Origin of the sequence: Kitasatospora sp. NPDC001547 (assembly GCF_042894165.1) — a bacterium.
Taxonomy (GTDB): Bacteria; Actinomycetota; Actinomycetes; order Streptomycetales; family Streptomycetaceae; genus Kitasatospora.
Genome location: NZ_JBIAVL010000001.1, coordinates 111687 through 169357, shown reverse-complemented (window position 1 = coordinate 169357; position 57671 = coordinate 111687). Strand labels below are relative to the sequence as shown.

The 57671-nt window shown below is 74.5% G+C and carries 38 protein-coding genes (1 of these 38 only partly in view); 14 read left to right on the top strand and 24 right to left on the bottom strand.

The features are described 5' to 3' along the window. Window positions 1–124, top strand: partial view of a CDGSH iron-sulfur domain-containing protein gene (locus ACFY0X_RS00705; RefSeq protein WP_387747268.1) — the 3' portion only. The gene continues 113 nt to the left of window position 1, outside the view; 124 of the gene's 237 nt are visible here — the last part of the coding sequence; its start codon lies beyond the left edge, outside the window; it ends in the stop codon at window positions 122–124. Window positions 125–152: 28 nt separating this feature from the next. On the opposite strand, the gene ACFY0X_RS00700 is transcribed toward ACFY0X_RS00705, so the two are convergent. The 4 genes from ACFY0X_RS00700 to ACFY0X_RS00685 all read right to left on the bottom strand — a co-directional run bounded on the left by ACFY0X_RS00700 (window position 153) and on the right by ACFY0X_RS00685 (window position 5073). Next, a complete protein-coding gene (locus tag ACFY0X_RS00700) occupies window positions 153–458 on the bottom strand; it encodes a hypothetical protein (protein WP_387747266.1) in 306 nt (101 codons plus the stop codon). 67 nt (window positions 459–525) lie between these two features. Beyond that, the gene (locus ACFY0X_RS00695; protein WP_387747264.1) at window positions 526–2982 is read right to left on the bottom strand and encodes a SpoIIE family protein phosphatase; all 2457 of its coding nucleotides are present in this window, start codon (window positions 2980–2982) and stop codon (window positions 526–528) included. Between the two features lie 333 nt (window positions 2983–3315). After that, a complete protein-coding gene (locus tag ACFY0X_RS00690; protein WP_387747262.1) occupies window positions 3316–4287 on the bottom strand; it encodes a SigB/SigF/SigG family RNA polymerase sigma factor in 972 nt (323 codons plus the stop codon). Window positions 4288–4548: 261 nt separating this feature from the next. After that, window positions 4549–5073 carry an ATP-binding protein gene (locus tag ACFY0X_RS00685; RefSeq protein WP_387747260.1) on the bottom strand — a complete coding sequence of 175 codons (525 nt, stop codon included), beginning with the start codon at window positions 5071–5073 and terminating at the stop codon, window positions 4549–4551. 511 nt (window positions 5074–5584) lie between these two features. Here ACFY0X_RS00685 and ACFY0X_RS00680 point away from each other — a divergent pair. Next, entirely contained in the window at window positions 5585–6586 is a 1002-nt protein-coding gene (locus ACFY0X_RS00680; protein ID WP_387747258.1) for a PHP domain-containing protein, read from the top strand. Here the strand turns inward: ACFY0X_RS00680 and ACFY0X_RS00675 are convergent, their stop codons facing one another. From ACFY0X_RS00675 to ACFY0X_RS00655, 5 genes are all read right to left on the bottom strand, one after another. Beyond that, entirely contained in the window at window positions 6587–8272 is a 1686-nt protein-coding gene (locus ACFY0X_RS00675; protein ID WP_387747256.1) for a multicopper oxidase family protein, read from the bottom strand. Between the two features lie 116 nt (window positions 8273–8388). Further along, a complete protein-coding gene (locus ACFY0X_RS00670; RefSeq protein WP_387747254.1) occupies window positions 8389–9570 on the bottom strand; it encodes an ABC transporter ATP-binding protein in 1182 nt (393 codons plus the stop codon). A gap of 71 nt (window positions 9571–9641) precedes the next feature. Next, a complete protein-coding gene (locus tag ACFY0X_RS00665) occupies window positions 9642–10475 on the bottom strand; it encodes a carbohydrate ABC transporter permease (RefSeq protein ID WP_387747252.1) in 834 nt (277 codons plus the stop codon). Beyond that, window positions 10472–11404, bottom strand: a complete 933-nt coding sequence (locus tag ACFY0X_RS00660) for a carbohydrate ABC transporter permease (RefSeq protein WP_387747250.1) — start codon at window positions 11402–11404, stop codon at window positions 10472–10474. Before ACFY0X_RS00660 ends, ACFY0X_RS00665 begins: the two co-directional genes overlap by 4 nt. Then, window positions 11401–12678 (bottom strand): ABC transporter substrate-binding protein, encoded by a 1278-nt coding sequence (locus tag ACFY0X_RS00655; RefSeq protein ID WP_387747248.1) that lies wholly within the window; start codon window positions 12676–12678, stop codon window positions 11401–11403. Before ACFY0X_RS00655 ends, ACFY0X_RS00660 begins: the two co-directional genes overlap by 4 nt. 286 nt (window positions 12679–12964) lie before the next feature. On the opposite strand from ACFY0X_RS00655, the gene ACFY0X_RS00650 reads away from it, so the two are divergent. After that, window positions 12965–13822 carry a universal stress protein gene (locus ACFY0X_RS00650; protein ID WP_387747246.1) on the top strand — a complete coding sequence of 286 codons (858 nt, stop codon included), beginning with the start codon at window positions 12965–12967 and terminating at the stop codon, window positions 13820–13822. Between the two features lie 32 nt (window positions 13823–13854). After that, the gene (locus ACFY0X_RS00645; RefSeq protein WP_387747244.1) at window positions 13855–14418 is read left to right on the top strand and encodes a YbaK/EbsC family protein; all 564 of its coding nucleotides are present in this window, start codon (window positions 13855–13857) and stop codon (window positions 14416–14418) included. 250 nt (window positions 14419–14668) lie between these two features. Here ACFY0X_RS00645 and ACFY0X_RS00640 read toward each other — a convergent pair whose 3' ends face one another. Further along, window positions 14669–15088 (bottom strand): MarR family winged helix-turn-helix transcriptional regulator, encoded by a 420-nt coding sequence (locus ACFY0X_RS00640; protein WP_387747242.1) that lies wholly within the window; start codon window positions 15086–15088, stop codon window positions 14669–14671. Window positions 15089–15157: 69 nt separating this feature from the next. On the opposite strand from ACFY0X_RS00640, the gene ACFY0X_RS00635 reads away from it, so the two are divergent. After that, window positions 15158–16012 (top strand): SDR family oxidoreductase, encoded by an 855-nt coding sequence (locus tag ACFY0X_RS00635; RefSeq protein WP_387747240.1) that lies wholly within the window; start codon window positions 15158–15160, stop codon window positions 16010–16012. 70 nt (window positions 16013–16082) lie between these two features. Here ACFY0X_RS00635 and ACFY0X_RS00630 read toward each other — a convergent pair whose 3' ends face one another. From ACFY0X_RS00630 to ACFY0X_RS00605, 6 genes are all read right to left on the bottom strand, one after another. Then, a complete protein-coding gene (locus tag ACFY0X_RS00630; RefSeq protein WP_387747238.1) occupies window positions 16083–16535 on the bottom strand; it encodes a MarR family winged helix-turn-helix transcriptional regulator in 453 nt (150 codons plus the stop codon). Next, window positions 16535–17998, bottom strand: coding sequence for an MFS transporter (locus tag ACFY0X_RS00625; protein WP_387747236.1), 1464 nt, complete (start codon window positions 17996–17998; stop codon window positions 16535–16537). The genes ACFY0X_RS00630 and ACFY0X_RS00625 overlap by 1 nt, the downstream gene beginning before the upstream one ends. Window positions 17999–18149: 151 nt before the next feature. Beyond that, complete coding sequence (locus tag ACFY0X_RS00620; protein ID WP_387747234.1) at window positions 18150–18506, bottom strand: zinc ribbon domain-containing protein YjdM; 357 nt, start codon at window positions 18504–18506, stop codon at window positions 18150–18152. 76 nt (window positions 18507–18582) lie between these two features. Then, window positions 18583–20301 carry a SulP family inorganic anion transporter gene (locus ACFY0X_RS00615; protein WP_387747232.1) on the bottom strand — a complete coding sequence of 573 codons (1719 nt, stop codon included), beginning with the start codon at window positions 20299–20301 and terminating at the stop codon, window positions 18583–18585. Between the two features lie 223 nt (window positions 20302–20524). Further along, window positions 20525–22609 (bottom strand): HelD family protein, encoded by a 2085-nt coding sequence (locus ACFY0X_RS00610; RefSeq protein WP_387747230.1) that lies wholly within the window; start codon window positions 22607–22609, stop codon window positions 20525–20527. Between the two features lie 117 nt (window positions 22610–22726). Beyond that, window positions 22727–24346, bottom strand: a complete 1620-nt coding sequence (locus tag ACFY0X_RS00605; protein ID WP_387747228.1) for an ADP-ribosyltransferase domain-containing protein — start codon at window positions 24344–24346, stop codon at window positions 22727–22729. 309 nt (window positions 24347–24655) lie between these two features. Here ACFY0X_RS00605 and ACFY0X_RS00600 point away from each other — a divergent pair, with 309 nt between their 5' ends. Next, window positions 24656–25342: a macro domain-containing protein gene (locus tag ACFY0X_RS00600; protein WP_387747226.1), complete on the top strand. Its 687-nt coding sequence runs from the start codon at window positions 24656–24658 to the stop codon at window positions 25340–25342. A gap of 115 nt (window positions 25343–25457) precedes the next feature. On the opposite strand, the gene ACFY0X_RS00595 is transcribed toward ACFY0X_RS00600, so the two are convergent. After that, window positions 25458–26129, bottom strand: coding sequence for a TetR/AcrR family transcriptional regulator (locus tag ACFY0X_RS00595; protein WP_387747224.1), 672 nt, complete (start codon window positions 26127–26129; stop codon window positions 25458–25460). 99 nt (window positions 26130–26228) lie between these two features. Between ACFY0X_RS00595 and ACFY0X_RS00590 the strand changes: the two genes are divergently transcribed. The 6 genes from ACFY0X_RS00590 to ACFY0X_RS00565 all read left to right on the top strand — a co-directional run bounded on the left by ACFY0X_RS00590 (window position 26229) and on the right by ACFY0X_RS00565 (window position 34570). Continuing rightward, complete coding sequence (locus ACFY0X_RS00590) at window positions 26229–27242, top strand: zinc-binding dehydrogenase (RefSeq protein ID WP_387747222.1); 1014 nt, start codon at window positions 26229–26231, stop codon at window positions 27240–27242. A gap of 81 nt (window positions 27243–27323) precedes the next feature. Then, complete coding sequence (locus tag ACFY0X_RS00585) at window positions 27324–27920, top strand: DUF1349 domain-containing protein (protein ID WP_387747220.1); 597 nt, start codon at window positions 27324–27326, stop codon at window positions 27918–27920. A gap of 173 nt (window positions 27921–28093) precedes the next feature. Then, entirely contained in the window at window positions 28094–30910 is a 2817-nt protein-coding gene (locus ACFY0X_RS00580) for a penicillin acylase family protein (RefSeq protein WP_387747218.1), read from the top strand. 192 nt (window positions 30911–31102) lie between these two features. Then, the gene (locus ACFY0X_RS00575; protein WP_387748044.1) at window positions 31103–31657 is read left to right on the top strand and encodes a YceI family protein; all 555 of its coding nucleotides are present in this window, start codon (window positions 31103–31105) and stop codon (window positions 31655–31657) included. Between the two features lie 118 nt (window positions 31658–31775). After that, the gene (locus tag ACFY0X_RS00570; protein WP_387747216.1) at window positions 31776–32993 is read left to right on the top strand and encodes a pyridoxal-phosphate dependent enzyme; all 1218 of its coding nucleotides are present in this window, start codon (window positions 31776–31778) and stop codon (window positions 32991–32993) included. A gap of 299 nt (window positions 32994–33292) precedes the next feature. Next, complete coding sequence (locus tag ACFY0X_RS00565) at window positions 33293–34570, top strand: hypothetical protein (RefSeq protein ID WP_387748042.1); 1278 nt, start codon at window positions 33293–33295, stop codon at window positions 34568–34570. Between the two features lie 60 nt (window positions 34571–34630). On the opposite strand, the gene ACFY0X_RS00560 is transcribed toward ACFY0X_RS00565, so the two are convergent. The 6 genes from ACFY0X_RS00560 to ACFY0X_RS00535 all read right to left on the bottom strand — a co-directional run bounded on the left by ACFY0X_RS00560 (window position 34631) and on the right by ACFY0X_RS00535 (window position 50990). Further along, window positions 34631–35686: a zinc-binding dehydrogenase gene (locus ACFY0X_RS00560; protein ID WP_387747214.1), complete on the bottom strand. Its 1056-nt coding sequence runs from the start codon at window positions 35684–35686 to the stop codon at window positions 34631–34633. Then, window positions 35683–37347, bottom strand: a complete 1665-nt coding sequence (locus tag ACFY0X_RS00555; RefSeq protein ID WP_387748041.1) for a phytoene desaturase family protein — start codon at window positions 37345–37347, stop codon at window positions 35683–35685. Before ACFY0X_RS00555 ends, ACFY0X_RS00560 begins: the two co-directional genes overlap by 4 nt. 29 nt (window positions 37348–37376) lie before the next feature. Continuing rightward, window positions 37377–39086, bottom strand: coding sequence for a phytoene desaturase family protein (locus ACFY0X_RS00550; RefSeq protein ID WP_387747212.1), 1710 nt, complete (start codon window positions 39084–39086; stop codon window positions 37377–37379). Then, a complete protein-coding gene (locus tag ACFY0X_RS00545) occupies window positions 39073–48318 on the bottom strand; it encodes an amino acid adenylation domain-containing protein (protein ID WP_387747210.1) in 9246 nt (3081 codons plus the stop codon). Before ACFY0X_RS00545 ends, ACFY0X_RS00550 begins: the two co-directional genes overlap by 14 nt. Before the next feature lie 71 nt (window positions 48319–48389). After that, window positions 48390–49247: a sterol desaturase family protein gene (locus ACFY0X_RS00540; RefSeq protein WP_387747208.1), complete on the bottom strand. Its 858-nt coding sequence runs from the start codon at window positions 49245–49247 to the stop codon at window positions 48390–48392. A 309-nt stretch (window positions 49248–49556) separates the two neighbouring features. Continuing rightward, a complete protein-coding gene (locus tag ACFY0X_RS00535; RefSeq protein WP_387747206.1) occupies window positions 49557–50990 on the bottom strand; it encodes a helix-turn-helix domain-containing protein in 1434 nt (477 codons plus the stop codon). A 335-nt stretch (window positions 50991–51325) separates the two neighbouring features. Here ACFY0X_RS00535 and ACFY0X_RS00530 point away from each other — a divergent pair, with 335 nt between their 5' ends. Beyond that, window positions 51326–54532: a M28 family peptidase gene (locus ACFY0X_RS00530; protein ID WP_387747204.1), complete on the top strand. Its 3207-nt coding sequence runs from the start codon at window positions 51326–51328 to the stop codon at window positions 54530–54532. 113 nt (window positions 54533–54645) lie between these two features. On the opposite strand, the gene ACFY0X_RS00525 is transcribed toward ACFY0X_RS00530, so the two are convergent. Then, the gene (locus tag ACFY0X_RS00525) at window positions 54646–55767 is read right to left on the bottom strand and encodes a hypothetical protein (protein ID WP_387747202.1); all 1122 of its coding nucleotides are present in this window, start codon (window positions 55765–55767) and stop codon (window positions 54646–54648) included. 610 nt (window positions 55768–56377) lie between these two features. Between ACFY0X_RS00525 and ACFY0X_RS00520 the strand changes: the two genes are divergently transcribed. Then, window positions 56378–57616 carry a cytochrome P450 gene (locus tag ACFY0X_RS00520; protein WP_387747200.1) on the top strand — a complete coding sequence of 413 codons (1239 nt, stop codon included), beginning with the start codon at window positions 56378–56380 and terminating at the stop codon, window positions 57614–57616. The last annotated feature ends 55 nt before the right edge of the window (window positions 57617–57671 follow it).

Here is a 57671-nt window from a genome sequence, read left to right as displayed (position 1 = left end):
CGAGCGTCCGGTGGTGGCGCTGTGCGCCTGCCGCCGCAGCCGCACCTACCCGTTCTGCGACACCAGCCACCGGCGGCACAGCCGCCCGCCACGCGATACGGACGGGGTCGTCGGGCCGGCGTGAGCGCGGCGAGCCGCGACCGGCGGCACGCTCACCGCTCCTCCCCGCGGCCGTCGGCGCAGCGGCGGAGCACCGCGGAGGCGGCCGCCAGCGCCAGGGCCCAGCAGGCCGTGAGGCCCCACCGGAACGGGGCCGCCGACACCCCGAGGCCGGCGGCCAGCAGGCCCAGCGACAGCAGGGCGAGCCCGAGCACGGTCCGCGGCCGCAGTCCGCGCACCAGGTCCCAGGCGCGGCCGCGCAGACCGAGCCCGACGGTGCGCAGCAGCGGCTCCGGGGCCGGGTCGCGGCGCGGCCGACGTCCGGTTCCGCGCGCCCGCGCCCGCTCGTGTCCGACCATGCCGTCCGCCTCCTCGCCGTGCCGTCCCCCGTGGTCCGCCGCAGCGATTACCCCGGATGCGCGATCGCTAACGCCCGGGGCGCGGGCGCAGCCGGACGGCCAGCAGGCAGCCGTCCTCGTCGGCGTCGGGGCCGCCGAGCCGGGCGGCGAGGTGGTCCAGGCAGTCCGCCGGCGCGCGGCCGGCACACTCCTCGGCCGCGCGCAGCAGCCGGTCCGGGCGGGCGGTTGCGTCGTCCGGCCGGTTCAGCAGGCCGTCGGTCCAGAACAGCACGGTGTCCTCGGCGGGGCGCAGCGGTAGCACGGTGTCGGGGTAGCGGGTGTCCGGCTGGGCGCCGAGGGCGCTCCCGGTGGGGCCCTCGGCGAGGCCGGCGGTGGCGCCCCGGACCACGGCGGGCGGCGAGTGCCCGGCCGCGCTCCAGGTGAGGGTCGCCGACCCCGGGTCGAGCAGGCCGCACAGCACGCCGGCGGTCCGGCCGCCGCCCTGGTGGCAGAGCATCGTGTTGAGCCGTCCGAGCATCTCCCCCGGCCCCTGGCCGGTGTAGCAGAGGCCGTGCAGCGCGTACCGGAGTTCGGCCGTGCCGACGGCGGCGGTCAGGCCGTGGCCGCCGACCTCGCCGACGGCGAGCAGGATCCGGCCGTCGGCGAGCGCGGCCAGGTCGTACCAGTCGCCGCCGAGCCGGGGGCGGTCCCCGGCGGACAGGTGGCGGGCGGCGTGGTCGAGGACGGCGGGGTCGGGCTCGGGCGCCTGGGGCCCGGCCACCAGCGCGTTCTGCAGGGCCCGCACCGTACGGTGCTCGGCGCCGGCCCGGCGGCGCTGCTCGGCGAGCCGGGCCCGGGCGCCGGTCAGGGCCAGCTCGGTGCGGTGCCACCGGCTGACGTCCTGCAGGACTCCCCGGATCACCCGGGGGCGGCCGCTCTCCGGGTCCCCCGCCGCCTCCGCGGAGACCCGCACGGTGCGGGTGGCCTCGCCGGGCCGCTCGGCGTCGAACTGCAGGGCCGGCGTCCGCCGCCCGGCCAGCAGACGGCGCAGGAACAGCCGGGCCGCCGGGCGGTCGGCGGGGGGCACCCGGGCCACCAGTTCGGCCGGCCGGACCGGGTCGGTGCGGTCGGGGTCGAGGCCGAGCAGCCGCAGGGCCTCCCCGGACAGCTCCGGCGGCGCTCCGGGTGCCCACTCGAAGCTGCCCAGGCCGGCCAGCCGCTGCGCCCGGTGGAGCCGGGCCTCGCGCTCGGCACCGTGGTCGGGGTGCCAGGTGAGCAGTACGCCGTCCAGGAACGGTTCCGCCCGCAGGGCCAGCGTCCGGTCCGGCCCGGCGCCGGTGAAGTCCTCGGTCCGCCCCTCGTACCCGGTGCCGGTCGTCGCGGCCTGCAGGATCCGCGCGAAGTGCCCCGTCGCGACCAGTCCGGGGTGGAGTTCGCTCAGCCGCCGTCCGTCCGCCGCGCCGAGGCCGGCCGCGGCGTTGGCGTACCGGACCCGCAGGTCGGTGATCGCACCGCCGGGGACGGCCCCGCGCACGGCCGTGAGCACCAGGACGGGGTCGAACACGGCGTCCAGCACGGCGCGGAACCAGTGCTCGCCGCCGGGCACCGCCACCTCCGGCTCGTCCTCGCCCGTGCCGTCGAACCGCAGCAGGTGCCCCGCGACCAGCCCGGACAGCGCGTCCACGTACCGGGTCGCCGCGCGGGCCCGGGCGGCCGGTACGTCCCAGCCGAGGCTCATCGCGCCGATGACCCGCTCGCCGGAGCGCAGCGGCACGGCGCAGGCGCTGCGACCGGGGACGATCCGTCCGCTGCCCGGGGCCCGGCCGCCGCGGTGGCCGCGGTCGAACTCCCAGACCAGGCTGCCGCCGTGGGCGGCGGCCACCAGCGGCACGCCGGTCTCCGGCGGGACGCGCTGCCACTGGCTGACCCGCCGGGGCTCCACGCCGTGGCTGCCCACCAGGAGCAGCGCGCCGTCCGGCTCCAGGCGGCCCAGCACCACGGCGACGACGCCGACCGGGGCCAGGGCCACCTGGTGCAGCAGCCGGGCCAGCTCCTCGGGCGTCTCCGCGCTGGCCAGGGCCGAGGCCGCCAGGTGGTAGCGCGCGGCGAGGCCGGGCACCGCGGCGGCCGGGGCCGCCGTCGGCGGTCCGGGGGCGGGGGCGGGCGCGGCGGCGGGGACGAGCGGCTCCCGACGCGGCGAGGCGCCGGCGGCCGTGCGCCCGGGCTCCGCGTGGGGCTCCTTCACCGGCTCCCCCACCGGCTCCTTCGGGTCCGACAGCGGGGCGGCCAGGCCCACCAGTCCCGCGGCGATGTCCGCGAGCCGGCGGTTGGTGTCCTGCGAGAGCTGGACGAGGTGGTCGAACGCCTCCTCCGGCGTGCAGTCCAGCCGCTCGGCCAGCATGCCCTTGGCCTGTTCGATGACGCCCCTGGTCCGCATGGCCCGCCGAAGGCCCTCGGCCTCGGTGCGCAGCCGGTCGACGGCCTCCCGCAGCACGGCCGCGTCGTCGGGCGGGGCGGGCTGCTCGGCGCTCCGGTCCTCACGCACGGGCGGCCGCCACGTCCGGGCGGCGGCGCCGCACCGCGCGGGCGCGGCGGTCCCCGCCGAGCGGGACCGCCGTCCACCCGCTGGCCGCCAGAAAGTCCTTCATCCGGGCCGTCCTCGATGCCGGGCCCGGCCGCCCCCACCCGGGCATCCCCCCTCCCAGGCTAGGGGGTGTCCGACCGTTCCCGCCGGGTACGCGACGCCGGGCCGCGCAGTGCGCGGCCCGGTGGATGGGGAGAAGGGTACGTCCCGGTGCCCGACGACCTGCCCGAACGGCCCTACCTGCTCAAGGGCGACGACGGGCGGAAGCAGGGCCGACCTACGGCCCGCTCGGGCTCAGCCCCCTTCCTCGGCCCCCTCGGACTCCTCGGCCCAGCCGGGGGCGTCCAGGTCCTCCAGTTCCTGACGCAGCCAGGCCAGGGTGGCGCTGAGCAGCCGGGAGACGTGCATCTGCGACACGCCGATCCGCTCGGCGATCCGGGACTGCGTCAGGCCGTCCCAGAACCGCAGCTTGAGGACGGTCTGCTCGCGTTCGGGCAGCCGGGCCAGCAGCGGGCGGACGGCGATGCGGAAGTCGGCGAGTTCGATGCCGGGGTCGCAGCCGCCGAGGCGGTCGAGCAGGGCGCTGCCCGACTCGTCGGTGTCCTGGTCGCGCAGCGCGTCCAACGAGTTGGGGCGGTAGACCCGGCCCGCCGTCAGGCCTTCGGTGGCCTGCTCGACGGTGATGTGCAGGTCCTCGGCGATCTCCTCGGGCTGCGGCAGCCGGCCGAGTTCCTGCTCCAGGCGGTCCGAGCCGCGGGCGACGGACAGGTAGAGCTCCTGCATGCTGCGCGGCACCCGCACCGGCCACGAGGTGTCGCGGAAGAACCGCTTGATCTCACCGGTGATGGTCGGGATCGCGTAGGTGACGAACTCGACGCCGCGCTGCGGGTCGTAGCCGTCCACGGCCTTGATCAGCCCGATCGTGCCGACCTGCAGAATGTCGTCCAGGTCCTCGGCGCGGTGGCGGAAGCGGGCGGCGATGAAGCGCACCAGCGGCATGTTCAGCTCGATGATCGTGCCGCGGACGTAGCTGTACGCGTGGGTCTCCCGCGCCAGCCCGGAGAGCCGCTCGAACAGCGCGTCGCTCAGTTCGCGGGCCTCCGACTTCCCCATCCGGCGCAGTTCGGCGGCCGTCGGGCGCGGCGGCAGGTCGGACGGCAGGTCGGACGGCGGCAGGTCCGATGACACGAATTCCCGGTCGGTCGTTTCCAGGTGTTCCCGGTCGGTCGTTTCCAGGTGGGTGGACACTTGATCGCTCCTGGGCATGCGGGGCAACGCCCTGCGACGCGTGCGAACTCGCACCTCGTGCGTCGCGGACCTCTTCCCCCAGGACCTGTGCCCGGCTTCTTCAAGCGCGGTCCCGGTGGCACCGTCCACGGTGCGGGAGCAGCCGGGTCGGTCACGGCCGCTGCACCACTCGTTCTACCCCTGGATCCGGCTCCGAACACCCGTGCTGGTGTTTTTCCTGCGCCGTCGCCGATCATCGGCCGGACCGGCCGGGCGTCGAGCAGCCTCCGACCCGGCCGGTCAGGCCGGGCGCCCGAGGGGATCGGGCCACCCGGACGGCAGCGCGACCTCCAGCCACACCTGCTTGCCCCCGCCCTCGGGCGCGGAGCCCCAGGAGCGCGCGAGCCGTTCCACCACGCGCAGGCCGTGTCGGCCGGGGCGGCCCGGGTCGGCGTACGGGCGCAGCTCGGGCCGCACCGGGCTGGAGTCCGCGACCTCCACCCGCAGACGTCGCCCGTCCCACCTCAGCCGCAGCTCGTCCGGCCCGCCGCGGGTGTGCAGGCAGGCGTTGGTGACCAGCTCCGAGACCATCAGCACCACGTCCTCGACGACCGCCGGCCGTTCCCCGTCCGCGGCCGGCAGCCAGCGCCAGGACCGCAGTGCCTCCCGGCTGAAGTCACGGCCGGCCTGTACGGCGCCCGCCCGGCCGGCGAACACCAGCCGCCTGGTCTCGTCCCGGCCCGGGACCCGCCTGGGCAGCGGTACTCCGAACGGGTGCGGTGCCCCGATCGGCCCCGGCAGCGGCACTCGTCCGTAGCAGTCCATGCCCGGCCTCCTCACCTCGGCCCGGACGACGACTCGGCGCGCACCCCGCCCGCCGGGTCGTCGTCCGGTTTCCCCGCCGGCGGTCACGTTCCGCACCGGCCCCTCGTCCGGCACCGGGCCACGCAGCCCGCCGGGCCCGTGCTCACCGGTGGTCGCGCGGGCTCCCGTCGCCCGTCTCCGTACGGGCGCCGGCCGCGCCGGCGGACCGCCCTGCCACCCCCCGCGCCGGACCGGGCCGTTGCCCGGTGCCGACGGGGAGGGCTCGGGGGTGAACGGGTGCACCGCCTCGTCGTCCATGACCGACGCCTGCCCGGGCCGGCCCCGGCTACACGCCCCCTCCCGCGGGAAACGGGAGCACCGACCCCGGCCCGTACGGACGGACCTCCGGCGGGATTGGAACGGCCTCCGCCCGGCAAAACGCCCCTCATGCGGATCGACACACCTGCCGGCCCGCGCCCCGGGACCACCGGCGCCGCCCCCGCCGCGGCGGTGCGGTGAGGCGGGCGCGACCGTGGACCCGGCACAGGCGCTGCGGCGGATCGCCTTCCTCCTGGAGTGGCAGGGCGCCTCGCCCTACCGGGTGCGGGCGTTCCACACCGCGGCCGAGGCCGTCCGCGGACTGCCGCCCGGCCCGGTGGACGCCGACGGCGTCCGCCGCCTGCGGGGCGTCGGACCGGTGACCGCCGCGGTGATCGCCGAGGCCTCGGCCGGCGCGACACCGTCGTACCTCGCCCGGCTGGAGGCCGAGGCCGGACCGGCCGCGTCCGCCGGGTGGGCCCTGCTGGCGGCCGCCCGGGGCGACTGCCACCTGCACTCCGACTGGTCCGACGGCGGCCATCCGTTCGAGGAGATGGCCGGCGCCGCCCGCGACCTCGGGCACGACTGGGCGGTGCTCACCGACCACTCCCCCCGGCTGACCATCGCCAACGGCCTCTCCCCCGACCGGCTGCGCCGCCAGCTCGACGCGGTGGCGGCCTGGAACTCCGGCAACGGGCCGTTCCGGCTGCTGACCGGGATCGAGTGCGACATCCTGGAGGACGGCTCCCTGGACCAGCAGCCCGACCTGCTCGACCGGCTCGACGTGGTGGTGGCCTCCGTGCACTCGAAGCTGCGCTCCGACCCCGGACCGATGACGGCCCGGATGCTGGCGGCGGTCCGCGCGCCCCGCACGAACGTCCTCGGGCACTGCACCGGCCGGATCGTCACCGGCCGCGGCCGCCCGCCGTCCCGGTTCGACGCCGAGGCGGTGTTCGCGGCCTGCGCCGCCGGCGGGACGGCGGTGGAGATCAACTGCCGCCCCGAGCGCCGCGATCCGCCCGACGACCTGCTGGGCCTGGCCGCCGCGGCGGGCTGCCTGTTCGCCGTCGACACCGACGCCCACGCACCCGACCAGCTGCACTGGCTCAGCTCCGGCTACGCCCGCGCGGCCCGCTTCGGCCTCGGCCCCGAACGGCTGGTCACCACCTGGCCGCGCGAACGGCTGCTGGCCTGGACGGGCCGGGCCGGCGGCTGATCAGCCCCCGCCCGGCGCGGTCTTCCCCGCCCGCCCCGGCGCCGCCCTCCGGCCCGGCCGCCGCGGTTCGACGTACTCGACCAGCTGCATCATGCCGAGGTCCTCGTGCTGGAGCTGGTGGCAGTGCAGGACGGTGCGGCCGGTGAAGTCCTCGTACCTGACCAGGAAGGTGACGGTGTCGCCGGGCCTGCCGCCGGCCAGGTCGACGGTGTCCTGCCACACCGGCGGGTCGAGCCGCTCGCCGTTGCGGTGGGTGACCAGCACGTGGTTGGTGTGCAGGTGGAAGGGGTGGTGGAAGACCGGCTGGGTGTCGTCGGTGCGCAGGGTCCACCGCTCGACGGCCCCGAGTTCCAGGGTGTGGTTGACGTACTCGGGGTCGAACATGCCGTAGGCGGGGTCGCGCGTGAGGTCGACGCCGCCCCCGTCGCCGTCGTCCGTGGTGCCGCCGTCCGGGGTGCCGGCGGCCGGGGTGCCGGCGGCCGGGGTCGGGTGGCTGCCGAGGATGCGGTAGGCGTTGGGGTACGGCCGCTCGAAGACGCCCGGGTCGACGTGGAAGACCACCGTGCGGTCCCCGTCGGGGTTGACGATGTCGTCCTCGTCGAGGAAGGGCTTGCCCTGTGGCAGGGCGGTCGGCAGCTCCATCGGCGGCTCGACGGCCTCCCCCGCCACCGCGACCGTCATCAGCGGGTCGAAGACCCCCTGGGCGCGCAGTTCGTACGTCCCGGCCTCGCCGCCGCGCACCAGCACGTCGGCCCGGCTGCCGGGCGCCAGCTGCACCGTCCCGGCGGCGACCGGCACGGCGAAGGTCACGCCGTCCCGCGCGATCTGGTGCATCGTCATCTCCGTGTCCTCGCGCACCAGTTGGAGCTCCAGCGTGGTGAACCCGGTGGCCGCCACCAGCCGCCACCGCTGGACCTCGCCGGGGCGCAGCACGAGTCCGGGGTTGACCTCGCCGTTGACGGTGAAGGTCGACGGGGCGCCGGTGAGCGAGTTGTCGGCGGTGAACTCGGGGACCGCGCCGTCCCGGAGCCGGAGTTCGTTGACGCAGACCACGAGGTCGGCGGCGGCCGCGATCTCCGGCACCTCGTCGACGTCGCCCTCGACGACGATGACCCCGGCCATCCCCCCGCCGATCTGCTCCGCGGTGGCCCCGTGCGCGTGCGGGTGGTACCAGTAGGTGCCGGCCGGGTGGTCGGCCGGGATCTCGATGACGGTCAGGTACTCCGGCTCGTCGGCGCCGGCCTCGACCTCCTCGGCCGTGCGCGGCGCGAACTCGCGCAGCACGTTGTCGGCGCGCCCGGACGGGGAGACGTGCATCCCGTGGGTGTGCAGGTTGAAGCTGTTCGCGCGGTGCGGGCGGTTGTGGCCGCCGCTGTACGGCGGGTTGGGCGGCAGGCCGTTGACCTGGGTGAGCCGCAGGGTGTCTCCGCCGCGCACCCGCAGGGTCGGTCCGGGGATGGTGCCGTTGTAGGTGCGCGTGGTGACGGTGCCGTAGCCCGGGACGCTGGTCTCGGTGAACCGCACGTCGAGCGTCTGGTCGAGCACCGCCCGCCCGGCCCCAAGGGCCCTTCGCGGACTCCGGACGACCGGCTGCGGGAAGGGGGCCGCCGCCGCCAGCGCGGGCCGGGCGAGGATCCCGTCGGAGGCCGCCATGAGGACGGCGGCCGCGGGGAGGGCCTTGAGCATCGATCGGCGACTGATTCCGACATTTTCTCTCATAGCCGGGCAATGTAGGTCGACTTCCGGACACCCGCGCTCAGGCACACCGCGCACCGCCGGGCGGTTGGGCCTTCCGTACCAGCCTAGGAGCGCTCCGGATGGGTCAGGTTGGCCCCGTCGCGGGGGTCGAAGACGTGGATGCGCGTGGTGTCCACCCACAGCTCCAGCGGCCCGCCCTCGGCGGCCCGGGTGGCGGGGTTCAACCGGGCGACCGCCCCGTGCTCCCGCATGCCGGTGTCGGCCCGGCCCGAGTCGGCGGCGAGTTCGGCGAGTTCCTCGGTCGCCGCCGGTCCGCCCTCCTGCGCGAAGTGGACGAAGACGTCCGAGCCGACCGACTCGCGGACCTCGACGGTCACGGTGACGGTGATCCCGCCGGCGTGCCGCTCGGACAGGGCGGCGTCCTCGAAGTCCTCGGGGCGGATGCCGACGATCAGTTCGCGCGGCGCGTCCGCGCGCTCCAGGGCGCGCCGGGTGCGGTCGTCCAGCGGCAGGTCGCCCAACGGCGTGCGCAGGGCGCCCTGCTCCAGCGCGGCGCCGAGGAAGTTCATCCCGGGCGAGCCGATGAACCCGGCGACGAAGAGGTTCACCGGCTCGTCGTACAGCTCCTGCGGCGAGCCGACCTGCTGGACGACGCCGGAGCGCATCACCACCACCCGGTCGCCGAGCGTCATCGCCTCGACCTGGTCGTGGGTGACGTAGACGGTGGTGGTGCCCAGGCGGCGCTGGAGGGCGGCGATCTGGGTGCGCATCTGCACCCGGAGCTTGGCGTCCAGGTTGGACAGCGGTTCGTCCATCAGGAAGGCCTTGGGGTCGCGGACGATCGCCCGCCCCATCGCGACCCGCTGGCGCTGCCCGCCGGAGAGGTTGGCGGGCTTGCGGTCCAGGTGCCGGGTCAGGTCCAGGATCCGGGCGGCCTCCTCCACCTTGGCGGCGATGGTCGACTTGTCGACCTTGGCCAGGCGCAGCGCGAAGCCCATGTTGTCGCGCACGCTCATGTGCGGGTAGAGGGCGTAGCTCTGGAAGACCATCGCGATGTCGCGGTCCTTGGGCGCGCGGTCGTTGACCACCTGCCCGGCGATCCGCAGGGTGCCCTCGGTGATGTCCTCCAGCCCGGCGATCATGTTGAGCGTGGTGGACTTGCCGCAGCCGGACGGGCCGACCAGGATCACGAACTCGCCGTCGGCGATGGTGAGGTTGACGCCGTGGACGGCGAGGGCGCCGTCGGGGTAGCGCTTGGTGATGCCGTCGAGGACGATCTCGGCCACGATCCGCCTTCCTGGTCCGCCGGGTGCGGCGGGCTCATCCGTCGGGCCCGGGACCGGGTCCCGCGTCCGTCTCAACCCTTGACTGCGCCGGCGGTCAGCCCGGCGACGATGCGGCGCTGGAACAGCAGCACGAACACCACGATCGGGATCGTGATGACCACGGCGGCGGCCGCGATCGAGCCGGTCGGCTGCTCGAACTGGGAGCTCCCGGTGAAGAAGGCGATCGCGGCCGGGACCGTCCGGGCCGAGGTGGTGGAGGTCAGCGAGATCGCGAACAGGAAGTCGTTCCAGCAGAAGATGAACACCAGGATCCCGGTGGTGAACACGCCCGGGGCCGCCAGCGGCGCGATGACCAGCCGGAACGCCTGCCACGGCGTGGCGCCGTCCACCTTGGCCGCCTTCTCCAGGTCCCAGGGGATCTCCCGGAAGAACGCCGAGAGCGTGTAGATCGCCAGCGGCAGCGAGAAGGTCATGTACGGGATGATCAGCCCGGGCCAGGTGTCGAACAGGCCGAGCACCCGCTCGATGTCGAACAGCGGCGAGACCAGCGAGATCGGCGGGAACATCGCGATCAGCAGGGACACCCCGATCAGCAGCCGCTTGCCGGGGAAGCGCAGCCGGGCCACCGCGTACGCGGCCATGGTGCCGAGCACGACGGCGACGGTGGTGGCGATCACCGCGATGCCGACCGAGTTGACCAGGGCGCGGGTGAACTCCGAGGTCTGGAAGATGCCCCGGTAGTTGGCCAGGGTCCACCGGCGGGGCACGAAGTCGCCGTCGGAGAGGGTGCTCGGGTCCTTGAAGGAGAGCGCCACGATCCACCAGACCGGAAAGAGCGCGTAGAGCACGACCACCAGGTTGGCGACGCCCCAGCCGGTCAGGGTCCGGGTGTGCCGGCCGCTCATCGCCGCTCCGGTTCCGCGCCGGGTGCGGCCGTGCCGAACAGCTTGACGAAGACCACGGCGATCAGTGCCACGCAGACGAAGATCAGCACCGAGATCGCCGAGCCGATGCCCAGGTTGAGCGCGGTGAACAGGTTGTCGTAGCCGAGGATCGACACCGAGCCGGTGTCGTTGGAGCCGCCGGTCAGCACGTAGACGTTGTCGAAGATCCGGAACGCGTCCAGGGTGCGGAACAGCAGCGCCACCAGGATCGCCGGCTTCATCAGCGGCAGGACCACCAGCCGCAGCCGCTGCCCGGGACTCGCGCCGTCCACCATCGCCGCCCGGACGGTCTCCTCCGGGACGAGGGCCAGTCCGGCGAGCAGCAGCAGCGCCATGAACGGGGTGGTCTTCCACACCTCCGCGAGGATGATCAGACCGACGGCCGGCCACTGCTCGGTCAGCGGGGCGCTGCCCTCCGGCAGCAGGGCGGCCAGGTAGCCGGTGCCCGGCGTCCAGGCGTACTGCCAGGAGTAGGCCGCGACCACCGTGACGATCCCGTACGGCACCAGCACCGCGGTGCGCACCGTGCCACGCCCGAAGACCGTACGGTGCATCACCAGCGCGAGCGCCAGGCCGAGCACCAGCTCGACGGCCACCGACACCACGGTGACCAGCACGGTGACGCCGAGCGCCTGCCACCACACCGGCGAGGCCAGCACCGCGCCGTAGTTGGCGAGCCCGACCCAGTGCGCCTGTTCGGGGAAGCGCAGGTCGTAGCGCTGCAGGGACAGGTAGACGGCGTAGCCGATCGGATAGGCGGTGACGGCCAGCATCACGATCACCGCGGGGGCGCACAGCAGCAGGCCCAGCCGGCGCTCCTGGCGGGCGCCGCTCGACGGCCCGGCGGGTGCCGGTACGGCTGCGGCGGCGGTCTCGGTGGACGGTGTCACGGGATCAGCCCCTTCGAACCGAGGGCGTCCCGGATCTGCCCGCGGAGGTCGGCCACGTCCTTCTCCGGGCGGATGCCGCCCGGCGGGGAGAGGGTGTGCGAGACGGCGATGGAGACGTTCTGGTAGGCCGGGGTCTGCGGGCGCACGCTGGCGGAGTCGAGGGCGGCCAGCACGTCGGCGGCGAACGGGTAGCTGGCGGTGAGCTCGGCCGTCCCGTACAGGCTGCGCAGCGAGGGCGGCAGGCCGCCCTCCAGCGCGTTGGTGAGCTGGTTGTCCCGGTCGCGCAGGCAGAGGGTGGCCTCGGCGGCGAGGTCGGGGTGCCGGCCGTAGGCGCCCACCGCGAGGTCGATCCCGCCGATGGTGACGCTGGCGGGCCGGTCGGCGCTCACCGCCGGGTACGGGGCCCAGCGGAAGTGCGGGAACAGCTCCGGCCGGTTGGCCTTCATCGACGGGTAGACGAAGGGGTAGTTGAGTTCGAAGGCGGCCGTACCGGACTCCATGGCGAGCCGGTTCTGGTCCTCCATCTGGTTCGGCAGCGAGGGGTCGGCGGCCACGGACGCCGCCAGGTCGCGCATCACCCCGGCGGCCGTGACGGCGGGCGCCCCGAGCGAGGGCGCCTGGGCGTCCGGGGTGAGGATCGAGCCGCCCGCGCTGGTGACCAGCGTGTTGAACCAGACCGTCAGCCCCTCGTACTGGGCGCCCTGGACCTCGACCAGGTGCGGCTTGCCCTCGCGGGCCAGCCCCTGCGCCAGGGCGAGCATCTGCGCCCAGGTCCGGGGCGGGGTCGGCACCAGGTCGTCGCGGTACCAGAGCAGCTGGGTGTTGGAGTTGTACGGCACCGCGTACAGCCGGTCCCGCCAGGTCGCGGTCCGCACCGCCGCGTCCAGGGTGTCGGCGGTGGCCCGCTCGCGCATCTCCCCCGTCCACTCGCGGATCCAGCCGGCCTCGGCGAACTCGGCGGGCCAGGTGACGTCCAGGCCCAGGATGTCCACGTCGGCGTCGTGCGCCGCCATCCGGCGCACCAGCTGCTGGCGCTGGCCGTCGGCGCCCCGGGGCAGCTTGTGGTAGCGGATCGCGTAGCGGCCGCCGGACTGCCGCCCGCAGCGGTCGGCGGCCTGCTGGAGGGCGCCCGAGTCGTCCGGGAAGTTGTACCAGTTCAGGGTCACCGGGCCGCCGCTCCCGCCGCCCCCGCAGCCCGCCAGGGCGGAGGCGAGCACGGCCAGTCCGGCGGCGGCGCTCGCCCACCGCGAGCGGAAAGCGGGAACCCTCGGCATCGTTCTCCCGGGCTGGGACGGACGGTCCGGCCGACCCTAGCCCGGGCACCCCCGCCTGACCCGGGCGCGCCGCGCCGCCGGACGGCCGACCAGCCGGACGGCGGAACCGGCACCCGCACCGGCACCGGCGTGGCCACCCTCCGTACGGCCGGCCGGCGCCGGGAGGCGCCGGCCGGGGGCGGCGCGGATACTGGGCCGCACCGGAACCTCCGCAGGCCGCGGGCCGTACGGGACGCCTGGCCCGGGATGCCTGGACCGGAATGCCTGACACCTTACGGAGCACACCGTGACCGGACCCACCGGACCCGTCGTCGTCGGATTCGACGGCTCGCCCCCGAGCCTGGCCGCCGCCGCCTGGGCCGCCCGCGAGGCGCAGCGCCGCGGCCTGCGGCTGGACGTCCTCCAGGCCTGGCGCCGGCCGAAGCACCTCCCGCCGGGGACCAGCTCCGGCGACCATCCGGTCCTGGCGCAACTCGCCGACCACGAGGGCGAGTTGCGGGCCCTCGCGCCGGAGGTGGCGGTCGCCGCCACCTCCGTGGCCGGCGATCCCGTCGAGGCGCTGGAGGCGGCCTCCCGGGAGGCCGCCGTCCTGGTGCTCGGCTCGCGCGGGCTGGGCACGCTGCGTGGGTTCCTGGTCGGCTCGGTCAGCCAGGAGGTGCTGCGCCGGGCGGCCTGCCCCGTGGTGCTGGTCCGCGCCGACGCGGAGGAGCCCGCCGGCCCGGTGACGGTCGGCCTGGACCTGGGCCGCCCCGCGGAGGCCGTGCTGGCCTTCGCCTTCGAGTCCGCCGCGGTCCGCTCCGCGCCGCTGCGGGTGGTGCACGTCTGGTCGCCGCCGGCCGGCAGCGAGCACATGGCGTACGGGGCGATCGGCGGCCTCGAGGGCGAGGCGTCCGCGGCCGAGAGCAGCGGGCTCGAACAGGCCCTGGCACCCTGGCGGGCCGGGCACCCCGAGGTGGAGGTGACCACCGAGCTGGTCCGGGGCAAGCCCGCCGTCGGCCTGGTCGACGCCGCGGCGACGGCCCGGCTGCTGGTCGTCGGCCGCCGCCTGCGGCGGCTGCCGCTGCTCCACCACCACCTCGGCCCGGTGGCGCACGCCGCGATCCACCACGTGCACTGCCCGGTGGCGGTCGTCCCGTACGACTGACCAGGACGGCGGGCGCGCTACAGTCCGGTCCCATGAGTGAGTCCGTACGCCCGCCCTTCGGGAACTTCGACACCGCCGTGGCCGCGCTGGACCTCGGCGCGGACCTCGCCGCGCCCGTCGCCGACGCGCTGAAGGACTGGGCCGCGCCCGGGGCGGCCGCCTCGGTGCTCCATGTGGACAGCGACCCGGCGCACGCGGACACCGCCGTGTTCTGCGCCGCCTACGACGTGCCGCCGGAGCTGTCCGCGAACTGCGTGGTGGTCGCCGCCAAGCGCGCCGGCGAGGTGACCCTGGCCGCGTGCCTGGCGCTCGCCACCACGCGCGTGGACGTCAACCGGGCCGTGCGCACCCACCTGGGCGCGCGCAAGGCGTCCTTCGCGCCGATGGACACCGCGGTCGAGCTGACCGGCATGGAGTACGGCGGGATCACCCCCGTCGGGCTACCCGCCGGCTGGCCGCTGCTGATCGACGAGGCGGTGGCCGCGGCCCCGTACGTCCTGGTCGGCAGCGGCCGACGGCGGGGCAAGCTGATCCTGCCCGGGTGGGCCCTGGCCGAACTGCCGGGCGCCCGGGTGCTGCCGGGGCTGGCCGGCTGACCCGTCGGACCGGTCGGACTGGTTGACCGGTCGACCGGTCCGACTGCCGCTGGAGCCGCCCCGCGAACGGCCGCTCCGGAGCCGACCTCCCCGGCGCACCGGGCCCCGACCCGGCGGAGGCCGGGCGGGACGGCCCGGAACCGTCCCGCCCGGCCTCCGCCGTGGTTCGGACACCGCGGGGCCCGCCCACCGGTCCGGACACCACGGGGTTCGACCCGCCGCCCCCGGACCACCCGTCCGGGGGCTGCCGTCACGCCTCCAGCACCAGCCGCAGGAGGTCCCGCAGGGACTCGCGCTGGTCCTCGCCGAGCCGGGCCAGCGGGTCGCCGGCGAAGGGCATCCGGGCGCGCAGGTCGGCGGCGACCGCACGCCCGGCGGCGGTGGCGGCGACGTGCTTGACCCGGCGGTCGCCCGGGTCGACGCTGCGCTCGACCAGGCCCCGGGCCTCCAGCCGGTCGATGATCACGGTCACGTTGGACGGCTCCGCGTGCAGCCGCTCGGCGATCCGGCGGGTCGGGACCGGCGCCTCGGCCGCCAGCAGCGCCTTGGCCTGCAGCGGAGTCAGGTCGTGGACCGCCGCGGCGGCCTCGGACTCCCGGCCGTAGCGGCGGTTGACGGCCGCGAAGAGCCCGACGATCTCCCTGGTGAGGTCATCCGATGGGTGGGACATGACCACCAGGGTAGCCAGATGCTTGACAGAGTGAAATGTCAGGCCACATAGTTATGGAACATATTAGTTATGATCCATAAGCATCTGGGGTACAGCGAGATGAGCGACAGGACCGTCCTGATCACCGGCACCTCCTCCGGCATCGGCCTGGCCACCGCCGTCGCGGCCGCCCGCGGCGGCTGGCACGTGATCGCCACCATGCGGAACACCGCGAAGGCCGACGCACTGCTGGCGGCCGCGACGGAGGCCGGGGTCACCGTCGAGGTCCGGGCGCTGGACGTCACCGACCCGGCCTCGGTCTCGGCCTGCCTGGTCGGCCTCGACCGGCTGGACGCCCTGGTCAACAACGCCGGGGCGGGCCACCTCGGCACCCTGGAGCAGGAGAGCGTGGACGCCGTCCGCGCCGTCATGGAGGTCAACTTCTTCGGGGTCCTGAACGTCACCAAGGCCGCCCTGCCCCTGCTGCGGGCGAGCCGGGGCCGGGTGCTCACCGTGACCAGCGTCGGCGGCGTGGTCGGCCAGCCCTTCAACGAGGCCTACTGCGCCGCCAAGTTCGCGGTGGAGGGCTTCATGGAGTCCCTCGCGCCGGTCGCGGCCACCGCCGGGGTGTCCGTCAGCGTCGTCGAACCGGGCGCGGTGGCCAGCGAGTTCGTCGCCAACGTGGGCCTCACGGACGACGCGCCGCGGCAGGCCGGCCCGTACGCCCCGGCCCTGGTCGCCTACCTGGACCGCACCCGCGGCGCCTTCGCCCACGCGCAGGCGCCGGAGGACGTCGCCGCCCGCATCCTCGGGCTGCTCACCGCCGAGCGGCCCGCCTTCCGGCTGCTCACCTCCGACGCCGCCCGGGCCTTCGCCGGCACGAAGCTCAAGGACCTCGACGGCTCGGCCGTGCAGGCACTGACGGCCGGCTGGGTCGCCCCGTGACCACCGGGCCCGGAGCGCAGGATCCGTAGCCTGGGCGGCCGGTGGTCCAGCGGCGGCGAGCCCGGGCGGGTCAGCCCAGGAGCTTCGCCAGCACCCGGTCGAGCACCCGGAGGTCCTCCGGGGGCAGCGCCAGCAGCGCGTCCGGCGGGGTGGTGAGGATCCCGGTGGCGAGCGCGGCCTTCGCCTCGCCCTCCTCGGTGAGGTGGACCAGCTTGGAGCGCCGGTCGGCCGGGTTGGTGATGCGTTGGGCGAGGCCGCGCCGCACCAGGTCGTCCACGATGACGCTGGTGTACGGCGGGTCGGCGGTCAGCCGCTCGGCCAGCTCCCGCAGGGTGATCGGGCCGGCGGCGAGCCTGCGCAGCGCCCTGACCCGGCCGAAGCTCATGCCGAGGGCTTCGGCGACGGTCTTGCGGCGGTCGTGGCGCTCCAGCACGAGCGCGTTCATCCCCTGCCAGACCCGGGCCGCCGTTCCGGCGTCCGCTTCGCCGCCCTCCGGGTGCCCACCGGCCTCCAGGCGCTCCATCAGGCGTCCACCGTCTCCTTCGTGTCCTTGCTTTCCCCGGCCGCCTCCTCGGCGGCGAGCCGCTGCGCCGTGCGCTCGGCCGTCGCCCGGGCCCAGCGGCCCGAGGTGAGCGTACCGGTGACCAGCACGGCGGCCCCGCAGCCGGCGATGATCCACCACGCCGTCCGGGCCGCGCCGGTGAAGGCCGCCGGGTCCGCACCGGCGGCCCCGGCCATCACGGCGCCGATCACCGCGACACCCAGCGACTGGCCGACCTGCCGGCTGGTGGAGGCGACGGAGGCCGCCACCCCGGCCTGCGAGCGGGGCATCCCGGAGACGGCGGTGTTGGTGATGGGCGCGTTGACCAGGCCGAAGCCGGTGCCGAAGAGCAGGAAGGCGAGGACCAGCAGTCCGCTCGGCACGTGCTCGGAGTAGCCGGCCGCCTGGAGCACCGCGCTCGCGGTCAGCGCCGTCCCGGCCAGCAGCAGCGGCGTACGCGGCCCCCGGGTGGCCACCATCCGGCCGGACAGCGGTGCGGCGAGCAGCGACATGGCCGCCATCGGCAGCATGAACAGCCCGGCGTGCAGCGGGTCGAGGCCGCGGACGTCCTGGAGGTACAGGGAGCTGAGGAACAGGAAGCCGCCGAGGGCGGCGAAGGCGGCGACCGCGGTCACGGTGGCGCCGGAGAAGGGCGCGGAGCGGAAGAACCGCAGGTCGATCAGCGGATCGGTGCGCCGGGGCTCGTACCACAGCAGTCCCAGCAGCGCGCCGAGCGCCGCCGCCGTGCAGCCGAGGACCACGGGCGAGGTCCAGCCGCGCTCCGGCGACTCGATGATCGCGCAGGTGAGGGCGGCGAGCAGCACGACGACCAGCAGCTGGCCGACCGGGTCCACCCGGCGGGCGCGGGCGGCCCGGGACTCCGGCACGTAGCGGGTGGTGAGGAAGAGCGCGGCCAGGCCGATCGGGACGTTGATCCAGAAGATCGCCCGCCAGCCGGCCGACTCCACCAGCGCCCCGCCGATGATCGGCCCGGCGGCCATGCTGATGCCGACCACGCCGCTCCAGACGCCGATCGCACGGGCGCGCTGGCAGGAGTCGGTGAAGGTGTTGCTGATGATCGACATGGCGACGGGGTTCAGCATCGATCCGCCGACGGCCTGGAGCATCCGGGCGGCGATCAGCCAGCCGAGGCTCGGGGCCAGGCTGCACAGCAGGGAGGCCGCGGTGAACACCACCAGGCCGATCCGGAACACCCGGCGGCGGCCGATCCGGTCGGCCGTCGAGCCGGCGAGCATCAGCAGGCTCGCCAGCACCAGGGTGTACGCGTCGACCGTCCACTGCAGCCCGGACACCGAGGTGTCCAGGTCGCGCCGGATCGCGGGCAGGGCCACGTTCATGATGGTGATGTCGAGGCTGACGATCAGCAGGCTCATGCAGCAGACGGCGAGCACGAGCCATGGCCGCGTTCGGGCGGCAGGGGGCATGACGGACCCTCCCCAATTAGTTGTGTTGTTGCAATCATTGTGAGACTACAACTAACTCGCGACCGGCTCCACCCCCGACCGGCCCCCGGAAACGGCAACGGCCGCGCCCCGCCGGTCTCCTCGGCGGGGCGCGGCCGTTCCGGCCGGCGGGTCAGGCCTTCTTCACCACGCTGGACTTGAGCTGCATGGCACCGAAGCCCTCGATGCGGCAGTCGATGTCGTGCCCGTCGACACCGTCCACCAGGCGGATGTTGCGCACCTTGGTGCCGGCCTTGATGCCGGAGGCGCTGCCCTTGACCTTGAGCGCCTTGACCACCGTCACGGTGTCGCCGTCGCTCAGCGGGTTGCCGACCGCGTCCGTGACCACGCGCTGGCCGGCCGGCGCGCCGGCCTGGTCGGCGCCGCCGGGCACCCACTCGTGGGCGCACTCGGGGCACACCATGAGGGCGTTCATCTCATAGGTGTACTCGCTGGAGCACTGCGGGCACGGGGGGAGGTTGTCGCTCATGGGTTCAGGATATCCAGGTGTTCGAAGGGATCCGCGGGACGAGTGCGGAGGTCAGCGGGGGTGCCGGGGCCCTCGGTCAGCCGCCGGAGCCGGAGGCCGTGAGGTCGCGGTCGGCGGGCGGGGCCGTCCGGCCGGCCAGGTGGGCCCAGGCGTGGGCGATGGCTTCGGGGGTGGTCGCGAAGACGTGGCCGTCGGCGCGGAGCCGGTCGAGCACGCCGAGGGCGTCCAGTGGTCGGTGGTGTTCGTCGCGGATGCCGGAGACCAGGACGAGGGTGCCGCGTCGCCGGAGCTCGGTGATGGCGTCGCCGAGGACGGTGGCGCCGCTGGCGTCGATCGCGCTGACCCGGGACATCCGCAGGATCGCGACCTCGATCTGGGCGGCCCCGGTGAGTTCCAGCAGGAAGCGGTGGGCGGCGGCGAACAGCAGCGGCCCGTCGATGCGGTAGGCGACGATGTGCTCGGCGAGCAGCGCCTGCTCCTCGGCGTGGTGGTCGGCCGGGGGCAGGTCGGCGTGCAGCGGGACCTGCTCGACGCGCGCGGCCTTGGCGACGGCGGCGAGTGCCAGCACCCCGGAGACGAGCAGGCCGGCCACGACGGCGGTGACCAGGTCGAAGGCGAGCGTGGCGGCGGCCGTGAGCACCATGACCGCCGCCTCGCCCCGCCCGGTGCGGGCGAGGGCCCGCAGCGAGCCGATCTGGACCATCCGCACGGCGGTGGCGATCAGCACCCCGGCCAGGGCCGCCAGCGGGATGTCGGCGACGAGCGGGGCGGCGGCGAAGACGATCACCGCGAGGACGGCCGCGTGGACGAGCGCGGCGAGCCGGGAGGCGGCCGCGGAGCGGACGTTGACGGCGGTACGGGCGATCGCGCCGGTCGCGGCGACGCCGCCGAACAGCGGGGCCACCAGGTTGGCCAGGCCCTGGCCGAACAGCTCGCGGTCACTGTCGTGCCGCTCGGACACGCTCATCGCGTCGGCGGCCGTGGCCGACATCAGCGACTCCAGGGCGGCCAGCGCGGCGACCGCGAGCGCGGAGGGCAGCAGGGCGGGGACGGCCCCGAGGTCGAGGAAGCCGAGCGAGGGCACCGGCAGACCGGTGGGCAGGTGGCCGATGGTGGCCACCGGCAGGCCGGCCGCCTTGGCGGTGACGGTCGCGGCGACGACGGCGACCAGCGAGAACGGCAGCGCGGGCCGCAGCCGCACGCCGAGGAGCATCACGGCGGCGACGGCGAGGGCCAGGGCCAGGGCGGCCCAGTGCGGGGCGGCGGCGAAGTCGCGCACCGCCCGGGCCGCGACCACCGCCGGGTTGTCGCCCTCGGGCTTGGGCACGCCGAGCGCGCCGGGCACCTGCTGGAGGGCGATGACCCCGGCGATGCCGACGGTGAAGCCCTCCACCACGGGCACCGGCACGTACGCCATCCAGCGCCCGGCCCGGACCAGGGCGAGGACCACCAGGACGACCCCGGCCAGCAGGCCGACGGTCAGCACGCCGCGGGTGCCGTAACGGGCGACGATCGGCACCAGGACCACGGTCATGGCACCGGTCGGCCCGGACACCTGGACGTCGGAGCCGCCGAAGACGGCGGCCAGCGCCCCGGCGACGACCGCGGTGGCCAGCCCCGCCGCGGCACCCGCCCCCGAGGAGATCCCGAAGCCCAGGGCCAGCGGCAGCGCCACGATCGCCACCGTGAGCCCGGCCGCCAGGTCCCTGCGCGGGGCACGGCCCATGGTGGCGAGGACCGCCCGGGTCGGCAGGACGGCCCGGACCCGGTCGCCCATGACGGCGGCGAGGCTCATTCCGCCCCCTCCCGACCGGCCGTCGGCCGTCGCTCGCCGATTGCCGCGGTCACGACCCGCCCCTTCCTGCGACCGGCGGCGGCGCCCGGACGCGCCCCGTACCGGTTCAACCGATCCAACGGCACGCCAGCATGTATGAACTTGAAGAATTTTTCAAATCACTTGTTTCGCATGTGATGGATTCCGACAGTAGTGATCTCCATGGTCGGCGGGCCCCCCGCCCTCACCCGCCGAGCGGCGCGGGCAACGGGCGGGAGTGCAGGACGTCCAGCCGGGAGACGGCCCTGGTCACCACCACGTACAGCCGGTGCAGCCCGCGCGCCCCGGCCTCCACGATGGCGGCCGGCTCCAGCACCACCACGTGGTCGTACTCCAGCCCCTTCACCAGCGAGGCCGGCAGCACCGTCACCCGCGCCGTGCTCCCGACCTGTTCGGCCGCCCCGGTCGGGATGCCCGCGGCGAGGAGCGCCTCGGCGGCCTCCGCCACCGCGCCGTCCGCCGCGATCACCGCGATCGAGCCCTCGCGCTCCAGCGCGGCCCGCACCGCCGCCACCGCCGCTCCGCCCAGGCCGCCGCCGGCCACCCGCCGCACCGTCAGCTCGCCGTCCTGCCGCAGCGACACGGCCGGCGGCACGTCCACGTCCAGGGCGCCCAGCAGGGTGTTGGCCAGGGCCGTGACGGCGGCCGGGACGCGGAAGCCGGTGGTCAGCGGCACCACCGCGGCCTGCGGCTTGCCCAGGTGGGCGAGCTGCTCGGACCAGCTGCGGGCGGCCCACGGGGCCGTCGCCTGGGCGAGGTCGCCGAGGACGGTGAGGGAGCCGAAGGCGCTGCGCCGGGCGATCGCCCGGCACTGCATCGGGGAGAGGTCCTGGGCCTCGTCCACCACCACGTGCCCGAAGCCGGCCGGGCGCTCGATCAACCCGGCCACCTCGTCCAGGAGCATCAGGTCGTGCTCGGACCACCTGGCGCTCTTCTCCGAGCGCGGCGGCCTGCGCCACAGGACCGCCGCCTGCTCCTCGGGGCCGAGCACCCCGTCGGCGGCGTCGGCCAGCACGGCCGGGTCGCTCAGCAGCGCGGCGACCACGGTCTCCGGGCGCAGCCGGGGCCAGGCGGCCTCCAGGAAGGCCGCGACCGGTTTGCAGCGGCCGGTCTTCCGCGACCAGGCGCCGGACCGGACACCGGTCCGCCGCTCGGCCTGGTCCTGGAGCATCGCCACCACCCGGGTGCGCAGGTTCTCCCGGCCGATCGCGTACGGCGGCGCCTGCTCGCGCAGTTCGGCGACCGTCCGGTCGAGCCGCTCCGGCGACACCCGCCAGCGGTAGGAGCCGTCCGGGACGACCAGCGGCTCCGAGCCCGTCGCCCGGATCCGGCCGTACAGCGCCCGGTGCAGCACTGTCGCCATCCGCGCGTCCTGCTTGACGGCGGCGGCCCGCTCGTCGTCCACCGCGGTGACCGGCCGGGTGGCGACCAGGTCCTCGACGGTGCTCTGGGTGACGTCGATCTCGCCGAGCGCGGGGAGCACCTCGGCGATGTAGCGCAGGAAGGTCCGGTTCGGGCCGATGACCAGCAGGCCGCCGCGCCGGATCCGCTGCGGGAAGCTGTAGAGCAGGTACGCGGCGCGGTGCAGCCCGACGGCGGTCTTGCCGCTGCCGGGTGCGCCCTGCACGCAGACCGACTCGCTCAGCTCGCCCCGCACCAGGACGTCCTGTTCGGGCTGGATGGTGGCGACGATGTCCCGCATCGGGCCGGTGCGGGGCCGCTCGATCTCGGCGGCCAGGATGCCTCCCGCCCTGCCGGACTGGTCGGTCCCGTCGGTCCCGCCGGGCCCGCCGAGGGTCTCGTCCTCCAGCCCGGTCAGCTCCTCGGGCGCGCCCAGGCTCCACGGCGCCCAGCCGAACCGGCGGCGCCGCGCGAGCCCCAGCGGGGCGTGGGCGCTCGCCTGGTAGAACGCCCGGGAGACCGGGGCCCGCCAGTCGACCACCAGCGGCGGCACCGTCGGGTCCTCGGAGATCCGCCGGCGGCCCACGTAGTAGCGCTGGCGCCGGTGGTCGCCGGCCTCCGCGGTGTCGGCGAAGTCGAGGCGGCCGAAGAACGACGGGCTCTCCGGCAGCTCTCGCATCCGCTTGGCGCGGGTGCGCAGGTACCGGCCGAGCGCCTCCGCGCTGGCGCCGTCGCCGGAGACGTCCTCGCCGGCGACGACCTGGTGGCCCGCGTCCTCGACCTGCCGGGCCATCGCCGCCCGGCAGACCTCCACGTAGGCCCGCTCCCGTTCCAGTTCGCCGTCGAGGGCGTGGGCTTCCGAGGTCATCGTTCGCGTCCCTTCCCGCATGACGGGCTCGCCTGTCGTTCGAAGTCCAGCATAACTTAACCTAGTCAAAATACTGACTTAGTTGCCGACTCCGACGGCAGAACGGGCCCGGACCGCTCAGGACACCAGGGGCGCCTCCTCCAGCTCCGTCAGCGTCACGGTGCACAGGCCGCCCCGCTCGGCCCGCACCTCGGTGACCTCCAGCTGGGTGCCGGGCAGCAGGATGAACTCCTCCTCGCCGGTGAACGCCGAGAAGTTCTGGATGCCGGCGGCCCGCACCGGACGCACCTCGAAGAGCGTCCGCTTGCCCCGGCTGCCGAGGAAGGACCGCGCCACCCCGAGCTTGGAGGTGCAGGAGGAGACGCCCCACCACGTCACCGTCTTCCCGAGCGGGTACTGCCGCCGCAGGTCCAGCGAGACCCCGCGCCACAGCGGCGCGGTGCGGACGGGCAGCCGCGACACCGCCGCGAACAGCAGCCGCAGGTACGGCAGGTAGGGCACCAGCCGGCCGCGGTCCGGCGAGCGCAGCACCGCGTTGATCTCCCGGTAGAACGCGGACTCGCAGGTGTACAGGTACAGCGCGGCAACCTCGTCGGCGGACAGGCCGGTGGCCGCCTCGTCGGCCCGCCGCTTGCCGAAGTCGTGCGACAGCGCGACGTGCCGGTCCAGGCCGCGCAGCAGCTCGGCGACCGGCGACACCGCCTCCCGGAAGCCCATCAGCGGGGTGTCGAACACGCCGGTGATGGCGGGCAGGACGAGGCCCTCGTCCTTCACCCCGGCGAGTCGGTCCAGGTAGAGCTGGTGCAGCTCCATGGTGGAGGCGATGAAGGCGCCCATCCGCTCGGCGACCCCGTCCGCCGCCCCGCCGTCCTGCGCCGACGCCGCGTCCCACCCGGTGCTGGGCAGCCAGTCGACCTCGTCGGCGCCGAGCGAGGCGAGTGCGGCGTTGACCGTGGCGAAGTGCTCGCCGTCGCAGAAGATGTCGCCCTGGGCCGCCGGGTTGGCGTGGTCGATGTGCCGGACCTCGACCTCGGGGTACTTCCGCTGCAGCCGCAGGACGACGTTCTTCAGGCTGCGCGCGTGCGCGCCCCACCAGGCGAAGACCACGTAGCGGTCCTCCTCGGCGGCCTGCTGCTTGGCCCGGAGGATCTCCTCCACGATCCGCTCGGCGACCGGCCGCCAGAACCCGGTGTGCTGGTCCGGCCCCATCGCGCCGTCGCTGCTCGCCGTGAGCGCCGCGTTCAGCAGCAGGACGCCCTGGGTGAGCATCGCCTGGAACCACTCCGGCGGCTGGACCGTCTCCTGCTTCTTCAGCAGCGCCCGTATGTCGGCGATCGGCGTCTTCTTGGGGATGCCGTACTTCCACATCGCCGCGGCCTTGATGAGGCAGCGGATGCTGATCACCCGGCCGAACTGGCTGTCCTTCCAGTCGTGGAAGGTGTTGTCGAACATCGCGATGCCGGTGGCGCTCTCCGGCCTCGGGTACGGGTTCTGCCCGAAGACCACGACCTTCCACTTGTGCGGCGCGTGCGGCTTGAGCGCCTGGAAGGTCAGCTCGCGGACCGGGACGACCTCCGGGCTGCGGCCGGGGCCGATGAACGAGGCCGCGCCCGGCTGCGCCTCGATGACCGGCTTCAGCAGCGGCAGCCACGGCTCGCCGCCGCCCGTGAAGAGCTCCGCGAGGGCGAGCGGGTCGTTCGGGTCGGGCTGGGTGGCGGGGGTGTCGACAGCGCTCATGGTGGTGCGACTCCGGCTGGTCGGGACCGTAGGAAGAACAGACGAACGGCAGGTGATGATCCGTCAGCTTCCCTGGCGGACAGCACAGTCCTACCAGCCGGGTCCGACAGTCCCGTCCGCTCCGGCCGGCCGCCCGACCAGGGCGGACGGGGCCCGACGGATTGTCAGTGCGGGGCGCTAGCTTCGTCGGTGTCACCAAGGAACCGGAGCGACCGGCCACGGCCGGCCCGCCGGGCCCGCCCGCCGGACCACCACCCGGGCACCCCACCCGGCCGCTCCGGCCGACCACCCCACCGACAGGAGCCCAGCATGACCACGGACCGCACCCAGTCGCCGCTCAAGGTGGTGCTGACCGACCTCAACGCGACGGTCGTGGAGTCCTGGCGGGCGGCCTTCGCCGACGTCCCCGGGATCGAGATCCGGCACGCCTCCATCCTCACCGCGAAGGTCGACGCCTGGGTCAGCCCCACCAACTCCCGCGGCCTGATGGACGGCGGGACGGACGCGGCGATCAAGCGCCACCTGGGCGCGGGCATCCAGCTGCGGGTCCAGAAGGCGATCCGCGAGCAGCACGCCGGCAGCCTCCCGGTCGGCAGCGCCGTCTGCGTCCCGTCCGGCGCCGTCAACCCCGGGTTCCTGATATCGGCCCCGACGATGCGGTCCTCCTCGCAGAACGTCAGCGAGACCTTGAACGTGGCCCTGGCCTGCGCCGCCGCCTTCCAGGCCGTCCACCGGCAGAACCGGCTGCGGCCGGGCTCCATCGAGTCCGTCGCGCTGGTCGGCATGGGCGCCCGGACGGGCAAGGTCCCGCCCCGGGTCTGCGCCAACCTGATGTGGTCCGGCTACACCCTCTTCAACGACCACCACTTCGAGGACGACGACGACCTGCGCGCCACCCTCCTCGCCCAGCTGGACGACCTGGAGAAGGCGCCCGCCACCGAGCGGGTGCGCATCACGCCGCCCGCGCGCCGGAGTTCCCCGGCCCGGCAGGCCTGACCCCACCCCGGCCGGCCGCCGCCCTCGCCCACCGCCGCACGGCCACCGTGCGGCGGCGGCGCCGCGTCCGTCCCCGCCCGCACCCTCGCGCCCGCCCGCCGCGCGATGAGAGCCCTCAGCCCGCCGTGAGCGCGAGCCGGATCCAGCGCCCGGACTCCACGACCGCCACCCCCACGTCGAAGGCCTCCGGGGCGGCCGCGGCCTGCACCACCAGCCCCTTGAGCAGCCCGACGAAGGCCGGCGCGAAGGCCTCCGGGTCCACGCCGGGGTGCAGCTCCCCGTCCCGCTGACCCTGCCGGACCACCTCGGCCGCCCAGTTCCGGGTCCGGGCGTCCAGCTCCGCCACCGCCGCGGTCAGTTCCGAGGCCCCGGCGAGCGCCTCGGCCCCCAGCACCACGAACGCCCGGCCCAGGTCGGTCGGCTCGCGTACGCCCTCCAGGCAGCCGCGCGCGAACCCGCACAGCTCGTCCACCGCCCCCGCCCCGCTGCGCTCCGGCGCGGCCGCCGCCATCGCCTCGGCCAGCGCCGCCTCCTGCAGGCGTGCCAGCAGCGCCGCCTTCGACCCGAAGTAGTGGGTGGCCAGGCCCCGGCTGAAGCCCGCCTCCTCCCCCACCCTGGCGAGCGTGACCCCGGTGCTGCCGTGCTCGGCGATCAGCCGGGCGGCGGCCGCGATCAGCGCGGACTCGGCCCGGGCCCGCCGTTCGGCCTGGGTTCGGCGCGCCGGCGCCTCGCCGGGCCCCGCGGACTCCCCGGACCGGCCCGTGCGGTCCTCATCGTGCGTAGACATAAGACCATGCTACGGTGAACTTGCTTGTTGGATAACAAGTAACTTCCGGAGCGGCGAGCACTCCCCCGACCCGCCGCCCCCGCGAGAAGGGAAGTCCCGATGACCGCCACGATGCTCGCCGGCCGGCTCGACGTCGCGAAGGGCGCCTTCGCCGTGGAGGAGGTCCCCGTCCCGGCGCCCGGTCCGGGCGAGGTGCTGATCAAGGTGGAGGCCGCCGGCGTCTGCCTCTCCGACGTCCACCTGATCGAGGGCATGCTCAAGCCGCTGTTCCTCCAGGGCGGCAAGGTCACCCTCGGCCACGAGGTCGCGGGCACCGTGCACACCCTCGGCGAGGGCGTCACCACCGCGGCCGTCGGCGACCGGGTGCTGCTGCAGGCCGGCGAGACCCGCGACGGCGTCGTGCACACCCGGGGCGTGGACTACGACGGCGGCTGGGCCGAGTACGCGCTCGCCACCGCCACCACCCTGGTGCCGATCCCCGACGAACTCCCCTTCGAGCAGGCCTGCTTCATCCCCGACGCGGTCTCCACCCCCTGGGCCGCGATCACCGCCACCGGCGCCGTGCGCCCGGCCGAGGCGGTCGGCGTCTGGGGCGTCGGCGGCCTCGGCGCCCACGGCGTCCAGCTGCTGCGGACCGTCGGCGCCTTCCCGATCGTCGCCGTCGACCCGCTGCCGGCCGCCCGCGAGCGCGCCCTGGCCTTCGGCGCGGACGCCGCCCTCGACCCGGCCGACCCCCGGTTCGCCGAGCTGCTGCGCGAGGCCACCGGCGGCCGCCCGCTGTCCGTCGCCTTCGACTTCGCCGGCGTCGCCCCGGTGCGCGAGCAGGCCATGGCCACCCTCGGCGAGCACGGCCGCCTGGTACTGGTCGGCCTCACCGACAAGCCGCTGACCGTCACCAACGGCACCCTGGTCAGCTACCTGCGCCAGCAGATCCGCGGCCACTACGGCTCCGAGGGCCAGGACGTCATCGACCTGGTCAACCTGGTCCGCGGCGGCCGGCTCGACTTCGCCCGCTCGGTGAGCGGCACCTTCCCGCTGGCCGAGGCGGCCCGCGCGGTCGAGGCGCTGGAGCACAAGGAGGGCAACCCGATCCGCCTGGTGCTCAAGCCCTGACCGAGCCCCCACCCCCGTCGCCGGGGCGGGCCGGCCGATAGTCTTTCAGCAACTTCCGGCAAGCCGATGAAGGATGGGACCGTGCACCCGCCCCGCGACATCCCCTGGCACGAGGGCAGCTGGCTCAACGAACCCGAGGACGCCCGGACCGACGGCGCCGACCTCCTGGTCACCGCCCGCGGCCGCAGCGACTTCTGGCGCACCACCGGTTACGGCTTCGTCCGCGACGACGGGCACGCGCTGCTCGCCGGCTTCCCGCCGGGCAGCGCCACCGAGGTCACCTTCGTCGCGGACTTCGCCGCCCTCTACGACCAGGCCGGCCTGCTGGTCCGGGTCGACCCCACGACGTGGATCAAGGCCGGAGTGGAGATGAGCGACGGCGTCCCCCACCTCGGGGCGGTCGTCACCCACGGCGTCTCCGACTGGTCCCTCGCGCCGGTCCCCGACTGGCACGGCCGCCCGGTCACCGTGCGCGCGAGCCGCACCGGCGACGCCGTGACCGTTCGCGCCCGCTGCGCGGACGGCCCCTGGCGCCTGGTCCGCCTCGCGCCGCTCGCCCCCGAGGCGGCCGCCACCGCCGGCCCGTTCTGCTGCTCCCCCGAACGCGCCGGCCTCCAGGTCCGCTTCACCCGCTTCGCCCAGGGCGACGCCGACCCGGCGCTGCACCTGCCGGACTGAGCCCGGCGGGTGCGGCGCCGCCCCTCCCCGTCCTCCCGCTTCCCCGGAAGCGCCGCCCCACGAGCCCCAACTCCCGGCGCCCACAGCGAAAATGGCATGCACGCCACTAGCCACCCGGCCAGTAGCACCCCTACCGTCGACTCTTCCGTGAGACTTCGACGGAGGAGTCCGCCTTGCGTCCACGCCAACGCCCCCGCCCCCGCTCCCTCCGACTCCCGGCCGCCGCCCTCGCCTCGGCCCTGCTCGTCACCGCCGCCCTCACCACCACCCCCGCCGCCACCGCCGCACCCACCCCCGCGACGGCGGCCGCCGCCACCGACTACTGCGGCGGCCGCTGCGCCGACATCCTGCCGCCCGGCGAGAACGGCAACGCCACCCTCGCCGACATCCTGCTCAACCGGGCCTTCGGCACCCGCCCCGCGCACACCGACGACCAGCTCGGCCCCTACGCCGCCCTCGCCTCCGGCTACCCCGGCCTGACCGAGGCCAAGCTGCGCGACTTCTTCAACGACGCCTCCTTCGGCGTCCCCGCCGACCAGGTGGCCAGCACCACCAGCCCGCGCCCGGACGTCACCATCGTGCGCGACAAGGCCACCGGCGTCCCGCACATCACCGGCACCACCCGCTACGGCACCGAGTTCGGCGCGGGCTACGCCGCCGCCCAGGACCGGCTCTGGGTGATGGACCTCTTCCGCCACGTCGGCCGCGGCCAGCTGTCCGGCTTCGCGGGCGGCGCCGCCGCCAACCGCCAGCTGGAGCAGACCTTCTGGCAGGCCGCGCCGTACACCGAGGCGGAGCTGCAGCAGCAGATCGACGCCATCGCCGCCCGCGGCGGCCGGGCCACCCAGGCCCTCGCCGACGCGACCGCCTACCTCGACGGCGTCAACAAGTACGCCAAGGAGTCGTACGACGCCCGCACCTTCCCCGGCGAGTACGACCTCACCGGGCACATCGACCCGATCACCAACGCCGGCTCGATCGAGCCGTTCAAGCTGACCGACCTGGTCGCCCTCGCCTCCGTGGTCGGCGCCCTGTTCGGCTCCGGCGGCGGCGGTGAACTCGCCTCCGCCCAGGTCAAGTCGGCCGCCGAGGCCCGGTACGGCAAGGACACCGGGGACGCGGTCTGGAAGTCGCTGCGCGAGGCGGACGACCCGGAGGCCGTCCAGACCCTGCACGACGGCCAGAGCTTCCCGTACGCGACCGTCCCGGACCACCCGCAGGGCGCGGCGCTGCCCGACCCGGGCTCGGTGGTGCCCGAGCGGGTGGTCTACGACGCCACCGGCTCGGCCGGCTCCGCCACCACCGCGGCGAACGGCGTCCTGCCCGGCAACCTGCTGACCGCCAAGCACGGCATGTCCAACGCCCTGCTGGTCTCCGGCGCGCACACCGACGACGGGCACCCGGTGGCCGTGTTCGGCCCGCAGACCGGCTACTTCGCCCCGCAGCTGCTGATGCTGGAGGAGATCCAGGGCCCCGGCATCAGCGCACGCGGCGCCGCCTTCGCCGGCCTGAGCTTCTACGTGCAGCTCGGCCGCGGCCAGGACTACGCCTGGAGCGCCACCTCCGCCGGACAGGACATCACCGACACCTACGCCGTCCCGCTCTGCACCACCGACGGCTCCCCCGTCACCACCGCCGCCGACTCCTACCTCTGGCACGGCCAGTGCCTGCCCTTCGACCGGCTGGAACGCAGGAACGCGTGGAAGCCGACCACCGCCGACTCCACCCCGGCCGGCTCCTACACCCTGGTGATGAACCGCTCCCGGTACGGCCTGGTGACCGCCCGCGGCACGGTCGGCGGCGCACCCGTCGCCTTCACCTCGCTGCGCTCCACCTACCGGCACGAGGCCGACTCCATCATCGGTTTCCAGGAGCTGAACGACCCGGGCGCGGTGCGCGACGCGGCGGGCTTCCAGCAGGCCGCGCAGGACATCAACTACACCTTCAACTGGTTCTACGCCGACTCGCGCGACATCGCGTACTACAACTCCGGCAGCAACCCGGTCCGCGCCCCCGGCGTGGACCCGGGCCTGCCCGTCCACGCCCGACCCGCCTACGAGTGGGCCGACTTCGACCCCGTCGCCAACACCGCCCGGTACACCCCGGCGGCCGAGCACCCGCAGTCCGTCAACCAGGACTACTACATCTCCTGGAACAACAAGCAGGCGGACGGCTACACCTCGGCCGGCTTCGGCAACGGCTCGGTGCACCGCGGCAACCTGCTGGACGACCGGGTCAGGTCCCTGCTGCGCAACGGCGGCAAGGCCGGCCGGGTCTCGCTCACCCAGGCCATGGAGAGCGCCGCCCTCGCCGACCTGCGGGCCGAGGACGTGCTGCCCGACCTGATCCGCGTGCTGCGCGGCGCCCCCGTCACCGACCAGGCCGCCCTCACCGCCCTGCAGCAGCTGGAGGCCTGGCTCGCCGCCGGCGCCCTGCGGAAGGAGACTTCACCGGGCAGCCACGGCTACGCGGACGCCACCGCGATCCGGGTGATGGACGCCTGGTGGCCGCTGGTCGCCGACGGCGTCATGCGGCCGGGCCTCGGCGACCCGCTGTTCGGCGCGCTGACCGGCGCCCTGCAGATCAACGAGTCCCCCTCCGGCGGCCAGACCGGCGCCGCCTCCGGCCCGGTGAGCGCCAACGAGGCCATCCCGCACAAGGGCTCGGCCTTCCAGTACGGCTGGTGGAGCTACCTGGACAAGGACCTGCGCGCGGTCCTCGGCGACCAGGTGGCCGGCCCGCTGGCCCGGCCGTTCTGCGGCGGCGGCGACCTCGCGGCCTGCCGGACCGTCCTGCTGGACACCCTGAAGCAGGCCGCCGCCCGGACTCCGGCCCAGGTCTACCCGGGCGACGCGGACTGCGCGGCCGGCGACCAGTGGTGCGCCGACACGATCATCCAGCGCCCGCTGGGCGGCGTGACGGACGCCAAGACCACCTGGCAGAACCGCCCGACCTACCAGCAGGTGGTGCAGTTCCCCGGCCACCGCTGAACCCGGGCGCCCGCAGAACCCGGCCACCGCTGAACCGGCGCGGCCGGTGCCCCCGACGCGGGGCACCGGCCACCGGTCATCCGGGCCCCCGCATAACGCGCGGCCCCGGGGAGCTGCCCCTAGCGTGGTCCGGGGACCGCCCGACCACCCCCGGGCCGAGACCCGGGCCCCGCACCAGGAGGCATGCCGACCATGACCGCCAACCTCTCCGAGCTCACCGGCGACTACGTCCTCGATCCCACCCACACCCGGATCGGCTTCGTCGCCCGCCACGCCATGGTGACCAAGGTCCGCGGCGCGTTCCACGAGTTCGAGGGCACCGCCCACCTGGACGGCGGCGACCCGTCCCGCTCCTCCGGCCAGGTGGTGATCAAGACCGAGAGCATCGACACCGGCGTGGAGCAGCGCGACCAGCACCTGCGCACCAACGACTTCCTGGACGCGCCGAACTTCCCCGACATCACCTTCCGCTCCACCGCGGTCGAGGTGCGCTCGGAGTCCGAGTACCGGGTGACCGGCGACCTCACCATCAAGGACACCACCCGCCCGGTCACCATCGACTTCGAGTACACCGGCAACGCCGTCGACCCGTACGGCAACCTCCGGGTGGGCCTGGAGGGCTCGGTCACCATCAGCCGCAAGGAGTACGGCGTCACCTGGAACGCGGCCCTGGAGGGCGGCGGCGTCCTGGTCGGCGACAAGGTCGTCCTGGAGTTCGACATCTCGGCGATCCGCCAGGGCGGCTAGCACTCCGGACCGGTTCCGACCGCCCGCAGCGGCCGGAACCGGTCCGCCACGAACGGGTTCCCGCCGCGGCCCCGCCAACCGCCGGACCGCGCGGCGTCCGCCCGGCTAGTCTCCTGGCATGCCAACAGAAGACTCCCTCGCGACCGGCCAGCGCTCCCTCGGCGACCCCGCCCTCGACTACCCGCTCCGGCCCGCGCTCACCGCCGGCTGCCCGCGCACCAGCACCGAGGACGTCTCCTACCCCGTCGAGGTCGACTACGCCTACGACAAGGTCGACGTGGCGGCCCTGTTCGCCCCCGCCCCGGTGCGCGGCGGCCTGGAGCGCTGGGCCCCGCTGCTGCCGCCGCTGCTCGCCCCGGGCCTGGGCGAGGGCGCCACCGCGATGGTGGAGATCGAGCCCGGGGTGTACGTGAAGGACGAGTCCCGCAACCCCACCTGGAGCCACAAGGACCGGCTGAACCGCTGCACCACCAGCGCCGCCGTGGCCGCCGGCGCGCCGGGCCTCGCGGTCGCCTCCTCCGGCAACCACGGCGCCTCGGCCGCCGCCTACGCCGCCCGCGCCGGACTGCCCTGCGTGGTGTTCACCGGCCCGGACGTGCCGCCGAACGTCGACTCCTTCCTCAACGCCTACGGCGCGGTGGTGCTCCCGGTGCCGTGGGAGGCCCGCTGGCCGCTGCTGCGCCTGGCGGTCGACCGGCTGGGCCTGCACCCGGTCAGCAACCTGACCACCACCCACACCGGCCACGCGTACGGCCCCGAGGGCTACAAGACCGTCGCGTACGAGATCTTCCAGGACGTCGGCCTGCCGAGTGCGGTGTTCGTCCCGACCGGCTACGGCGAGCTGCTGTTCGGCGTCTGGAAGGGCTTCACCGAGCTGCGGCGGCTGGGCCTGACCGACCGGGTGCCGCGCATCCACTCCTGCGAGACGGCCACCTCCGGGCCGCTCGCCCGGGCGATCGCCGAGGGCCTGCCGGCCGCCCACGTGACGGTCGGCCCGAGCGACGCCTACTCGATCGGCTCCCCGGTGAGCGGCTACCGGGGCGTGCTCGCGGTCCGGGAGAGCGGCGGCCGGGCGCTGACCCTGGACGACGGCCAACTCGCCGCCGCCCAGGGCGAGCTGGCCCGCGCCGGGCTCTGGACGGAACTGTCCGCGGCGGCCGGCCTGGCCGGGCTGCGCAGCCTCGGCGAACCGGACCTCTCGGACGGCCCGGTGGTCTGCGTGTCGACCTCCAGCGGGTTCAAGGACAAGGGCGTCGGCACCCTCCGGACCGAGCCGGTCGCCGCCGACTGGGACGCCGTCGAGCTCAGGCTGCGGGCAGCCGGCATCACGGGCTGAGCCGCGCTCGTCGACCCGCGCTCCCGGGGCGGCCGACCCGCGGCCGGCGGCCCCGGCCGGCGCCCGGCCGCGAGGCCCGCTGTTCGCCCGCCCGTCCATGCCCGTAAGGTCGCCGTAGGGTCGGTGTTCGCCGAGCGCCACCAGGCTTGCACCCTCCGCCAACTGCCCCCACAAGCCGAAGGGTTGCCACCGTGTCGCGTTCCCTCCGCCGCCTGCTGCCGCTCGCCGTCGCCGTCGCGGCGGTGCCCGTGCTCGCCCTGCCCGCCGTCCCGGCCGGCGCGGTCACCTACGGCACCCCGATGATCACCTTCTCGGCCGGGTACCTGTCCGGCGCGGTCGGCGCCACCGGCGACCCGACCGTGACGGTGACGGTCGCCCAGTCCGGCGCCTCGGCCTCCGCGCTGACCGTCGCCGCCTCCGCCACCACCCGCAGCGCCGTCGCCCGCACCGGCGACGTCACGGTCACCGGCAGCGGCGGCACCCGCACCCTGGCGGTCGCCGCCCAGGGCGTCGGCTACGCCGACCTCACGATCAAGGTCACCGGCCTCGGCGGCAAGAGCGCCACCCGCACCCTGCACTACGCCGCCTCCCCCGCCGTCCAGTTCTCCGCCACCAGCCGCTACCTCACCGGCTCCAGCGACGCCTCGGCCGCCGTGGACGCGGGCGGCGGCTACATCGTGGTCGGCGACGACGAGTCCAACACGCTGCGCCTGTACGACCGCGACCGCTCCGGCGCGCCGGTCCGCAGCTGGGACTTCAGCTCGGCCCTCGGCGTCTCCAAGGAGATCGACATCGAGGGCGCCACCCGGGTCGGCGACGTCATCTACTGGACGGGCTCGCTCGGCAACAACAAGGACGGCGTGATCAAGCCGGACCGGCACACCGTCTTCGCCACCACCGTCACCGGCTCCGGCGCCGGCACCCAGCTGTCCCTGGCCGGCTCGTTCGACGGCCTGCGCGACGACCTGATCGCCTGGGACGACGCCCACGGCAAGCGCTACGGCTTCGCGGCCGGCGCCGCCGACGGCCAGGCGCCCAAGCAGGTCGACGGGTTCAACGTGGAGGGCCTGGAGTTCGCCCCCGGCAGCACCGGCACCGCCTACGTCGGCTTCCGCGCGCCGCTCACCCCGGCGGTCACCGGCGGCCGGGCGCTGCTCGTCCCGGTCACCAACCTCCCGTCACTGCTGACCGGTTCGGCCGCGCACGCCGCCTTCGGCGACCCGATCGAGCTGGACCTCGGCGGGCTGTCCGTGCGGGACATCCGCCGCAACGACCTCGGCCAGTACCTGATCGTGGCCGGGTCCTGGTCCGCCGAGGACAACTCCGCCCCGTACGCGCTCTACCGCTGGGACGGGCGGCCCGGCACCCGGCCGACCAAGCTGACCGACCTGCCGACCAGGGACTACGGCGCCTGGGAGGCCGTCGTCGACGTCCCGGACCTGGACGCCCCCGGCGCCCGCGCCCAGCTGATCACCGACGACGGCTCCGCCGACCTCTACGGCGACGCCACCGCCGCCAAGGACCTCACCCACCCGGAGTGGAAGAAGTCCCGCAGCACCTGGTTCACGCTGAACTAGCCTTCCGGCGGGGGACCTTCGGCGCGCCCGCCGAAGATCCCCCGCCGCGGCCCCGCCCGCTCAGAGCTCGACCAGCACCTTGCCGCTGCTGGCCGCACGGTCCAGGTAGAGGCCGCGGTAGGCGGCCGGGATGCTGTCGAACCCCTGGTGCACGGTCTGCCGGTACGTCAGCCGCCCGCTGCGGACCAGCGGCCCGACGTCCCGCCGCAGCGCGGCCCAGTTCTCCTCGGTGAACCACTCCAGCGAGAAGATCCCGCGGATCGTGGTGCGCGGGAACATGATCATCGGCAGCAGGCGCGGCCCCGTCCAGTCCCCGCCGACCTGGCTCGCCCACTGCCAGCAGACCGCCACCCGGCTCTCCACCGCCAGCATCCCGAAGACCACGTCGGTCAGCGCCCCGCCGAGGCTGTCGAAGTAGCGGTCGACGCCCTCCGGGGCGAGTTCGGCCAGCTCCTTCTCCACCGACTCCGCCGGGTCGCCGTCGCGGTACAGCAGCACCTCGTCGTAGCCCAGCTCCCGCAGCCACCCGGTCTTCTCCGGCGTCGCCGTGGTGCCGATCACCCGGGCGCCCCGCAGCTTGGCCAGCTGCCCGACCAGCGACCCGACCGCCCCCGAGGCACCGCTGACCAGCACCGTCGAGCCGGGCCGGATGTCCAGGAACTTCTCGACCGTCCCCCAGGCCGTCATCCCGGGCCCGCCCAGGATGCCGAGCGCGGTGGACAGCGGCAGGGCCTCGTCGTAGTCCGCCGGGTCCAGTCGGCGGAGGGCCGGGAACACCATCGGGAAGGTCCCGGTCCGCCACAGCCGGGGCTCGCCGTTGCTGACCAGGTGGCTGCGCCAGCCGGTGAAGCCCTGCACCAGGTCGCCGACCGCGAACCGCGCGGCCGGCCCGGCCTCCAGCACCTCCATGATCGAGTCCGCGCCCATGCAGTCGCCGATCGGGGTGTCCAGCGCGATGCCCTGGAGGTACGGGTCGACGGAGACGTACCGGGTGCGCAGCAGCATCTCGTCCGGGGCGAGCCGGACGTCCAGGTCCTCCACGACCTTCCGGTACATCCGCTCGACGTCCGGCACGCCGTCCACGTGCTCCTGGACGACCCACTTCTCGATCCTCACGACGTGACTCCAAACTGCCGGACGGCGGGGCCGACCGGTTCGATGAGCAGGGTGGGCGGCGGGGCGCTGTCGTCCACCTCGGCGGTGAAGGGCCTGCCGTCGTCCCGGCAGATGAACTGGACGACGTGCCGGCCGGCCGCCGCCGCCCGGATCAGACCGCCGGTGGTCGCCCACACGCCGGAGAGGTAGAAGTTCGCCAGGCCGGGCAGGCCCGGGCCGTTGCGCTTGACCTCCTCCTCCAGGGTCTCGCCGCTCTCCACGAAGGGCTGCCAGCCCAGCACCGTCCCGTTGTAGTTGCCGGTGTACCGGACCTGGGTGAGCGGGGTGGAGACGTCCTTGACCGACACCGCCTCCCGCAGTCCGGGGTGGTGGCCGTCCAGGAACTCGACGATGGTGTCCCGCACCCGGCGCTTCTCCCGCTGGTACTCCCGCCCCCGGCCGACCGGCAGGGTGTGCAGCTCCTCGCCGCGCCGCACCCGGGGCTCCTGCTCCGGCCCGGTGCTCAGCTCCCGCCACGGCTCGATGTCGCAGAAGTAGCTGGCGTACACCACGGTGGTGCCGGCGGGCGACAGTTCCGGGTAGTGGCGGCTGCGGAACTGGACGTTGATGCTCGGGTGCCGGATGCCGGTGAGCCGCTCGGCGACCTCGTCCTCCAGCAGGTAGGTGGTGCACGGGTCCCCGGCCGGGAAGGGCCGGCGCAGGCCGAGGAAGACGGTCACGTAGCCGGGGAAGACCATGCCCGGCTCGGTGATGGTCTGGGTGTACAGCCTGCGGTAGGTGTCGCTCAGGTAGCGGCCCTTGAGCAGGTCCATCATGGTGGTCCGGCCGTCGCAGGCGGCCACCACGATGTCGGCCCGCACCTCCTGGCCGTCGCTCAGCCGCACCCCCACCGCCCGGTCGTCCTCGATCAGGACCTCGGTCACCTTGGTGTTGTACGAGATCTCGCCGCCCAGCCGCAGGTAGCGCTGCTCGACCGAGTTGGCCAGCCCCAGCGACCCGCCCTCCGGCACTCCGGCCGACTGCCCGGCGTGGCAGGCGAGTTGGAAGTAGTTGGGCAGTACCGGGAAGTTGGGGTGCTTCTCGTACAGGATGAAGTTGAACGCCTCGCGCAGCAGCGGGCTCCGGAACTTCGCCGAGTAGTCGCTCATCAGCACCGTGATCGAGCGCCGGATCACGTTGAAGTACGGCAGGAAGGAGGCCAGCATCCGCATCCGCTCCCACCGGCCCATCAGCCCGACCGGCTTGAGGAAGGGGTAACGGGCCAGCGCCAGGCGGAACTTGCGCAGCCCGGCGCAGAACTGCCGGATCCGGCGGGCGTCCTCCGGCGCGAGCTCCAGCAGGTGGGCCTCCAGCCGGTCCGGGTCGGAGTAGAAGTAGACCGCCCGCCCGTCCCTGGTGCGCACCACGTTGAAGACGTCGAAGTTGCGCATCCGCTTGCCCTGCAGCGCGCCGAGTTCGAGCCAGATCTGGTGCATCTCGTTGCCCGGCCCGCTGCCCAGCAGCCAGCTGACGCAGCAGTCGAAGGTGAACTCGCCGCGGTCCCAGCCGGTGCAGCAGCCGCCGGGGATCTCGTGCATCTCCAGGATCCGGGTGCGGTAGCCGTTCATCTGCGCGAAGCAGCCGGTGGACAGCCCACCGAGCCCCCCGCCGATGATGACCATGCTCCGCCGGCCGCCGGTCGTCGTCCCGCTCACTCCGCCACTCCCACTTCCGCCACTCCCACATCCGGCTGCCCCACGGTGGCCCGGTCGAGTTGCGGCAGGCGGCCCCACTTGCCCGCGTGCCACGGCTCCCGGTTGTCGCTGGGCCAGGCCCGGAACGGCCGGCCGAGCTCCCGGCAGAGGTACTGCGCGGCGAACCGTCCGCTGGTGGCGGCCCGGATCAGCCCGCCGAGCGCGGTCCACTGGCCCGCCATGGAGAAGCCGCTCAGCCCGGGCAGCCGCATCCGGTCCCGGTTGACCAGCCGGTTGGCGGCGTCCTCCGCCTCGGAGAAGGCCTGCCAGGCGAGGATGCTGCCGTAGGTGTTGCCGGTGAACCGCTCGGTGGTCACCGGCGAGGCCACGTCCACGAGTTCGATCCGCCCGCCGAGCCCGGGGTAGGTCCGCTCCAGGAACTCCCGGACGAACGCCGCGACTTCCTGCTTGCGCGCCCGGTAGGCCCGGCGGTCCTCGGTCCGCAGGTCCTTCCAGGAGCGGTAGTCGCTGAAGTAGGTGCAGTGCAGCACCGACTTGCCCGGCGGCGCGAAGCCGTCCGCGTAGGAGGAGCGCATCTGCACCACCAGGCTGCGCTGGAGCGAGCCGGGCAGCCGCGCGCCGTCCTCGGGCGCCAGCAGGTAGGTGGTGCTGTGCGGCTCGCCCGCGGGCAGCGGGCCGTCGATGCCGACGAAGGCGGACACCACGGCCGGGTACAGGTTGCCCGGCTTGTCGAGCAGTTCGCCGTACAGCTTCTCGGTGGCGGGGCTGGAGTAGCGGCCCTCCAGCAGCCGTTCGAGCACCGTCGGGCCGTCGCAGGCGGCCACCACGTGGTCGGCGTAGTGCCGTGAGCCGTCCCGGAGCTCCACCCCGATCGCGCGCCCGTCCTCGATCAGGACGCGCTCCACCCGGCAGCGGTAGCCGATCACCCCGCCGAGCGAGGTGTAGCGCTCCTCCACCGAGCGGGCCAGCCCGAGCGAACCGCCCTGCGGGAACCCGGCGTTGCCGTTGTGGGCGGCCGCCAGGGTGTACAGGTACGGCAGCAGCGGGAAGCCCGCGGGCTCCTGGAGGAACATGTTGGGGAACGCCCGCCGCAGCAGCGGGTCCTGGAAGCGCTCGGCGAAGCCGCTCATCGGGGTGGTCGCGGTGCGCCAGAACAGCCGGAACGCGGGCAGCACGGTGCGCAGGGTGCGCAGCCGTTCCGCCGGGGTGCGCAGCGGCGGCGGGATGAGGTCCCAGGGCAGCTCGATCGCGGCGAAGCGGCGCAGGTCCCGGCAGAAGGCCCGGATCGGCTTGGCGTCGCCGGGTGCGAGGGCCAGCAGGTGGGCCTCCAGCCGGTCCGGGTCGCCGTAGAAGGTGACGGCCCGGCCGTGTTCGTCGACGACCCGGTTGAAGGTGTCGAAGCGGGTCACCGACTTGCCGTCCAGGGCGCCGAGTTCGCTCCAGACCTGGTGCGCCCCGGTGCCCTCGGCGGTGCCGATCAGCCAGTCGATGCAGTAGTCGAACAGGTAGCCGTGCCGGGACCACGCGGTGCAGCAGCCGCCGGGCAGCACGTGCTTCTCGAAGATCCGGGTCTCCAAGCCGCTCATCTGCGCGTAGCAGCCGGTGGCGAGGCCGGCCAGGCCGGCTCCGATCACGATGACCCGGGGCGGGCTGCCGGGGGCCCGCTCCCTGGTGGACCAGTCCGGTCCGCGGTCAGCCGCGGCCATCGGCGGTCCCTCCGGCCAGGATGGAGCCCGCCAGTTCGGCGTTGCGGGCCGCGAACTCCCCGTCGAGCATCTCGGCGTGGGCGCCGTGCCCGACGTACACCGCGGTGCCCGTGGTGGAGGCGCCGTGCCAGGAGCCGGGCTCGCCGGCCACGTGCACCGAGAGCCGGTCGGATTCGCAGACGACGTCCAACTGGGCCTTCACCGTGCCGGTGTTGGGCGTTCGGCTGCTGAACTCCAGGTAGTCCCTGGCCTGTTCGATGGTCTCCTGGGCGACGATCCGTGAGCCGGTGTGGCGGTGCAGGTGCTCGTGGAGTTCGCGTTCGAAGACGGCCAGGTGCTCCTCGCCGAGGTCGAAGGCCTCGGTGACCCGGTAGGCGTCCACCAGCAGCACCGAGGCCACCTCTCGTCCGCGCCGTTCCAGCTCCTTGGCCACCTCGAAGGCGAGGTTGCCGCCGAGCGAGTAGCCGAGCAGGACGTACGGCCCGGCGGCGTGCAGTTCCTCGACCAGGTCCGCGTAGCGGGCGGTCTTGTCGTCGCCGGTCAGGTAGTTGAAGGAGGCGATCCGGTGCTCCGGGAGGTGCGCGGCGAGCTGCCGGTAGACCAGTCCGTGCCCGCCGGCCGGCGGGAAGCAGAACACCGTTCGGTCCTCGGGCGCCCCGGCGTTGAACCAGAGGTAGGGCTCGCCGCCGGCCACCTCGCCGGTGATGATCTGTTCGACGGTGCGGGCCATCCCGTGCAGGGTGGTGACCTTGAACAGCAGGCCGACCGGGATGCTGATGTTGAACTCGCTCTGGAGGTGGTGGATCAGCTCGATCAGCCGGATCGAGCTGCCGCCGAGTTCGAAGAAGTCGTGCTGGAGGCCGACCTGCTCCAGGCCGAGCAGGTTCCGCCAGTGCTCGGCGACCCTCGTCTCGTAGAGCGTGACGGGTGGTTCGTGCTGGGCCCCGGCGGTGTCGGCCTTCGGCTCGGGCAGCGCCGCGAGGTCCACCTTGCCGTTCGGGGTGAGCGGCAGGGCGGGCAGTTCGGTGAGGTAGGAGGGGATCATCACGGTGGGCAGGTGCTCGGCCAGGTGGCGGCGCAGTTCGCGGCGGTCCAGCGCGGTGCCCTCGGCGGGCACCACGTAGGCGGCGAGGACGGCCTCGCCCCGGGCGTCCTGCCGGACGGCCACGCAGGCCTGGGCGAGTTCCGGGCGGGCGGTGAGGTGGGCCTCGATCTCGCCCAGCTCGATCCGGTGGCCGCGGACCTTGACCTGGTTGTCGATCCGGCCGAGCAGGTGCAGGGTGCCGGCGGTGTCCCAGTGGCCGAGGTCGCCGGTGCGGTAGAGCCGCAGGGGCGTTCCGTCGAGCTCCAGGGTGACGAAGCGCCGGGCGGTCTGCTCCGGGTCGTTGGGGTAGCCGGCCGCGACGCCCGCGCCGCCGATCCACAGCTCGCCGGGCACGCCCGCCGGGACGGGCTCGCCGTAGGGGTCCAGGACGTACACCGCGCTGTTCGGGAACGGCCGTCCGATCGGCACCATCCGGCCGGGTTCCAGCCGGTCGGTCGCGCCCTCGTAGTAGGTGCTGTCGACGCTGGCCTCGGTGAGCCCGTAGGAGTTGACCAGCCGGGTCCGCGGGCCGCACAGGGCGCGCACCCGCTGGTGTTCGGCGGCCTTCCAGGAGTCGGAGCCGACGATCAGCAGCCGCAGGAAGTCCAGCGTCAGGCCCTCCCGCTCGCAGTGCGCCAGCAGTGCGCGGGCCACCGCGGGCACGAACTCGCCACCGTCCACGGCCTCCTCGCGCATCACCCGGTACAGCCGGGCGGTGTCGAAGAGCAGTTCCCGGTCGACCAGGACGAGGGTGCCGCCGGTGCTGAGCGCCCGGGCGAGGTCGCCGGAGAACACGTCGAAGGCGGTACCGGCCATCTGGAGGTGCACCCGCACCTCGGTGTCCAGCCGGTACTCGGCGCGCCAGCCGGCGGTGACGGCGGCCAGGTTGCGGTGGTCGACCCGGACCCCCTTCGGACGGCCGGTGGAGCCCGAGGTGTGGATCACGTAGGCGGCCCGGTCCGGGTCGGCGGCGGGCAGCGCCGCGGCGCCGTCCGGCACCGGCCGGTCCAGCTCCTCCAGGGTGACCGGCCGGGCGGGCAGGTCGGCCACCAGCGGGCGCCGCTGGTCGACCACCACCAGCTCCGCTCCGGCGTCGGCCACCTGGTGGGCGAGCCGGTCGGCCGGGTGTCCGGGGTCGAGCGGCAGGTAGGCGGCGCCGGCCCGCCAGATCGCCAGCAGGGTGGTGATCAGCTCGGGCGACTTGTCCAGGCAGACCGCGACCACCGAGCCCTCGCCGACGCCGAGTTCGCGCAGGCGTACGGCGGCGCGCCGGGCCTGCCGGTCCAGCTCGCCGTAGGTCAGCCGGCGGACGGCGTCCCGGCCGGGCGCGACCACCGCGACGGCCTCCGGCCGCTCGGCGGCGGCCTTGGCGATCAGCTCCGGCACCGGGGTGCCGTGCTCGATCCGGTGCCCGGCGCCGCTGAAGCCGGTGAGGATCTCCCGCCGTTCGGCCTCGCCCAGCATCCGCAGCCGGCCGACCGGCTCGCTCTCGGCGGCGCGGGTCATGGCGTCCAGCAGGTTGCGGTAGTGGGCGGCCAGCCGCTGGACGGTGGCGGGCTCGAAGAGGTCGGAGTTGTACTTGAAGACGCAGTGGAAGCAGCCGTCCGAACGGTCCTCGTAGGCGGACAGCGTGAGGTCGAACTGTCCTTCCTCCTCGGGCAGTTCGATGTACTCCAGGCGGTAGCCGAAGCGCTCCACGGCAACCTTGTGGGTGAGCAGGATGAACATCGCCTGGAACACCGCGGAGCGGCTCGGGTCGTGCTGGAGCCCGAGCTGCTCGACCAGCAGCGGGAAGGGGTACTCCTGGTTGTCCAGCCCGCCGAGCACGCTCTCCCGCACCCGGGAGAGCAGTTCGGCGACGGTCGGCTCCCCGGCCAGGCTCACGTGCAGCGGCAGCGGGTTGACGAAGTAGCCGTAGACGGAGGCGAACTCCTCCTCGGTGCGGCCGGTGACCGGGCTGCCGACCACGATGTCCGGCTGCCCGGACCAGCGGTGCAGCAGCAGGTAGTAGGCGCTGAGCAGCACCATGAACGGGGTGGCGCCGTTGGCGCGGGCCAGCTCGTGGACCCTGGCGGTGAGGTCGGCGTCGAGCCGGAAGAACTCGGAGGCGCCGTTGTGGGTCTGCACGGCCGGGCGCGGCTTGTCGGTGGGCAGCGCCAGCACCGGCATCTCGGCCGGCAGGTGGCCGCGCCAGTAGTCGAGCATCCGCCGGGCCTCGGGCCCGGCCAGGAAGCGGTTCTGGCGGTTGAGGAAGTCCAGGTAGCGGGCGGGCACCGGGGGCAGTTCCGGGGTGCGGCCCTGGCGCAGCGCCTCGTAGACCTCGAACAGCTCCTCGATGAAGGTGAAGGTGGAGATCGCGTCCGAGACGATGTGGTGGACGGCCTTCATCAGCACCCAGCGGTCCGGGCCGCGCCGGAACAGCCGCAGCCGCACCAGCGGGTCCTCGGCCAGGTCGTACGGCCGCCGGTACTCGCGGACGATCAGGTCGTGGATCTCCTCCCACGGCCGGCCCTCGACGTCGAACAGCCCGGTGTCGGCCTCGGCGTCCTCCCGGATCCGCTGGACCGGCCGGCCCTCCTCGGCCGTGAAGGCGGCGCGCAGCTCGGGGTGCCGGGCGACGAGGAAGCGGAAGGCCCCGAACATCAGCTCCGGGTCGAGCTCGGCGCGGACCTCGACGGCGCCGCCGATGTTGTACGCGAAGCCGTCCGGGTGGAGCAGGCGCAGGAACCAGAGCGCCTGCTGGTTGTGGGTGAGCGGGAAGCGGGACTCGTCGGTGTACAGCTCCACCTCGGCCTCGGCCGGGCCGCCGTCGGCGGCGAGCCGCTCGGCCAGGCCCTCGGTGAGCAGGTCGACCAGGTCGCCGACGGTGCCGTTGCTGAGCAGGGCCACCACCGGGAGGGCGACGCCGAGTTCGCCGTGCACCCGGGCGCGCAGCTCCATCGCGAGCAGCGAGTCCAGGCCGTGTGCGCCGAGCCTGGTCTCCGCGTCGATCCGCTCGGCGCCGATCCGCAGCACGGCCGCGGCGGCGGCGGTGAACCGCTCGGTGACCAGCTCCCGGCGGGCCTGCGGGTCGGCGGCGCGGTAGGCGTCCAGGAAGCCGCCGGTCTCGGCCGGGGCCTGTTCGGCGGCGCTCGCCGCCAGGTCGGCGACCAGCGGCGGCGGCGCCGGGTACCAGGCGAGGAAGGTCGGCCAGTCGACCACGGTGGCGACCAGCAGCTGGGCGCGGTCCTGGCCGAGGACGCGCTCCAGGACGGCCGTTCCGGCGTCCGGCGGCAGCGAGCTCATGCCGCGGGCGTCGCGGTAGTGGGCGACCAGGCCCAGCTCCTCGATCATGCCGGTGGCCCAGGGGCCCCAGTCCAGGCTGAGCCCGGGCAGCCCCTCGGCCCGGCGGTGGTGGGCGAGGGCGTCCAGGAAGGCGTTGCCGGCCGCGTAGTTGGTCTGTCCGGCAGTGGTGAGCAGCGAGGCGACGGAGGCGAACAGCACGAAGTGGTCGAGCGGTTCGTCGCGCAGCAGCCGGTGCAGCAGGTGGGCGCCGATCACCTTGGGGGCGTAGCCGGCGTCGAAGGACGGGCGGTCCATCTGGGCCAGCAGGGTGTCCTTGACCTGCCCGGCGAGGTGGAACACGCCCCGGATCGGCGGGAGTTGGCGCTGCCGGTAGTCGGCGAGCCAGTCCGCGAGGGCGGTCTCGTCGGTGACGTCGACGGGGGCGAGCAGCGGTTCGGCGCCGAGCGCCTGGAGTTCGCGCAGGAAGGCGATCCGCTCACCGACGGGGCTGTCCGGGTCGGTGTGCGCCCACTGGGAGCGCTCGGGCAGGGCGGTGCGGCCGACCAGGACCAGCCGCCGGGCGCCGCGCCGGACGAGGGTGCGGCAGAGCAGCCGGCCGAGGGCGCCGAAGGCCCCGGTGACCAGGTAGCTGCCGTCGGGGCGCAGGACCGGCGGCAGCGGGCGGGTGAGGCCCTCGGCCTGCCGCAGCCGACTGGTGAGCCGGCCGCCGGCCCGCAGGGCGATCTCCTGCTCGTCCCGGGCGGCGAGTTCGGCGAGCAGCGCCTCGGCCTGGTCGGCGGCCTCGACGGCCGGGTCGAGGTCGATCAGGGTGCCGTGCTGGGCGACGAGTTCCTGCTGCCAGAGCACCCGGCCGATGCCCCAGGCGGGGGCGCCGAGCGGTTCGACCCGGTCGCCGGGGGCGGCGGGCTGGGTGCCCCGGGTGACGATGTGCAGCCGGCCGTCCGGGCGGGCGGCGGACAGGGCCTGGGCAAGGGTGATCAGGGAGTAGGCGCCGAGCGTGGCGAGCGGGCCGAGCCGGTCGGCGGAGGTGGCGGCCAGCGCGGGCTGGTCGAGGTTCCAGAGGTGGACGACGGTGGCGAACCCTCTGTCCAGGTCCGCGAAGAGCCGCTGGAGGTCCTCGGCGGAGTCGGGCCGGACGGTCGAGCGCCCCTCGTCGTGCCGGTACCCGGTGCCGGGCCGGACCAGGTGGCAGCGGGCGCCGCGCCCGGCGGCCAGTGCGGCCAGCCGCTCGGCGAGGCCGCCCTCGTCGGCGAACAGCAGCAGGTCGCCGGGGTCCTCGTCGGCGGCCGGTCCGGCGGCGGCCACCCAGGCGACCTCGGTGAGCCAGCCGTCGATGGTGGCGAGCCCGACGGAGGCGGGGGCCTGGGCGACGTCGGCGACCCGGAAGCCGGTGACCCTGCCGACCGGGGTGCCGTCCTCGGCGTAGAGCGCGAGGTCGCCGACGAGCTCCTCGCCGGTGTCCCGGGTGACGGTGGCGTGCACCCACAGCGGGCGGTCGCCGGTCCCGTCGAGCCGGACCTCCTCGATCGAGACGGGGAGCCGGACGCTGCCGCCCTCGGGCGCCTCCAGCTGGGTGGTGAGCAGGGTCTGGAAGCAGCCGTCCAGCAGCACCGGGTGCAGGTGGTGGTCGGCCGCGTCCGGGCCGAGCTGCGCGGTCGGCCGGACCAGGGCCAGCGCCTCGCCGGGGCCGGCCCACACCTCGGCGATGGTCTGGAAGGCGGGCCCGTAGTCGTAGCCGCGCGCGGCCAGTCGCCGGTAGCAGTCCGGGCCGTCCAGGTGCCGTCCGCGGGCGCGCAGGGCGTCGATGTCCGGCGCGGGCCCGTAGGAGCGGCGCTGGCCGGTGCGGACCCGGCCGCCGGCGTGCACGGTCGGTTCGCCGCCGGCGGGGGTGGAGGCGACGGTGAAGCGGGCGTCCTCGGGCGAGTAGCCGAGCTGGACGGGAACGGGCTCGGTCTCGGAGAGGAACAGCGCCCGGTTGAGTTCGACCTCGGCCAGCGTGACCTCGGTGCCGCCGGTCAGGGTGCGGACGGCCTGGGCGGCCATCTCCAGGTACCCGGCGGCCGGGAAGACCACCTGGCCCTCGATCCGGTGGTCGGTGAGGTAGGGCAGCCGCTCGGGGTCGAGCGTGCCGGTCCAGCCGGGCTGGGCGGCGGCGGTGCGGCGGCCGAGCAGCGGGTGGTCGAGCCGGCCGAGCCGGACCTGCGCGACCGGCGCGGGCTCCACCCAGTACCGGTCGCGCCGCCAGGGGTAGCGGGGCAGCGGCACCGGGCGGCCGCCCGGGTGCAGCGCGTTCCAGCTCAACTCGACGCCGAGGGTGTGCAGTTCGGCGAGGCTGCGGGCGAAGCGCTCGGGCTCGTCCTGCTGCCGGCGGATCGACGGCAGGGTGTGCGCCTGCTCGGCGCACTCGCGGATCGCGTGGCCGAGCACCGGGTGCGGGCCGAGCTCCAGGAACAGCCCGTGGCCGTCCTCGGCCATCCGCTCGACGGCGGCCCGGAAGCGGACCGGGTTGCGGACGTTCTGCCACCAGTACTCGCCGTCCAGCTCCGGCCCGCGGGCGAGGCCCTCGCGGGCGGTCAGGTACAGCGGCAGCCGCGCCTCCTGCGGCTTGATGGCGGCGAGCGCGGCCACCAGCTCGTCCCGGATCGGGTCCATCCGCACGCTGTGGTAGGGGACTTCGACGTCCAGCAGACGGGCGAAGACGCCCTGTCCGCGCAGTTCCTCGGCCAGTTCGGCCAGCGCCTCGGCGTCCCCGGCCAGGGTCACCGCGGAGGGGCTGTTGACCGCGCCGAGCGAGACCAGCGAGCGGTACGGGCGGATCCGGCGCTCGGCCTCGGCCTCCGGCAGGCCGACCGCGAGCATGGTGCCGGTACCGGCCAGGCGCTGCTGGAGCCGACTGCGGGCGAGCACCACCCGGACGGCGTCGGCCAGGTCGTACACCCCGGCCTCGTGGAAGGCGGCGACCTCGCCGGTGCTGTGGCCGACCACCGCGTCGGGGCGCAGGCCGTGGCTCCGCCAGAGCGCCGAAAGCCCTACCTGGACGGCGAAGTTGGCGGGCTGGGCCAGCCAGGTCTCGGCCATCCGGGAGTCCGCTTCGGGGCGGCCCAGCTCGGTCAGCAGCGACCAGTCGGCCTGGGCGCGGATCTCCCGGTCGACGGCCTGCACGGCCTCCCGGTAGACCGGCTCGTGCTCGTACAGCCCCCGGCCCATCCCCCACCACTGCGGGCCCATGCCGGTGAACACCCAGGCCAGTCGGCGCTGCCGGCGCTCCCGGGCGCGGCCCTGGACCACCCGGGGGTGCTCCTCGCCGCGCTCGTACGCGGCCAGCGCCTCGGCCAGGTCCTCCCGGGTGGAGTAGACCACCCCGAGCCGCTCGGGCAGGTGCTGGCGGCGGTGCGCCAGGGTGTGGCCGAGGTCGGCCAGGGACACCCCGTCGGCGAGCTCCTGCCGTACGGCGGCGGCCAGTTCGGGCAGTCCGGCGGTGTCCTTGGTGCTCAGCGGCAGCACCGTGCGGGCCGGTTCGGCGGCCGGTACGGCGGGCGCGGGCCGCGGCGGCTCCTCCAGCAGGACGTGGGCGTTGGTGCCGCCGAAGCCGAAGGAGTTGACGCCGGCGCGGGCCGGGCCCCGGTGTTCGGGCCAGTCCACCGGGGCGGTCGGGATCTCGAACGGCAGCGCGTCCAGGTCGATGCCGGGGTTGGGCTGCTCCAGGTTGAGGTGCGGCGGGATGCGGCGGTGCTTGATCGCGAGCGCGGTCTTGATCAGTCCGGCGACGCCGGCCGCCGCCTCGGTGTGCCCGATGTTGGTCTTGACCGAGCCGACGTAGCAGCGCTCCCCGGCGCGGCGGCCGATGCCGAGCACCCGGCCCAGGGCGGCGGCCTCGATCGGGTCGCCGACCGGGGTGGAGGTGCCGTGCGCCTCGACGTACTGGAGGCTGCCGGGCCGCACCCCGGCCTCGGCGCAGACCCGCTCGATCAGGGTGACCTGGGCGTCCGCGCTGGGGACGGTGATGCCGTTGGTGCGGCCGTCCTGGTTGACGCCGGTGCCGAGGATGACGGCGTGCACCGGGTCCCCGTCGCGCAGCGCGTCGGAGAGCCGCTTGAGCACGACCACGCCGACGCCCTCGGCCCGGACGTAGCCGTCGGCGGAGGCGTCGAAGGCGCGCGAGCGGCCGTCCGCGGAGAGGAAGCCGCCCTTCGTCTCGGCGATCGTGTACTGCGGCGCCATGTGCAGCAGGGCGCCGCCGGCCAGGGCGAGTTCGGTCTCGCCGCGGAGCAGGCTCTGGCAGGCGAGGTGGACCGCGACCAGCGAGGAGCTGCACGCGGTGTCGATCGAGACGCTGGGCCCGCGGAAGTCGAAGCAGTGCGAGATCCGGTTGGACACCATCGTCATCATGGTGCCGGTGGCGGTGTGCGCCGCGATGGTGGCGAAGTCGAGGTCGGCGAACTGGAGGATCTTCCAGTCCAGGGTGAAGGCGCCCATGTAGACGCCGACCTCCCGGCCGGCCAGTTCGCCGGGGCGCAGGCCGCCGTCCTCCAGGGCCTCCCAGCTGACCTCCAGGAGCTTGCGCTGCTGCGGGTCCATGTGTTCGGCCTCGCGCGGGCTGATCCCGAAGAAGTCCGGGTCGAAGGTGTCGAAGCCGTCGATGTAGCCGCCCCGGCCGCCGATCAGCCGCCCCGGCTTGGCCCGGTCCCTGCTGCCCAGGGTGCCGGTGTCGTAGCGGTCGGCGGGCGTCTCGGTGAGACAGTCCCGGCCCTCGATCAGGTTGCGCCAGTAGGAGCGGTGGTCGTTGGCGTGTCCCGGCAGGCGGCAGCCGATACCGGTGATCGCGATGCGCTCGCGGGGCACGGCGAAGGGCGAGGAGGTCATGATCCATTCCGAGGGTGAAGGCGTGGCGCCGGGGGCACGGGCAGGTGGGGGGCGGCCTCACGGGCCGGGGTTCAGACGGACTGCTCGGTGGCCTTCGCCCGGCGCCAGGGGTGCAGCAGGGTGGCGCCGAGCTCCCCGGTGGCGGGGAACGCGGCCGGGTCGGTGAGGCCGACGGCCTTCGGCACTCTGCCGGGCCGCCAGGTGAAGCTCCCGAACACGTGGTCCCAGAGCGAGAGGTCCGAGGCGTAGTGGCCCGCTTCGGCGAGGTCGGTGCTGTGGTGCAGGCGGTGGAGTTCCGGGCCGGCCAGGACGTGGCCGAGCAGACCGATTCGGACATCGATGTTGGCGTGGACGAAATACCCCTGGGCAAGCACGAATATTCCGACCACGAACACCGAATCCGGGGAGAATCCGATCAGCGCCAGTGACAGTTGGACCACGGACTGGGCGACGAGCACGTCCAGGAAATGATTCACGCCGTTGTTCGCGACGTTCACCTTGTCCGGGACGTGGTGCACCCCGTGCAGCCGCCAGAGCCACCGGTTGCGGTGGGACCAGCGGTGCACGAGGTAGTCGCCGAGCGAGCCGACCAGCAGCGCGAGTGGGATCTCCACCGCGAACGGCAGCGCCGGGTGGGCCGGGCCGAGCACCTCCACCAGCGTCGTGACCAGCCCCTGGGCCAGTGCGCCGCCGACCATGCTCAGCACGAAGTAGACGCTGTACCAGCCGAGTTCGCGTCGGCTCGGGTGCCATTCGGTCCGGTACGGGATCACCCGCTCCAGGACCGCCAGATATCCGATGACGGTGACCAGGAAGAGCGGGGAGACCCGGTCCGGCGCCCAGCGGAAGTGCAGGGTCGCGACGGCCGTGCACAGCACACCCAGGAGCAGCAGCGGATGGGCGAGCCGGCGGGCAATGGCTGACAGCACGCGCCCCCCGTTCTTCGCGGACTAACGACTGGAAACGTCAGAGACTCTAGCGGCAGACACGCGTCGTGACAGTCATTCGACGTGTTAACTCCATGAATGACCCGATCGGCGGACTATACGCGCACGAAGTTGACGTCTGAGCGGCGCGAAGGGGGCGCATTTTCGAGAAGAGCCGGGAGTTGGCGGCGTGCGGACTCGGTTGTTCAGGCGAACGGGCGCTGGTGTGCGCCCCTTCCACGCCGCCCTGCGCCGCCACCGATCCGGCCAACCGGGACGGACGCCGCCGCGGCCCCCCGGACCACCACCCGGTCAGGACCGGGCCGGCTCCACCAGTCGGTGTGCGGCACGGGGCGCGTGCGCCGCGAGACGGTCGCGCAGACCGCGCAGCTCGTACTCGACCAGCGCGGGCAGCGCGGTCGCGCCGGTCGCCGCCAGGGCGGGGCCGAGCAGTTCGACGGCCGTCGCCGGGTCGTGCGCGCAGACGTGGCAGTCGGCCGCCCGGACGGTGAAGAGCAGGCGGCTGGAGGGCAGCTGGTCCGGGCCGAGCAGGCCCAGGGCCGTCTCGGTGGCGTTCAGCGCCCGGCGGGCCAGCCGGGGGTCGTCGGTGGCCGCGGCGAGGTCGCGCAGCGCGGCGGCCGCCGCGGACTCGACCCGCATCCGCATCGAGGCGATGGACAGCCACGGCACGTCGACCTCGTCCTCCGCGCCGATGTGGTCCAGGTGCGCCCGGGCCAGGCCGATCTGCCGGACGGTCGCCCGCACGTCGCCGGTGAGGGCGTACGCCCGGGCCCGGCTGATCCGGCCCATCGCCCCGGCCCAGTGCCGGTCCGGGGCGACCCGTTCGATCTCGCGGGCGTAGCCGAGGGCGGCGACCGGGTCCCCGTCCAGCCGGGCCAGGATGCTCATGTCGCTGAGCGTGCCGACCTGGGTGGGCTGGTCCGCGGCCAGGCCGGCCCAGGTGAGGGCGCGGTCGTAGCAGGCCATCGCGGTGGCGTTGCGGCCGTCCTGCATCCGCAGCGCGCCGGCCGCGTGGGCGTGCTCGGCCGCCAGCCGGACCAGCGGGCCGCGCTGCGCGGCGGGGGCGGCGGCGAGCCGGGCGAGCACGGCGCGCAGGGTGCGCTCGACGGCGGCGGCCAGGCCCGGCCGGTCGCCGGTCTCCCCGGAGCGCAGGTGGGCGGCGAGCAGCCCGGTCAGCGCGTGCGCGGTGACGGCGTCCAGCGGGGGCGCGGCGGCCGGGTCGGCGAGCGCCTCGGGGGCGCAGAACTCGGCGTGCAGCGCGGCGAGTTCCCCCCGCTCGGGGACGGCGCAGCCCTCGGCGCCGTGCAGCGGGCAGAGCAGGCCGTAGTCGGGCAGCCGCGGCGGAGCGGGGGCCGCGGGCGGGACGGGCGCGCCGGCCGGCTCCCCGCCGGGCAGCGGGGGCCGGAGCAGCGCGGGCGAGAGGGCGTCCGGGACGTGGAGCTCGGCGCTCTCGGCCCGCTGGCAGGCGGCGCTCAACTCGCCGCCGGCGCCGAGGAGGTCGTCGATCCGGTCGGCGATCCGGGGGGTGACCCGGCGGGCGCCGTGCTCGATCCTGCTGACCGCGGTGTGGTCGTAGCCGATCCCGGCGCCGAGCTGCGCCTGGGTGAGGCCGGCCCGGCGCCGCCAGTGCCGCAGCCGGGCGCCGAACTCCCGCCAGGCGTCCTGCCCGCGGCCGGTCGGCGGTGCCGGCACCGCCGCCGCAGGGGCCACACGGTTCCGCTGCACGGCTGCCTCCCCGGGCGCGTCGTCCCCGGCGGCCGGTCGCAGGGCCCGCCGACGATTCCTGTGATTCCGACGACTCCGATGACGAGGACGGTACTCGATCGCCACCCGTCCCGTACATGACGTGGTCTCAACCACTTGAAGAAAACCCCAGCTTGACGGAATTTGCCAACCCCTTTCCCGCCGCGCACCAGGCATTGACCCGGGCATGACGCCGTGTGAGGGTTCGGGGCACCCGAGCGCGGACGGTCCGCACGGCCGTCCTCCCCATGCGGCCCTGCGGTGTGCCACCAGCCCTACCGTCCGCGGTCGAGGACCCCCACATGCGAGGAGCCTCGATGCAACGCAGGATTTCCGCGGGGAGGTTGCTGACCACAGCGACCACCCTGACCGTGCTGGCCGGCATGATCGCCGCCACCGCGGGGCCGGCCACCGCCGCGCCCGCCCCCTCCCCGGCCCCGCCGAGCGCGCTGGCCGCGGCCGTGAACGCGGCCGACGCCGCCACCGCGGCCGGCCTGGACGCCCTGGCCAAGGGCCCCGACGAGACCTACGAACGCAAGTCCGTCACGCCCTGGGTCGCCGGCCTCTACTCCGTCGCCTACGAGCGCAGCTACCACGGCCTGCCCGTGGTCGGCGGCGACGCGGTCGTCCTCGCCGACGGCCAGGGCAGGATCCGCGGCCTGCAGTCCGCCGCCCCCGGCCCCGTCGGCGGCTCCACCACCCCCCGGATACCCGCCGACCAGGCCGAGAAGACCGCCCGCACCGCGCTACCGACGGCGGACGCCGCCGAATCCCCCCGCCTGGTCGTCCGGGTCAAGGACGGCCAGGGCGCCCGCCTGGCCTGGGAGAGCGTCCTCACCGGGCACCGCGGCGCCACCCCCAGCCGCCTGCACGTCTTCGTCGACGCCGCCACCGGCGAGGTGATCGACAGCTACGACGACGTCCGCGCGGGCACCGTCAACAGCGAGTGGAACGGCCCGTCCCCGAGCATCAGCACCACCAGCTCGGGGGGCTCGTACTCGCTGCGCGACCCCAACCGCCCGGGCCTGTCCTGTTCCGACTACGGCACCGGCCAGGTCTTCTCCAAGTCCAGCGACACCTGGGGCAACGGCAGCGCCTCCAGCAAGGAGACCGGCTGCGGCGACGCGATGTTCGCGGCCCAGAAGGAATGGGACATGCTCCGCGACTGGCTCGGTCGCAACGGGCACAACGGCAACGGCGGCAGCTGGCCGGTCAAGGTCGGGCTCAACGACGTCAACGCCTACTGGGACGGCAGCACGGTCTCCATCGGCCACAGCCAGGCCAACAAGTGGATCGCGTCCATCGACGTGGTGGGCCACGAGTTCGGCCACGGCCTGGACCAGTACACCCCCGGCGGCGCCAACAACGAGTCCGGCCTGGGCGAGGCCACCGGCGACATCATGGGCGCCCTCACCGAGTCCTACGCCAACCAGAGCGCCCCCTACGACGCCCCGGACTACACCGTCGGCGAGATGATCAACCTGGTCGGCAGCGGCCCGATCCGCAACATGTACAACCCCTCACTGGTGAGCAACAACCCCAACTGCTACTCGGCGTCCATCCCGCAGACCGAGGAGCACGCGGCGGCCGGCCCGCTGAACCACTGGTTCTACCTCCTCGCCGAGGGCTCCAACCCCGGCGGCGGCAAGCCCACCAGCCCCACCTGCAACAACTCCTCCGTCACCGGCATCGGCATCAAGGACGCCGGCCGCGTCTTCTACGGCGGCATGCTCCTCAAGACCAGCGGCATGACCTACAAGCGCTACCGCACCGCGACCCTGACCGCCGCCAAGAACCTCGACCCGACCTGCACCTTCTTCACCCGCACCAAGGCCGCCTGGGACGCCGTCAGCGTCCCCGCCCAGAGCGGCGACCCCACCTGCACGCCGTCCGGGAACAGCGACTTCTCGCTCTCCCTCAACCCGGCCTCCGGCTCCGTCCAGCCCGGTGCCTCCACCACCGCCACGGTCGCCACCGCCGTCGCCTCCGGCACCGCCCAGACCGTCAACCTCACCGCCTCGGGCCTGCCCGCCGGCGTCACCGCCACCTTCAACCCCTCCTCGGTGCAGGCGGGTTCCTCCTCGACGCTGACGCTCGCGGCCTCCGCGGCGGCCGTGGCCGGGACCTACCAGATCACCGTCACCGGCACCGCCGGCTCGACCAGCCACACCGCCCAGTACGGCCTGACGGTCGGCGGCGGGGGCAACCCCGGCGGTCCGGCGCCCGACATCGACGTCGCCAAGGTCCAGGCCCACCTGTCCCAGCTGAACAGCATCGCCAACCAGAACGGCGGCCACCGCCGGGCGGGCAGCGCCGGGCACAGCCAGTCGGTGGCGTACATCAAGGGCAAGCTGCAGGCGGCCGGCTACAACGTCACCGAGCAGACCTGCACCTCCTGCACCTACCAGTCCAACAACCTGATCGCCGACTGGCCCGGCGGCCCGTCCGACCAGGTCACCATGTTCGGCGCCCATCTGGACAGCGTCTCGGCCGGCCCCGGCATCAACGACAACGGCTCCGGCTCGGCCACCCTGCTGGAGAACGCGCTCGCGCTCGCCCAGCAGAACCCCAGCCTGACCCGGCACGTCCGGTTCGCCTGGTGGACCGGTGAGGAGCAGGGCCTGCAGGGCTCGCAGTCCTACGTCGGCCAGCTGAGCTCCGCCCAGCGCTCCGCGATCAAGGCGTACTACAACTTCGACATGGTCGGCTCGACCAACGCCGGCTACTTCATCAACAACATCAACTCCTCGGCCTCCGCGCCGATGAAGGCCTACTGGGACTCGCTGAACCTCAAGCCGGAGGAGAACGTCGAGGGCCAGGGCCGCTCCGACGACTACTCCTTCCAGCAGGCCGGCATCCCGACGTCGGGCTACGCGGCCGGCGCCAGCGACACCAAGACCTCGGCGCAGGCGGCCAAGTGGGGCGGCACGGCGGGACGTTCCTACGACTCCTGCTACCACTCCTCCTGCGACACCACCAACAACATCGACGCGACGGTGCTGAACCGCAGCGCCGACGGCGTGGCGTACACCATCTGGAAGACCTCGGTCGGCGGCACCACGCCCGCCAACGACTTCTCCGTCTCGGTGAACCCGACCACCGCCACCGTCAAGCCCGGTGAGACCGCCACCGCGACGGTCGCCACCTCGACCACCTCCGGTTCGGCCCAGACGGTCAACCTGACCGCCTCGGGCGCCCCGGCCGGGGTGACGGTCTCCTTCAACCCGTCCTCGGTGCAGTCCGGCGGCTCGGCGACGCTCACCGTCGCCACCTCCGCCTCGACCGCCGCCGGGACGTACAACATCACCCTGACCGGGACCGGCTCGGCCACCCACAGCACCAGCTTCTCCCTGGTGGTGGGCGGCGACACGCCGAACCCCGGTGGCACCTGGGCCGCCGGCACCACCTACCAGGCCGGTGACGTTGTGACCTACAACGGGGTCAGCTACCGCTGCCTCCAGGGCCACACCGCCCAGGTCGGCTGGGAGCCGCCGATCGTCCCCGCGCTCTGGCAGCAGGTGTGACCGAGGCGCTCCGACGCCTGTGAAGCCGCTGCGCCGCGGTCCGTCGAGGGGGACGGACCGCGGCGCAGCCGTACTCGGGGCCGGTGACGGACGGCGCGGGGCGCCGCCGGGCCTCAGCCGGGGTGGAAGGCGACCCGGACGGTGGCGTCGAACGGGACGATCAGCCCGTTGCCCGTCTCCCACGTCCAGTCGCGCGGGACGAGGAACATCCGCCCGCCGGCGTGGGCGAGCAGCCGCAGGCCCTCGTAGCGGTAGCGGAACCGCGCGCCCGGCTCCACGTCGGACAGCGCGGTCTCCCGAACCCCGGACCAGCCCAGGTGGAGGCGCTCCGCGGTGTCCAGGACGACCGCCGGACGCCGGTAGAGGTGGTGGGCGAGCTGCTCGGCGTCGGCCGTGCCCTTCTGCTGGGCGTAGCCGCCGACCGCCCAGTACGAGCAGAGCACGATGATCGCCACGCTGATGCCCAACGCCGCGCGCTCCCCGGCCAGCGGGTACGGCGCGCCGGTGCTGCGCACGTACATCGTCCGGGCCAGGACCCCGAGCAGCAGCGCGCCGCCGATCAGCAGCGGGGTGCCCGTCGTCCCGGCGTCGAACACCTCGAAGCCGGCCAGGAAGCCGAGCAGCAGCAGCGGTACGACCAGCGCGATCACGGCCAGGCAGATCCACCGCACCGTCCGGGCGCCGCCCCCGCCGCCGCCGGCCGCCCTGGTCGCGAGGTGGTAGACCAGCGCGCCGACCAGGGCCCCGCACAGGGCGACCCCGGCCGGGACGTAGAGCGCGGGGGAACTGCGGAGCAGCAGGTCCTGGGTGGCGAAGCCGATCGTGCCGGCGTCGATGCCGAAGTAGGCGTAGAGCGAGCTGGTGTAGGCGTAGCCGAAGAAGAAGAGCAGCGCGGTGAGGAGGGTGGTCGGGGCGACCCAGGAGGCGAGCTTGGTGATCCAGTCGGTCCAGGAGCGCGCCTCCGGCTGCCGGGGCTCGCCCGCGGGGTCCTCCTCGGCAGGGCTCAGGGGGTGCTCCCGTCGCCGGTGGCGCCGCCGCCGTACGGGGTCGACTCGCCGGTGGGGCTCCCGCCGTCGTCCGGTGTTCCGCCGTCGTCCGGGGTCCCGCTGTCGTCGGTGGTGGCCCCTTCGTCCGGGCTGATGATCTGCACCGAGCCATCGCCCTGGATCCGCTTGGTGGAGTCGTCCGCCGACACCGTGAGGCAGATGGTCCGGGCCGTCGTCTTCGGCTTCCACTGCGGGAGGGTGAACTCGGCCGGCTCGGTCCTGCCGTCGGTCACCCGGACCGTTCGCTCGGCCGGGGTGGCGTACACCGTACTGCCGCAGTCGGCGACCTTGCTGATGACGGCCTCGAAGCTGGTCTTCGACGGGAAGGAGAGGCTGATCAGGGCGGTGTTGTCGGTGCCCTGGACGCTCGCCGAGGGCTGGCCGGCGTTGCGGAACCCGCCCTGGTCCGCCTCCTCCTTGGTCCGCTGGTCGTCCGGCCGGCCCGAACCGCCGTTCCGGTCGTTCTGCCCGGTCTGGTTGGCGCCGGTCGAGCCTGAGTCGCCGCCGCCACCGCAGGCCGCCAGGGCCGGGACGAGCAGGGCGGCCGCCAGCCACCGGGCCGCGCGGCTGGTCCTGCCGCCTCCGAAGTGTCGGGTCCCGGGCATGCGTTCTCCCATCCGCGCAGCGAACAGGGGGCCGGTCGCCCCCGCCGCACGGTATCCGTGCGCGTACGGCCGGGCGGGCCGCCGCGCTGCCCCCGGCCGGGCCCGCCACCCATTCGGTGCAACCCCCGGACGGTCAGGGCCTACAGTCGTCCCGGAACGGACGAACCGTCAGCAGAACGGAAGGACCCCGAACCGTGAGCACGGACACCCGCCCGGTACCGGAGCTGGCCGCCGAGGTCGTCGAGCAGTGGCGGGCCGAGGAGGCCGAGCTCGTCGACCTGCTGGCCCGCGCGCAGCGCGGCGTCGGCGGCGTCGCCGCCTTCCGGCTCGGCCCGACGCCGACCGTCCTGGTCACCGACCCGGCCGCGGTGCAGCACGTCCTGGGCCGCCACCCGGACCGGTACGTCAAGCGCTCGCACCGCGCCCGGATGCTCGTCGGGGACGGTGTGCTGTCCGCCGCCGGAGACGCCTGGAAGCGTCAACGCCGTTTGCTGCAGTCGCAGTTCACCGGCACCGGGATGCGCCGCTACGAGCGGCGGATCGCCGCGGCGGCCCGTCGGACCGCCGACCGCTGGGAGGGGTACCGGCGCACCGGGGAGACCTTCGACGTCGGCGAGGAGATGCGCGGCTTCGCCCTGGACACCGTCTGGCGGGCGCTCACCGGGCTGCCGCTGGACGACCGGACGGATCGCGAACTCCGCGCGGTGGAACGGGTGGTGGCCGCGATGCCGACGCTGCCGACCAACGCGGCGGACGCCCGGGACGCCGTCGCCGGGGACCTCGCCCGGATCGACGCGGTGGCCCACGCGGCGATCGACGCGGCACGCTCGGCCGGGCCGACCGAGGAGCCCGGCGTGCTGCGGACGCTGATCGAGGCGGGCGAGCAGTACCCCGAGTACACCGACCGGCTGATCCGCGACGAGCTGGTCACCCTGCTCGTCGCCGGCCACGAGACCACCGCCACCACGCTCACCTGGCTCTTCCTGCTGCTGGACCGCCACCCCGGGGCCCGGACGGCCGATCCGCAGGCCCTGGTGAGCGAGACGCTGCGGCTCTACCCCTCCGCGTGGCTGCTCCCCCGGCACGCCGTCGAGGACGACGTCGTCGCCGGGCACCGCATCGCCGCCGGGACGGACGTGCTGGTCTGCCCGTACCTCACCCACCGCGACCCGGCGCTGTGGCCCGACCCGGAACGCTTCGACCCCGCCCGCTTCGCCCCCGGCGCGGACCGCCCGGGGCAGCTCGGCGCCTACTTCCCGTTCGGCCTCGGCGCCCGCGCCTGCCTGGGCACCCAGTTCGCACTGCGCGAGACCACGGCACTGCTGGAACTCCTGCTGCCGATGGGGCGGTTGGCGTTCCGGTCGCGGCCCGCGGGGGCGGCGTACAGCATCACCGTGCGGCCGGACGGGCCGACGCCGGCGGTACTGGGCTGAGGCAGGGCCCCGGGGGCGGCGTCGAATAGCGTCGGACGGCGTTCGACGCAATTCG

Coding starts and splice junctions, on each gene's coding strand:
- ACFY0X_RS00700 (WP_387747266.1), bottom strand. CDS start 458: ATGGTCGGACACGAGCGGGCGCGGGCGCGCGGAACCGGACGTCGGCCG.
- ACFY0X_RS00690 (WP_387747262.1), bottom strand. CDS start 4,287: ATGCCCAGGAGCGATCAAGTGTCCACCCACCTGGAAACGACCGACCGG.
- ACFY0X_RS00685 (WP_387747260.1), bottom strand. CDS start 5,073: ATGGACTGCTACGGACGAGTGCCGCTGCCGGGGCCGATCGGGGCACCG.
- ACFY0X_RS00675 (WP_387747256.1), bottom strand. CDS start 8,272: ATGCTCAAGGCCCTCCCCGCGGCCGCCGTCCTCATGGCGGCCTCCGAC.
- ACFY0X_RS00665 (WP_387747252.1), bottom strand. CDS start 10,475: ATGAGCGGCCGGCACACCCGGACCCTGACCGGCTGGGGCGTCGCCAAC.
- ACFY0X_RS00655 (WP_387747248.1), bottom strand. CDS start 12,678: ATGCCGAGGGTTCCCGCTTTCCGCTCGCGGTGGGCGAGCGCCGCCGCC.
- ACFY0X_RS00645 (WP_387747244.1), top strand. CDS start 13,855: ATGAGTGAGTCCGTACGCCCGCCCTTCGGGAACTTCGACACCGCCGTG.
- ACFY0X_RS00640 (WP_387747242.1), bottom strand. CDS start 15,088: ATGTCCCACCCATCGGATGACCTCACCAGGGAGATCGTCGGGCTCTTC.
- ACFY0X_RS00635 (WP_387747240.1), top strand. CDS start 15,158: ATGATCCATAAGCATCTGGGGTACAGCGAGATGAGCGACAGGACCGTC.
- ACFY0X_RS00630 (WP_387747238.1), bottom strand. CDS start 16,535: ATGGAGCGCCTGGAGGCCGGTGGGCACCCGGAGGGCGGCGAAGCGGAC.
- ACFY0X_RS00625 (WP_387747236.1), bottom strand. CDS start 17,998: ATGCCCCCTGCCGCCCGAACGCGGCCATGGCTCGTGCTCGCCGTCTGC.
- ACFY0X_RS00620 (WP_387747234.1), bottom strand. CDS start 18,506: ATGAGCGACAACCTCCCCCCGTGCCCGCAGTGCTCCAGCGAGTACACC.
- ACFY0X_RS00615 (WP_387747232.1), bottom strand. CDS start 20,301: ATGAGCCTCGCCGCCGTCATGGGCGACCGGGTCCGGGCCGTCCTGCCG.
- ACFY0X_RS00610 (WP_387747230.1), bottom strand. CDS start 22,609: ATGACCTCGGAAGCCCACGCCCTCGACGGCGAACTGGAACGGGAGCGG.
- ACFY0X_RS00605 (WP_387747228.1), bottom strand. CDS start 24,346: ATGAGCGCTGTCGACACCCCCGCCACCCAGCCCGACCCGAACGACCCG.
- ACFY0X_RS00600 (WP_387747226.1), top strand. CDS start 24,656: ATGACCACGGACCGCACCCAGTCGCCGCTCAAGGTGGTGCTGACCGAC.
- ACFY0X_RS00595 (WP_387747224.1), bottom strand. CDS start 26,129: ATGTCTACGCACGATGAGGACCGCACGGGCCGGTCCGGGGAGTCCGCG.
- ACFY0X_RS00590 (WP_387747222.1), top strand. CDS start 26,229: ATGACCGCCACGATGCTCGCCGGCCGGCTCGACGTCGCGAAGGGCGCC.
- ACFY0X_RS00575 (WP_387748044.1), top strand. CDS start 31,103: ATGACCGCCAACCTCTCCGAGCTCACCGGCGACTACGTCCTCGATCCC.
- ACFY0X_RS00570 (WP_387747216.1), top strand. CDS start 31,776: ATGCCAACAGAAGACTCCCTCGCGACCGGCCAGCGCTCCCTCGGCGAC.
- ACFY0X_RS00565 (WP_387748042.1), top strand. CDS start 33,293: ATGATCACCTTCTCGGCCGGGTACCTGTCCGGCGCGGTCGGCGCCACC.
- ACFY0X_RS00555 (WP_387748041.1), bottom strand. CDS start 37,347: ATGGTCATCATCGGCGGGGGGCTCGGTGGGCTGTCCACCGGCTGCTTC.
- ACFY0X_RS00550 (WP_387747212.1), bottom strand. CDS start 39,086: ATGGCCGCGGCTGACCGCGGACCGGACTGGTCCACCAGGGAGCGGGCC.
- ACFY0X_RS00545 (WP_387747210.1), bottom strand. CDS start 48,318: ATGACCTCCTCGCCCTTCGCCGTGCCCCGCGAGCGCATCGCGATCACC.
- ACFY0X_RS00530 (WP_387747204.1), top strand. CDS start 51,326: ATGCAACGCAGGATTTCCGCGGGGAGGTTGCTGACCACAGCGACCACC.